This is a genomic window from Bradyrhizobium sp., from assembly GCF_035570375.1.
Classification (GTDB): domain Bacteria; phylum Pseudomonadota; class Alphaproteobacteria; order Rhizobiales; family Xanthobacteraceae; genus Bradyrhizobium.
In genome coordinates this window covers 1-54,667 of the sequence record NZ_DATMLW010000210.1, presented here as the reverse complement: position 1 = coordinate 54,667, position 54,667 = coordinate 1, and the positions used below count along the sequence as shown (strand labels likewise).

The following is a 54,667-nucleotide window of genomic DNA, read 5'->3' as shown; positions in this document are numbered from 1 at the left end:
CCTGCCTGTCCGGCCGGGCGCGCGATCTGATTGCCGTCAGGCATCTGCAGGGTTGCGCCCTCCAGCACGTAAACCGCTTCCTCGCCGGGATGAGTGTGCCGATCGACGCTGCTGCCCGGCGGCACCTCGAGAACGGCGATGATGATCTCCATGTTGGTGCCGGTCAGATCGGCGCGTTTGAGCTCCGTGCGGTTGGTTTGCGCCAAAGTCGTGGACGTGAGCAAGATCAGGAAAACAACGGCCAGACGAAACATCGGCATTCTCCCTAGCGCAAAGCGCGGGCCCGTTGGGCTCGCGATCGCAGAGCCTAACCCGAGTTGCGATTAGGTGTCAGATTTTTTGTGGTCGCCTTGGCGGCTTACGCGAATGACGGCCGCGGGCTACGCCGAGTGGATGTGCTCGTAGACTCGCGTGTTGCCGTTAAAACCTCTAAACCACGAGAAGGCGATGGAAGCGGCTGCCCCTCCCAATATATTGCAACGCCTCAAACATCGTATCACCAAATTTAGAGGCATCCTCCATGTATCTGCGGCCCGTTTCCTTATCCATAAATCTACGAATTAGTTCGTCTTCCTCAAAGTTCGTTGTATCCAAAAATCGATTATACTGATCCAGCAAACATATGATCGTTTTACGAGCATCCTCTAAATCTTTCCGATCTCGGAGCCATTCAAGACGGCCAGTCGGAGTGAGTTTAGTCATCGCTACGGTGTCTGCTGGAGACACGGAGTTCTGAGCATTATAGAGGGTAAGCAAATAGAGGAGCGCCGAATAACAGGTAAGCAACCTGCTGTGCTTAAGCTTGTAGTTCTTCAATTTGCCGCTGGCTTTCTTGTCATCAGGCTCCCGTTTTGTTCTGGCCTCATAATTCACGCAGAAGGTTCGCCAAATTCTTAGAATATCATTTGCTAAAAAGGCAGGCATGAAGTTCGCTTGGTGATCCTGATAGTCCCTCCAATAGCCATCTATCACATCTCTTACTATTTCATCATAGAAGTAACGGCTTGCTCTCAAGTAACAGCAGCAGCCGTGCGGTGAAGGTGTTGGCCACGTCATCCTTCTCCGTACCGAGCGTATTGGTGAACTCGTAAATGGAATGATGATCAAGGTATCGGCCATCCCCGGAGAATTCAGGGAATCCTAGTTCTCGCGATCGCGTGATCAACTCGGCTTGGACGCAAATCTCGTCGAGATGATTGAGTAGATTTTTTGGCCCGAATTCTTCGCCCGATCCGTCACTCCGCGGAATCTTCTCACTTCTTCCCGCGATGAACAGGTCCAGATCACTATGTTCGCTAGCCTTTAGTCGTCCGAGTGAGCCAGTTGCGTAAACGCAAGCCTTGTTTGCAGCGATCTTGCTCGCCTCCGATAATCTATCTCGAAGCTTAGCGAGCGTCTCCGTTGAATACTCCCGGCGCCTAGCCAGTTCGTTCATTAAGGCCCGCCCACTCGAAAATATTTGCGAAGATCTCTGCTTGTTCGATCGCATCATCAATGGCGTGATGCGTGTGCTGTCGCTTTGATGACAGAGACGAATCAAGCTTCGAGCGGCCAGCTCTTGATATTGGGATTCTGGCCTTGACGGCGACTGCCGTCTTTATGTCAAAGCAACGTGAATAATCGAATGGTGATCCGAATTTACAAAACTTGACGAAGTACCAATATAACCAAGTCCAATCAAAACTGAGCGGATACGCAACAAGTACAGGCTTAGCGCCACCAGCATTGGAATTGATCCAATGGAAGGCTTCGGTCATGGCCAGTTCGGGTGCCATCCCCTCCACACACAAGCGAGCGCGATCAAGTCCGTTTACGTCAAGTGCCTCCTTTTGAAAAAGCGTGGAAATGGGCTTTAGCTCGCGATAGAAAACGCGATCATAGTTTTGAGGACGAACGAACTTTCGTCCATCGAATGATCCCGCATACACGATAGCGACGGACAAGATTGAATAAGGACCGGGAATTGGGCCGTCGGTCTCGACGTCAGCCGAAAAGTAGACGTCAGAGGCCTCGTCTCCGAGTAACTCCTGCTCATTCCGAGACTTTTGGAAGCCGAGGAGCATGGCCGCTTCATTCCCGTTCGCGAAAATAGTTCAAGTTAAAGACTCGTACTTTCACGATATCAGCCGCTTGCTATCTATCAAGCGACATCTCAACCAATCGCAGGTCTACCGCCAACCTAATTATCCAAAAAGCTCCGCAGCTTCCGGCTTCGGCTCGGATGCTTGAGCTTCCGCAGCGCCTTTGCCTCGATCTGGCGGATGCGTTCGCGCGTCACCGAGAATTGCTGGCCGACTTCTTCCAGCGTGTGGTCGGTGTTCATGCCGATACCAAAGCGCATGCGCAGCACGCGCTCCTCGCGCGGGGTCAGCGAAGCAAGGACGCGCGTCGTGGTCTCGCGCAGGTTCGACTGGATTGCCGCATCGATGGGGAGAATTGCGTTCTTGTCCTCGATGAAATCGCCGAGGTGAGAATCTTCCTCATCTCCCACGGGCGTCTCCAGCGACAACGGTTCCTTGGCGATCTTCAAGACCTTGCGCACCTTCTCCAAGGGCATGCCGAGCTTTTCGGCCAGTTCCTCCGGCGTCGGCTCGCGGCCGATCTCGTTGAGCATCTGGCGCGAGGTGCGCACGATCTTGTTGATGGTCTCGATCATGTGCACGGGAATACGGATGGTGCGCGCCTGGTCCGCGATCGAGCGGGTGATCGCCTGCCGGATCCACCACGTCGCATAGGTCGAGAACTTGTAGCCGCGGCGATATTCGAACTTGTCGACCGCCTTCATCAACCCGATGTTGCCTTCCTGGATCAGGTCGAGGAACTGCAGGCCGCGGTTGGTGTATTTTTTCGCAATCGAGATCACCAGCCGCAAATTGGCTTCCACCATTTCCTTCTTGGCCTGGCGCGCCTCGCGCTCGCCTTTCTGCACGCCGTGCACGATCTTGCGGAATTCGCCGATCTCGAGTCCGGTGAGCGCCGCGAGCTGCTGGATCTCGCCGCGCAGCTCCTTGATGCGGTCCTTCTCGTAATGGACGAAATTCTTCCAGCCCTTGGCCGACAGTTTCGAAACGCGGTTGAGCCAGCGCGGATCAAGCTCCGAGCCCTGATAGTTCTTCAAAAAGTCCTCGCGCGCCACGCCATGGCTGTCGCCCAGACGCAGCAGGCGGCCCTCGAACGACACCAGCTTCTTGTTGATGTCGTAGAGCTGCTCGACCAGCGAATCGATGCGGGCCTGGTTGAGGCGGAGCGACTTCACCTCGACGATGATCTCGTCCTTCAGCTTCTTGTATTTGCGCTCCTGCGCCGGCGACAGAGTCTCGTTCTGAAGCTGGTTGGAGATGTCCTGCTCCTGCAGGCGCCGCAGCTTCTTGTAGTTGTCGGCGATCTTGTCGAAGGTTTCGACCACCTTCGGCTTCAGCTCGGCCTCGATCGCCGCGAGCGACATCTGGTTTTCGAACTCGTCGTCGTCCATGTCGGCTTCGGCGGCGGCTTCGGCCGGGTCCTTCTCCTCGCCATCGGCTTCCGGGTCGCGGAACGGGGTCGGCGACGGCGGCGCCGCGGGCGGAGCGGCGGCGGCCGGCACGCCCTCGCCGCTGGCCTCGGCCGGCGTGCCGTCAGCAGCGGCAGCAGCACTGAGGATGCCCGGGTTCATGTTGTTCTTGGCGTCCGGGCCGGCATAGGTTGCTTCGAGATCGATGATGTCGCGAAGGAAGATCTTTCCTTCGTTGAGTTCGTCGCGCCAGATGATGATGGCCTGGAAGGTCAAGGGGCTTTCGCACAGGCCTGCGATCATCGCCTCGCGGCCCGCCTCGATGCGCTTGGCGATCGCGATTTCGCCTTCGCGCGACAGCAATTCCACCGTGCCCATCTCGCGCAGATACATGCGCACGGGATCGTCGGTGCGCTCGCCCGGCTCGGACTTCTTGACTTCAGTGACGGCCTTGGCGGTGACCTCGACAAGCTCGTTGTCGGTGTCGTCGTCGGCCTCTTCCTGCTTCTCTTCCTCGCTGTCGGCCTCGTCGGCCTCGGTGACGTTGATGCCCATGTCGGAGAGCATCGACATGATGTCCTCGATCTGCTCCGGCGAGGTGGTGTCTGAGGGCAGGACTTCGTTGAGTTGATCGAAGGTCACGAAGCCGCGCTTCTTGGCCTGCTTGATCATCTTCTTGACGGCGGCATCCGACAGATCGAGCAAGGGCGACGGCGCTTCGGCTGTATCCTTCTCAGGAGCGTCCGCTGCCTTGTCGTCCTTTTCCTTTTCCTTAACCTGCAGCGTCTTTGCCTTGCTGGCCATTCATAGCTCCCAAACGCACATTCAAAGGATGCTCACGGCACCCGTCTGACAGGGTGCGTTACGGCACCCGTGAAACTTCCAAGTCACCCCGTCGCTCATGACGCGAAAGGGCGGCGCAAAGTTTCGCCACCCCAGATTTCTTCCGTCGGATATCGCTCTCAGGCTAGATGCATGTCGGACGGAAACGGCGCTGCCGGCTGTGCAAACAGAGGCTGCGCCGGATTATTCCTGACATCCTTCTGATCACGAGCCGGCGGCCACGCGCCCTTGACGATGCACCAAAGCCATTAAGCCTCGATTAACCCTGTTTCTGCAGCCAAACCATGGGTTTGGCGAGTCTTTTTGCGGCCCCGGCAGCCGCCGTCCGCATAATTTTTTTTACCTAGTGCTCTCGTTTCGAAGTTCGTCTCCCTTCGCAGCACCCTCCAAACGAACTTCGGAACGTTAAGGGCACTAGCAAATATATGATTCTAGAGCCGCTTTTCGATTTGAAGTTCCTGATCGAACTCGCTGCAACGGTGCAGGAACTTCAAATCGGCGGCGCTAGTCACAGGCTGCGCTGGAACCGGCCGGAAGATTCGCCGAATCCCTCGATGATGGCCTCGGTGCCATCCATTTCGGACAGCCGGGCCTTGACGTCCCGCAACCATGCCAGATTGGCCTCGCTTCCCTCTTCGCCCAAGGCCAGCTCGGCATCTTTCAGCTCCCTAAGTAAGGAGTGCCACTGACGATGCAAGGAGACGAGCTGGCGCCAGGTGGAAAGAACATCGTCCCGCGCCGCTTCGCTGCGCACCCCCCACACCGCCGAAGTCGTGATTGCACCATCAACCCTTTGAAGAACCTGCGAAAAACCGGCGCGCGCAAGGTCCGCCCGCATCTTCGCGCTTTGTTCCGAAGGCTCGAGGCTGTGGTGATGATCGTTGGCGAAGGCCGCGATGATGCCGGCGCGCAATTTGTGCGCGTCGGGATGGGCGAGCTCGAGGGCGGCCACCTCTTCCAGGTGCTCGTGCAGGAGCCAGGGATGGTTGATCAGGCTTTGCAGGATCAAGGCCTCCCGGCGTGACATGGCGCTGCGCTGGCCGCGCAGAAGCGGACTCGCCGCAAGCTGGGAACTCGCCGGTTGGTAGGGACCGCGGGGGAGCGCTGGCGCCGCTGAACCTCTGCCCGGGAAGGGAGCAAACCGGCCTGCGGGCCCGCGCGCGCCCAAGCGGCGAAGTGATTCGCCTGCGTGATTGCCGGCGGCGGCGTTGCGATATCCGCCGGATGCGTAGCTGCGCGCCACTTCGGGCGCAAAGATGCGCTGCAGCCGCTCGGCAAAATCCTGGCGATAATAGCGCCGCACCACTTCGTCGCGGATACTGCCTGTGATTTCGCCGATCCGCTTCTCCAGCGCCGCGCGCCGCTCGGGAGTGGCAAAGCTGCCGCCCTCGACTTCGCGCGACCAGATCACCTCGGCAAGCCCGCGCGCGGCACCGATCACCTCCTCGATCGCACCGCGCCCACCGGAGCGCGCGAGGTCGTCGGGGTCCTGGCCTTCGGGGAGCAGCGCAAAGCGCAGGCTCTTGCCGGGCGCAAGATGCGGCAGCGCCAGATCGGCGGCACGCCACGCCGCCTTCTGTCCGGCCTTGTCGCCGTCGAAACACAGGATCGGCTCGTCCGCCATCCTCCAGAGCAAAGCGAGCTGATTTTCGGTAAGTGCAGTTCCGAGCGGCGCGACGGTGGCCGCAAAGCCCGCAGCCACCATGGCGATGACGTCGATATAGCCTTCGACGACGATGATGGGCGCACCGTTATGGGCGGCAAGACGCGCAGGGGCGAGGTTGTAAAGATTGTCGCCCTTGTGAAACAGCGTCGTTTCCGGCGAATTGAGATATTTCGCCGCGACGTCTTTCTCCAGCGCGCGGCCGCCGAACGCAACGATGCGCCCGCGCGCGTCGGAAATCGGAAACATCACCCGATCGCGAAAGCGATCATAGGGCACGGGAATGTCGTCGCCCGCGATCAGGAGGCCGGCTTCCACAATGTCCTCGACCGAAATGCCCTGCGAGCCGAGATGTTCCTTCAGTGCGAAGCGTTCGCCCGGCGCGTAGCCGAGGCGGAATTGCAATTGGGTTGAGGGCGAAATCGCGCGGTCGGCAAGATAGCCGCGCGCCCTGGCGCCGTTGCGAGAAGCCAGCGTGTCGGCGAAGAATTTCGCCGCGTACTCCATCACGTCATGCAGCGTCTTGCGGCGCTGCTCGAACCGTTCGGCATCGGGCGTTGCCACCGGCAGCGGCAGCCCCGCCATCGCCGCAAGCCGTTCGACCGCTTCGGCGAAGCCGACGCCTTCGGTCTCCATCAGAAAGGAGATGATGTCGCCGTGCTTGCCGGACGAGAAGTCGTGGTAAAATCCCTTCTGGTCGTTGACGGTGAACGAAGGGGTCTTTTCCTGCTGGAACGGCGACAGCCCCTTCCACTCGCGCCCTGCCTTCTTCAGCTTCACGCGCTTGCTCACCACTTCCGAGACCGGAAGGCGGGCGCGCAGCTCGTCGAGGAATTGGGGCGTAAAGCGCATTTCTCTGAAATCGCGATTCGTCTCGGATTTTGGGGTGAGTCGGGAAACCTGCCAACCGATCATGGATATAGGGTGGCGGGCCGAAATGACCCGGTATTATCGGCCTTCTCGCCGCTATTCACAGGCGAGCGAGCCAGTACCTTGACAACTTGAAATACAATCGTATATACACAACGCCCCACCGTTTCACCCCGGGAAAAAGGTCGTTTGCTGAAAAGCCTCTCCTGGCGGAACGCGAACCATGGTGGACGAGATAAAAGTTGGACGGGCCCTCAGAGGGTTCGAATGGGACGAACAAAAAAGTAAAAATAATCTTGCCAAGCACGGCTTCGATTTCGAAGACGTCGTCAGGATTTTCTACGCGCCTGTCCTTCTTCGTCGTTCCGATCGTAACCAAGAGGAGCGCTGGATCGCGATTGGCTCTTTGGATGGTAGACTGATTGCCGTCGTATTTGCACGACGGGCGGACATCATCCGGATCATTTCAGCGCGACGCGCAAGGAAAAATGAAGAAAACGCATATCATAACGCGAAAATGGGGCGACCATCGAAAGGGCAAGACTGACTGGACACGGGTCGATGCTCTGACCGACGAAGATATCGCCAGGGCCGTCGCAAGCGATCCTGACGCGGTACCCGTCGATATCGACTGGTCGGATGCGGTTCTGGTTATGCCTTCAAAAAAGAAAGCGATTTCCATTCGCATCGATGAGGACGTGCTCGATTTCTTCAAGAGCCAGGGCGACGGCTACCAGCGCCGGATGAACGCGGTGTTGCGCTCCTATATGCAGCAGAAGGTCAAGCCGAAAAAGCGCGCGTAACTCGTCCCACGTGCCCCTGACGACGCATCGTGGGTCCCGGTTCTGCGCAGCGGCACTTCATGCCGTGGCGCGCCCGGGACACGATGGTCATCCCTCCAAAAACTTCCCCGAGGCGATGTGCGGCAGGCGGTCGACCGGCCAGTTGTAGACATAGGTCCAGGCCTTGCGCGCCTCTCCAGTGTCGAGCGTCACCGTGAGCATTTGCCTGACGTATTCGGTCGGTTCCTTAAAACCTTCGCCGCAGGCCTCGTACATATCGAACTCGCGCAAGCATGCGGCCGCCTCGCGCAGCCGAAACAATTCGCCGAACACGATATCGTCGGCGTCATCGGAGGGCACCAGCCCCGGATAGTGCTTGACGAGATAGAGCCGGCCACCGCAGCGCGCCTCGCCGATGAAGTCGGCAGCTCGCGACAGAAGCTGCGCCATCGGATGGTCGAAGCCGCGCATCAAAGTGCCGTAGACAAAGAGCAGATCGCAGGTCATGGTTTCGCGTCATTCCGGGGCGCACCGTCAGGTGCGAACCCGGAATCTGGAGGTGATGAATCGCAAGACAACTTCGAGATTCCGGGTCTGGTGCTAACGCACCATCCCGGAATGACGACGGAAACTCAAGTCAACTTCCCTTCGCTTCCTCGCTGACGACGACGAATTTGCTGAGGTTCATGCGACCAAAACTCGTGGTCAGCGCGACGTCGGCGGCGTCGCGCCCCGTCGCCATCAGGATGCGGCCGATACGCGGCACGACATGGCGGGCATCGAAGGTGTACCATCGGCCCGAGAGCCAGGCCTCGAACCAGCCGGAAAAATCCATCGGCTCCGGATCCGGCGGAATGCCGATGTCGCCCATGTAGCCGGTGCAGTAGCGCGCCGGAATGCCCATGCAACGGCAGAAGGTCAGCGCCAGATGGGCAAAATCGCGGCAGACGCCGGCGCGCTGCTCATGGACATCGAGCGCCGACTTCATGTGATGCGCGTGCTGGTAGCCGAAGCTGACGCGATCGTGGACATATTCGCAGATCGCCATCACCCGTTGCCAGCCGGGTCTGGTATTGCCGAACAGCGACCAGGCCATGTCGGTGAGCTTGTCGGTCTCGCAATAGCGGCTCGCCATCAAATAAAGCAGCGCCTCGTCGGGAAGCCGGTCGATCGGAAGCTGCTCGGCCTCCGGCGCCACGACGTCGGGCAAACCGGAATCGCGCACCAGCGCATCGCCGCGCAGCGTGATGCCGGGCGCAGGCGCCACGAGCCGCCCGCAGATATTGCCGAAACTGTCGTGGTAGTAGCCGAGCGGCACGTCGGGCGCGGTGACGATGGTCTCGGCGCCGATGATGTCGTGGCGGCGCGAAGGGTGGATGGAGAGCATGAATACCATCGGCGTCGGCTGCGTGGCCGCGTATGCGATCTCGAAGCCGACCTTGATCTGCATGATCAGGCCTCCACCGCTTCGGCTTCGGCGACGACGTTGATGGCAACTTCCATCGCGACAAAGGCATCGCGGCAACCGAGATAGGTGCCGTGCAGCGGGATCGCCTGGCGCGGATCGCGCGCGACCGCGACGCGAATGAGGTCGCGGGTGCCGACGATGCCGTTGGTCGGATCGAACTCGATCCAGCCCGCGCTCGGCAGGTAGACCTGAACCCAGGCATGCGTCGAGCCGCCGCCGGCATAACGATGGGCGCGATCGCAGGGCACGAACAGATAGCCGGAGACGAAGCGCGCGGCGATGCCGAGCCGCCGCAACGCCTCGATCATCAGCAGCGCAAAGTCGCGGCAGGTGCCACAGCGCGTCTGCAGCGTGTCGAGCGGATGCTGGGTGCCCTGCTCGTGCCGCTTGCGGTAGGAAAACGCATCGCGAATGCCGTGGGTCATGCCGGAAAGAATCCTGAACGTCGGCGTCGGCGCTTCCGCGTCGAGGAAATGGCGCGCCCATGCCGACAGTTCGCCGCCAGGATCGGCATATTGCGGCGTGATGAACTGGACGAGATCGGGAAACTCCTCGGCGTCGTACAGGAATGGATAGAAATAGGCGGGATCGTCGGCGGTGAGCGCGAATTCATCGGCCGGCTTGTGCTCGATGGTTGCCCTCGAGGTGAAGGTGAGCGTGTCGGCACGCTCGTCGAAGGTCGCGATCGCCACGCTGTTGCCGAACACGTCGTGGATCCAGCGCAACCGCATCGGCTGCGGCTCGATCTGAAGGTCGCCGGACAAGACGCGCAGATCGTGGCCGTCGCGCGGGCGCAGCATGATGCGATGTTCGCCAAACGCGACGGGGCGCACATAGCGATATTCGGTCTTGTGGTGGATCGTCAGAAGCGGCATCGTCAATCGCAATCAAATATGGCCTGGTACAGCCTAATCTACAGTGATTCCTTCATATTTCTAATCCGGCATGCCGCCTGATGAGGCGAAACGGGCAACGAAACATGGATTTGGACCGATCCGGCGACACTTCATTGCTTATGACCGCGGATGATCCCGCGCCCGTCCTCGAAGAGAATGCCTCTGGCCGCTCGCCGTTCCTTCTGATTTCGGATCACTACGGCCGCGCAATACCGCGCGTGCTAGGCGATCTCGGGCTTGCCGAGAGCGAGCTTGAACGCCACATCGCCTGGGACATCGGCATTGCCGGCGTCGCCGACGCGCTTTCCAGGCATCTGGGCGCGCATCTGGTCGCGCAGCGCTACTCGCGGCTCGTGATCGACTGCAACCGCCCGCCACAGGCACCGACGTCGATCCCGCGCATCAGCGAAAGTACCATCATTCCCGGCAACGAGGCGCTGAGCCGCGAAGCGGCCGAAGCCAGGCGGCGCCAGGTGTTCGATCCCTATCATCGCTGCATCGGTGAGGTGATCGATCGCCGGCTGCGCGATGGCATCCCGACCGTGCTGGTCGCGCTGCATAGTTTTACGCCGGTCTATGCCAACATCGCGCGACCCTGGCATGTCGGCACGCTCTACCGGCGCGACAGCGGCCTGCCGTCGCTGCTCTTGAAGAGTTTTCGCGCGCAAACCGATCTCGTGGTCGGCGACAACGAGCCCTATGCGGTGAGCGAGGAGACCGATTACACCATTCCGGTTCACGGCGAGGCGCGCGGCCTCTTGAACTGCGGCATCGAGATTCGTCAGGATCTGATCACTGAGGAGGCCGGCCAGCGCGAATGGGCCGATCGGCTGGCGAATATTTTGGCCGACGTCGAAGCGCAATTGCGCGCGCAGGCAGCACTTGTTTAGGCTCTGGCTGATTGGAGACGAAGAGCGCCTCACACCCGGCCTCACTTCTCCCCTTGCGGGAGAGGTCGGATCGCATCGCCAGATGCGATCCGGGTGAGGGGTCAAGCTTATCGATAGACCGAAACCCCTCACCCCAACCCTCTCCCGCAAGGGGAGAGGAAGCCGACCTGAAGATGCCGCGTCAGTAATGTCCGATCTTTGAGCTCGATTACCGTGCCCGCGTCAGCGCGAGCCAGATGCCGCCGCCGATCATGAAGCTGCCGGAGACGCGCGACAGGTTGCGCGTGCGCCGGCCCGAGAAGAAGCGCCGCACCCGTCCCGCAAGCAGCGCGTAGGCCGCATCCGTCAGCCCCGCGATAACCATGAACGTGACGCCGAGCAGGGCGACCTGCGACAGGTGATCGCGCTCCAGGTCCACAAATTGCGGAATGAATGCGCCGAAAAATACCAGCAGTTTCGGGTTACTGAGCGCCACCAGAAAGCCTTGCAGGAAAAAGCCGCCGCGCGGCGGTGGGGGCGCCTCCGCCTCGAGGCCCTTGACGGGCTCGCGGATCAGCTTGATGCCGAGCCAGACGAGATAGGCAGCTCCCGCAAAACGCACCCAGTCGAACCAGTAGCCCATGGTCGCCATCAGCGAGGTCAACCCGATCGCAACGATTCCGATCACGATCGTCAGCGCCGCCTGGACACCTGCGATATTGGTCAGCGCGGCGCGCGTGCCGTGGCGCAGGCCATTGGCGATGACAAGTGTGACGATCGGTCCGGGCAGAAGCGCCAGCGCGATGCAGGCGGCGACGAAAGCGAGATAGAGTTCTATGGACATCGATGGGCCTCGCTAACTGAAGCGTGGCAGGGTTCTCTCTGCCAACTGCTAATTTGTACCGTCATTCCGGGATGCGCCGCTAGGCGCAGGCCCGGAATCCATTTCTCCAATATTCCGCGGCGCGATGGATTCCGGGTTCGCACTTTCGCGCGCCCCGGAATGACGCAAAATCGAGAGGTGCGCGTGAGCATTCCCTCACGGCAATCCCGCAATCTTTCGCGCCTCTCCGGTCAATTCCAGAATGTGAAGGCCGGTATTGGCGCGGTCGACGATGTAGATATAACCGCGTTCGTCGGTTTCGACGTTGTTGGTCTGGATCGCGACCTTGCAGCGGTCCTTGCCCTCGATCTTGACACAGCGCTTGTCGGTTGCCGCCGTGATCGCCGGGATGAAGTAGCCGACTTCGACCGGGTGATAGGGATCGCGGACGTCGATCGCGCGCACGCCGGCATTGAAGTAGGAAATGAACGCCATCTTCTTGTAGAAGACCGGCGCCATGCTTTCGTTGGAGGAATGCGCGCCGAACCGCCCTCCCCGCTCGCAGAACGAGCCGCTGGATTCCTTCGCCGTATAGCTCGAGATCATCATCGGCCGGTTTTCCACGGTGACGTCGGCGAACCAGACCATCTGCCGCGGCTCGGCACATTCGTTCACGATCTCCTCATCCACGATCATGACGATGTCGCGGTTCGGTTCCTTGTCATGGGCGAATTCGGCAACCGGCATCTTCAGCATCGGAAAGGTGGTGTGGGCGCCGTTGAACGCCGACATCGCCAGGCGCGAGATTTCCGGATAGCGCAGATTTTCCGGCGTCGGCTCCTTCGGGCCGTTGAGCAGTTTTTCGCGATCGACGATCTGCAAAAAGCCGCCCTTGTCGGTGCCGTAGCCGAAATAGACGCGGTTGCCTTCGGGGCCAGTCGAGATCGGCCCGTGCACTTCGGTCGGCACCGGGCCGGTTGAGCCTGGCTCCTGACCGGGAAGCCCGAAATCCCTGATCTTGACCGGGTGGGCGGGATCGCTGAGATCGTAAATCATGGTCATCCGTCGAGTGCGCCAGTCGGGCAAGCCTGTGACGAGATAGGCAATGCCTGTGTCGCATTCCCACCAGTTCTTGTGGGTGTCCTTCAGGCCCTCGCCAATATGGGCAACAAGGATGGGATTGGAAGGATCGGCGACATTCCATATTTCATGTCCAGAACTGCCCACCGCACGCAGCATGTAGACCGCGTTGGGATCGCCCTTCGGCAACTGCTTGCCGTCGCAGACGCGCACCATTTGCGCGCCGCCGCCTTCGTATTTTCCCACCTGTCCGGGAATATGGTGCAGGTACTTCGGATGTGCGGGATCGGTCACGTCGACGATCGAGGTGCCGCTCGGCTCGGCTTTTCCGGTGATCGGATTGACCGGGTTTGGAGTTTCCTCGGTGCCGCCGTGATGGCCGATATAGGCGATGAAGCGGTCGCCCTGATGATGAATGGTCGGCTGATAGGCGCTGCGCGCCTGCAGGTCGTTATATCCGATCAGTTGCATATTGGAGGCTTCGGGCGGGGCCCCGATTTTTTGACTCTGCGCGGAGGCGCCGCCAGGGAGCACGAAAAGTGCCGAGAGAAGTATTGCCGGCTTCACGTAACGCTTCATTTTTCCACCCAGGATTTTGAAACCAATCTTCGTTGGCTGCTCCCTCCACTACCACAGCCATTTACAGCCGCCAAAACACCCCCTTGACAGGCAACCATTTGGTTGCATATCCTTCTAGTGCCCGCTTCCCGAAGTTCGCGATCCGCCTCAGCACCCACCTAAGCGAACTTCGGGAAGGAACGGGCACTAGAAACTAAAAATTTCTAGTGCCGCTTTCGATTTGAAGTCCCTGGTTCGAATTGCCGGCTGCACTGCAGGGACTTCAAATCGGCGGCACTACCCATGGACGACGTGTTCAAGGCGCTGGCCGATGCATCGAGACGATCCCTGCTCGACCGGCTTCACGCCAGGAATGGACAGACATTGAACGAACTCTGCGAAGGCCTCGCCATGACGCGGCAGGCCGTGACCAAGCACCTTGCGATTCTCGAGACCGCCAACCTGGTCACGACGTTCAGGCACGGCCGCGAGAAGCTGCACTACCTCAACCCGGTTCCGATCCATCAGATTGGCGAGCGTTGGATCAAAAAATTCGAGCGCGGCAAGCTCACCGCGCTCAGCGAATTGAAACGACAACTGGAGAAGCGCGATGAGTAAGCCGGAATTCGTCTACGTCACCTACATCGAGACCACGCCGGAAAAACTATGGCATGCGCTGACCGACGGCGACTTCACCGAGCGCTACTGGTTCGGCCACCGCATCGCCTCCGACTGGAAGGTCGGATCGCCCTACCGCTTCACTCACCCGAGCAGGCCGTCCCCCTTGGGCAAGGTGCTGATATCGGACGCGCCGAAGAAGCTCGCCTACACCTGGGAGGCCTGCGCGGAAGAATTGAAGCTGGAGCGCACCTCGCGGGTGACCTTCGACATCGAGCCGCGCGGCAAGGTCGTCAAATTGACCGTAACCCATGACAATCTCGACGAACGCGGCAAGACGTTGCGTGGCATTTCCGAGGGCTGGCCGATGGTACTTGCGAGTTTGAAGAGCTTTCTGGAGACCGGTCACCCGCTACCTGCCGAGATCAAGTCCGACGCAGCATAGGGAGCAAGCCGATGCTCAAGCCGGAATTCGTCTACGTCACCTATATCGAGACCACGCCGGAAAAGCTCTGGCATGCGCTCACCGATGGCGATTTCACCGAACGCTACTGGTTCGGCGCGCGTCTGAGATCGGACTGGAAGGTGGGGTCGTCGTTCGAAATGGTGCGCAGCGACGGCACCGTTTCCGACGCCGGCAAGGTCGTCGAGGTCGACCCGCCACGACGGCTCGCCTATACTTTCGTGAACCTGTCGCACAAATACAAAAACGAATTCCCGGCGCTGGCGACCTTCGTGCTCGAACCCTATGGCAAGCTCGTCAAGCTGACACTGACGCATGAAGGTTTTGCGGACGACAGCAAGTTCTATTCGGGAATCTCGAAGGGATGGCCCGCCATCCTGTCGAGCCTGAAGAGCCTGCTCGAGACCGGGCAGCCGCTCGAAATCCCCTACGCTGCCCTCAAATTCGAAAATTGAGCACGACGATGAATATCGACGATTTCAAGCCAATGACGGTCTACACCATCTACATCGCTTCCACGCCGGAGAAGGTGTGGGAGGCGCTGACGAGAAGCGAATTCAGCCGAAAATATTTTTTCGGCAATTCGGTCGAGGTCGACTTGCGGGTTGGCGGCGCCTATATCGTGCGCACGCCGGACGGCGCGCTGCATATCAACGGCGAAGTGGTCGAATGCGTCGCGCCGCGCAGGCTCACGGTGACATTCAACGTCAACTGGCCGGAGCTGGTCGAAAAGCTCGGTCCGACGCTGGTCACTTACGAAATCGAACAGGCCGGCGAGGCGGTCCGCCTCACCATGACCGAATCGCACGACCGCGCCCTCGATGACGATATCCTCTCCGGCGGCCGCCAGGGCTGGCCCGCTATACTGTCGAGCCTGAAAAGCCTGCTCGAAACCGGACAGCCGCTCACCGTCAAGATGGCGCCGCCGCAAAAAATGCTGGCGGCGTTGAGGAAAATGGGAATCAAGACGCCGTGAGAGGTGCCCATCACCGAAAACGACGTTACGCCGAGGCCACCGGAGCGACGATGCGGCGATAAAGGTGCCAGGTCGCGTGACCGAGCACCGGCAGCGTGACCACAAGCCCGAGGAAGTACGGCAGCGACGAGACGATCAGGAGGAGCACGATCACGGCGGCCCATCCGATCATCGGCAACGGGCTCGTCACCACCGAACGTACGCTTGTGACCATCGCGGTGACGAAATCGACATCGCGGTCGAGCAGCAGCGGGAACGACACCACGGTAAGCGAAAACAGGATCAGCGACAGCGCGGCGCCGACGATGTTGCCGATCGCGAGGAACACCAGCCCCTCATTGGTGGTCAATACGACGGTGAGGAATTCGCGCAGGCTGGAAAAAGAGGCGTTGAGTCCGATCAGCAGCGCAATCAAAAGACGCACCTGGTACATCCAGATCACGAAGATGAACAAGGTGACGAACGCCATCCAGCCGATCTCGCTGCGCGAGGTCACTGTCGACCAGATGGCGCGGACCGAGAGCGGCTGTTTGGCTTCCAGCCGCCGGCTGACCTCGTAGAGCCCGATTGCGACGAACGGGCCGATCAATGCAAAGCCGGCGGCGAGCGGATAGGCGAAATAGATCATTCCGAATGCCGTCAGGCAGAGCAGGATCACCATGCCGCCTGCGGCGTAAAACCCGCCAAACGCGAGGCCGTAAAGCGGCGCCGCCTGAAAATCGCGCAAGCCCTTCACCAGCGCTTCGGCGATGTCGCTCGCGCCAATGCGGCGCACCACCGGATCGACCTTGCCGGAAATCGTCGTCATCGACCTCTCCCCGATATTTTCGCGGCATTGACGCAAGCCTCGAGGCGCGCGCGTTGATCTGCATCAAAATTTTTCGCGCCGTCGGGGAGCGCGGGTGCGACTGAAAACTCGCCGGAGGAACGGTCCCGACCGGCCGATCGGGACCGTTACCTTCAATCGCCGCCTACTGCGAGGCCTGGGGTTTGCTCCGCGGATCGTCTTCCGGGTTCACATAGTTGATGGCGAACGGTCCCTGGCCGTGGATTTGCAGCAGGGTCGGGCTACCGGTCCAGGCGTAGTGGTTCATCTTTGCCGGCGCCTCGGCAAAGCCGCCATTGGTCAGAAGCATTCCCTTCTTCTGGTCCAGCTTGTCGCCCATCCCGAGGTTGAATTTCCCGTTCAGGACCGTGACCAACTCGGTGGTCGGGTGATTATGCGCCGGAACCTTGTATCCACTGGGCAGTCGAAGACGAACGACGTACGGACCGTCCTTCGTCGGGTCGCCCGAAAGCACCGCGATCTGCGCTCCCTTCGGCAGCGCATCCGGTGCTGGACCCCATTTCAATTGCGAAGCGTTGACCGGCATCTTCATGTCCTCGGCAAGCGCACCCGTCGTGCCTGCGAGGAGCAAAACCAGACCAACTGTTTGTGCTTGCATGCTCGTTCTCCCATTGAACCAAAGTGGAGTGAAACGAATGTGCCGCTAAAGACCAATGTCTGTTCGAAGCAGGTAGCGGGCCCACACCAGAACCCGCCATCGTTGCAGGAGGCCTGCATTGTAGCGTATCGGAGCTTACATCAAACGGCAAAGGAGTGTGTGAAGGCCTTCACAGTCGCCGCTCGAAGGCAGCCCGCCCGCCGGTTGCAAGGCAACTTGGCTGCAAGGTTTCCGCGGGGTCCGGATCATGCGTTAGTCCAAACCCGCGCGGCGGAAGCCTTCCAGATAGTGCTGGCGATCGCGATCGAATTTCCAGGGCAGCTGGTTGGCGATCCAGTCAAGCGAGATATTCGGCTGGACACGGCGTAACTCGCGCAAGGCGGCAGCGGCCAACTCCAGATCTCCCGACATTCCGGCAGCCACGGTAAGCAGCCGATAGGCGCCCGTGAAATCACCACGCTGGCGGATCGCGCTGCGGGCCAACTCAATCGCATCGCCGTACCTTCCTTCCACAAAGCGTGCATAGCCGGCTACCCCGTAATAGACCGCCAGGGAGGGATCCCGCGGGCTTTGCCGGATCGCGCGTTGCGCCACTTCGTAGGCTTCCTGCGTCCGTCCGCAATAGCAAAGCGCAAGCGCGTAATATCCATGCGTCATGCAGAAATTCCGATTGAGGTGAAGCGACAGCTCGAATTCCCTGATCGCGTCCTCAAGGCGGCGCGTCGAAAAGTAGACACTGCCCAGAGCCGTGTGGGCCCACGAATCGTCGCCCGAGACGTCGACCGCCTTGAGCGCGGCACGCTCCGCCGCCGGCGCCGCGGTCGCGAGATCTTCCCAACCGAGATGTACGGCACGCATGTGGCTCGAGGCGAGCACGGAAAGAGCCTGGCCATAGTTCGGATCGAGCGCGATCGCCCGCTGCAGGAGCGCCTGCGCGGTCAAATGATCCTGCTGCGTGACCTTCCAGAAATGCGACAGCGCGCGCATTACCAGATCCCACGCATCCAGATTGTCCGGCGCCTTGCGCCTGGCGTGGAAGTTTTCCGCCGCGTAGATTTGCGGCTCGATCGCGGCGACAATGGCATTGGTGATTTCGTCCTGGACGGCGAAGACGTCGGTCAAATGCCGGTCATAGCGCTCGGCCCATACGTGACTGCCGGTCGCCACGTCGTTGAGCTGGGCCGTGATCCGGACGCAATCGCCCTCCTTGCGGACGCTGCCCTCGACCACATAGCGCACGGAAAGCTCTTCGGCGATCCGAGCGATATGAACGGCCCTGCCCTTGTAGCTGAAGGAAGAATTGCGGGCGATCACGAAGAACCACTTCACTTTCGAAAGCGCCGTGAGCAAGTCCTCGCTCAGGCCATCGCAAAAATATTCCTGCTCAGCATCCCCGCTCATGTTCTCGAAGGCCAGCACCGCGATCGCCGGCCGATCTGGCGTCGGCGAATCCGGTTGAAATGCCTGCTGATGCGGTTGCCGTCCATCGGACGCTGCGGCGCTACGCGATTGCTCCTGGACCTCGCCGACAAAGCGAAAGCCCTTGCGCGGGATCGTGCGGATCAGCCTTTGCGCCTCGCCGGTGTCTTCGAGCGCGGTTCGCGCGGCATTGACCCGGCTGGTAAGCGCCGAATCCGACACGATCCGGCCGTTCCACACCACGGAAATCAGATCGTCCTTGCTGAGAACGCGGTTTCGATTCCGGACCAGATGAACCAGCAGATCGAATACCTGCGGCTGCATCGCAACCTGCACGCCGTCGCGGCACAGTTCGCGGCGTTCGGTATCAAGTGAGTATTTTTCAAAAATGAATTGCATGAAAAGCTTTCGGACGAGCCGCCCTCAGGGAAAAATCATTGTCGTCTCAATGAGAAATCAAGCGCCCGGCAAGGCCTGGAGCGCGCCATTTCGGCATCCTGCCGGTGGCACGGCGTGGCCCCTGAACTGGCTCGCGGAGTTGATCATGACCCAGGTCCGGCTTCGAACTTTCGGGTTGCATCCGGCCGCGGCCGATCTCGTGGGAACCGAGATGCCGGCGCCGCAATTCCGGACGCCGCTATACTACAAGTCCGTGCGCCATCCAATCTACCTGGGGTTTATCGTGGCCTTCCGGGCCGCACCCCAACCGGAGCGCAATTGAATTCAAGAAGGAGGAAACCTGAATGAGACATGTCGGAAATTGCCTTTGCGGCGCGGTCGAAGTGGAAGTCGTCGGCGCGCCGGAAGCGATGGGCTACTGCCATTGCCGTTCGTGCCGTTCCTGGTCGGGCGGTCCCGTCAACGCCTTCAGCCTGTGGAAGCCGAATGCGGTACGAATTACCGCGGGATCGGAACACGTCGCAACGTTCTCCAAGACACCGACGAGCCATCGCCAATACTGCAAGAAGTGCGGCGGCCACCTGATGACCGGCCATCCCTCGCTTGGGCTCATCGACGTTTTCGCAGCGACGGTGCCGACCCTTTCGTTCGTGCCTGCCGTTCACGTCAACTACGCCGAGACCGTGCTGCCGATGCGCGACGAGCTGCCGAAATTCAGGGATTTTCCGGCGGAGTTCGGCGGCTCCGGCGCGATCGTCGCCGAATGAATCGGCGGCAGAGGCGCAAGGCTAGTTCAGCCCCGCCCGGCGGAAGCCATCGAGATAGTGCTCCTGGTCGGTGCGGTGCTGCATCGGCAATTCGTTCGCGATCCAGGCGAGCGAGACGTTAGGCTGGGTACGGCGAAGTTCCCCGAGCGCGGCCTTCGCGACTTCGTCGTATCCAGCCATCCCGGCAGCCGCCGTCAGGACGCGGTGGGCGCCGACGAAATCGCCGCGTTGCCGCAGCGACTCGCGAGCGAGGCGGATCGCCTCATCGTAGTTGCGGCCGATGAATTGGGCGTAGGCTGCGATGCCGTAATACAGCGTCAGGGACGGATCCCGCGGGCTCAGCCTGAGCGCGCGGCGGACGGCAAGATCGCCTTCCTGCCATCGGCCGGCATAGCAGAGGGTCACGCCGTAGAAGGCTTGCGCCAGCGCGAAGTTGGGATTGAGCCGCAGCGCCAGTTCGAATTCGGCGATCGCATCATCGAAACGTCTGGCGAACAGATAGGCGTAGGCCAGTCCATGGTGGGCCCAGGCGTCCTCGCTGTCGGCTTCCACCGCGGCGAGCGCCGCACGTTCGGCAATCGGCAACCCGGCGTCCATGTCCGCCCAGCCCATGTGAGCGCCGAAGATGAGACTGGTGGCGAGCAAACCGAGTGCCTGACCGTAGTTCGGATCGATGGCGATCGCCTTTTCCAGGAGCGCCTGCGCCGGCACATTGTCCTGCCGGGTGACGCGCCAAAAATACCACAGCGCCCGCATGACCAGATCCCAGGCGTCCAGGCTCCCCGGCGGCTTGCGCTGCGCGCGGAAATTTTCCGCGGCATAAAGCTGCGGTTCGATGGCGCCAACGATCGACTCCGTGATCTCGTCCTGCACCGCGAACACGTCGGCGAGGCTGCGATCGAAGCGTTCGGCCCAGATATGGCTGCCGCTGGACACATCGTTGAGCTGCGCCGATATCCGTACCTGCTCGCCGCTCTTGCGAACGCTGCCTTCGAGGACGTAGCGAACCCCGAGTTCGTCGGCGATCTGACCGATATGGACGGACCGGCCCTTGTAGATGAAGGACGAGTTGCGCGCGATCACGAAAAACCAGCGCAGCCGGGACAACGCGGTTATGATGTCCTCGCTGATCCCGTCGGAAAAATATTCCTGCTCCCGGTCGCCGCTCATGTTGACGAAAGGCAGGACGGCAATCGCCGGTCGCTCGGACTGTATCAGCTCGGATCGCGGTGCTCTGACCCGATCGGCCCCTTCTGCGACGGAATTGCCTGTCGGGCAGCTCAGTTGCGTGTGGACCGCGCCCACGAATCGAAAACCCTTGCGTGGAACCGTTCGAATAAGCTTCTGGTCGGAGCCGCTGTCGCCGACCGCCTTGCGTGCGGCGTTGATGCGGCTGGTAAGCGTCGAATCGGAAACGCTGCGTCCGCTCCAGATCTTGTCGATCAGATCGCCCTTGCTGACGACCCGATCGCGATTTTCGAGCAGGTATACCAAGAGGTCGAAGACCTGAGGCTCGACACCTACAGCGCAAATGCCGCAGCTCAGCTCGCGTCGATCGGTATCAAGTATATGATTATAAAAAAGAAATTGCACACCCAACTCTGTGGCTCTCGGGAAACAATCAAGCTGATCTGAAGGCAAAATCAAGTTGCCCTCAGAGTCTTTGAGTCAGTCGAGCGGCATATTCGGTTCACCGCAGCCGCAACCTGGAAGCTGCCTTTCGAGCCGGTTTGATCCACGCTCACCGAGAGCCGGATCGCCTTGCCTCAAGAGCTCATCGATGTCCGTCAATTCGCAGCAAACGCCCGTTCGTCCGCTTCAGCTGATGGCCGTCTCGGTCATCGCGCCGTTGATCCGACGCCGCATCTACCGCTTCGCCGCAGCCGGTCGGAGTTCAAGAATGTTCTGGCGGAAATGGGAACCACTTCTGCGGTTGTTGCTGACCCATCCGATCACCTGGTCTTTGGCTGCGCTGATTGTTTCCAGCGTCGGGTTATATTGGGACCTGCGCTGAGCGGCTCGCATCATCGCCTGCGCTTGGTCATTCCCCGCGCATAAATGAAATTTCAGAAAAACCGGGAAGCCTCGGTTTCGATGTCAGGCGTTAGTCCTGCCAGAGCCTGGAGCTTGCAAGGTCGATGACTGCGCTTGCACCTGGGTGGGCCGACACCATCCGCCAGCGGACGGCGCCGCGGGCCCGACAAGTCCGCATGACGAACCCGCGGCATAAATGATGCGGACTTCTGAACCGCCACACCAGAGGCAAGGCAATATCACTCGGCCGCCAGAGATGCGCCAGACCGCTTTGCCATGACTTCCCGGAATTTTGTCGCAAGCTCGTCGCAGTAAAGAGCGAGCCCCTGATAAAACGCGCGCTGCGGCCCGTCGGGTGCCTGCTGCGCCGCCTTCTCGTATTGCGCGGCCTTGCGCTCGTACTTCTCAAGTTTGGTCTGAAGATCATTCGGCACGGCACCACTCCACGCAAACGCTACAGTGGAACGAATGGTTGCCCGTGCCCCGACCGAAACGATGACTGGCTTGAGGCAATTTTGTAGCCACGGTGCGGCTCGCTTTTGGCTGGCGCGGGCGACCGGGCTGCCTCCCGGTCGGCGGCCCAGGCCCGAAGATGGCTCGATGGCTCCGCTTTGCGAGGCGTGCGATGCCATTTGAAAGCGGTCAGCCTGCTGCCAAGCACCCCGGTGCGACCTTTCGCTCTTCCCGAGGCAAGCTGGGCGCGTTTAGGATGGTGCCGGGCAGGGGCGGCCATGATGAGACGGCGAGAACACATTGCAGTACTCGGTGCGGCGGCGGCCTTCCCATGGGCTGCGCGCGCGCAACAGGGACGCCAATTACGCCGTGTCGCCCTTCTTATCGGCGAAGCCAACGAAGATGATCCTGAATATGAGAAACGTATTTCAGTTTTCACGGAACAATTGCGCAGTCTCGGCTGGGTCAATGGCCAGAACCTGAAGCTCTCCATCCATCGTGTCAGGCCGAATCCCGCTGATCTTCGCAAGGGCGTCGCCGAATTGCTGGCCGAGACGCCGGACGTCATCGTCTCGGGCGGCGGCACCACCACTCCACCGGTGCTCCAGGCGACCAACCGAATACCCGTGGTGTTCACGACGGCCGTCGATCCCGTGGGCAGCGGCTTCGTCGAGAGCCTCGCGCATCCCGGCGGCAACGTAACGGGCTTCATGCAGTTCGAATACAGTTTGAGCGGCAAATGGCTTGAACTGCTCAAACAGGTAGCGCCGACGACCGTCCGCGTTGGAGTGATTCGAGACCCGACCGTGCCCTCGGGCATCGGGCAATTCGCCGTCATTGAGTCGGTCGCGGGTGCGCTGGGTGCCGATATCGTTCCAATCGGCACGCGCGATGCCAGCGAGATAGAAAGCGGGATTGCGAAAGTTGCACGCTCCGCTCACGGCGGCCTGATCGCAACCTTTGGCGCGCAGGTCAACGGACATCGCGATCTCATCCTCGGATTGGCGGCCAGATATCGACTACCCGCAGTCTATGCCAACCGGGCGTTTGTCGAGCATGGCGGCCTGATTTCCTACGGGTCCGATACGATCGCCTCTACGCGACGCGCCGCCGGCTACGTGGACCGTATCCTGAAGGGTGAAAAACCCGCCGATCTGCCTGTTCAGGCTCCCAACAAGTACGAAGTCCTCGTCAATCTGAAGGCCGCCAAGGCCATTGGGCTGGAAGTGCCCGCAACCGTGATCAGCCGCGCCGACGACGTGATCGAATAGCAAGCCCGCCTCAATGCGTGCCGAATGCTCCGCGGTGTTCTTCCGAGAACACGTGCGCATAGAGGCTGGCGATCCACTGCTTGCCGTCCTGCGTGACCTGCAGATAGCGCAGCGCATCGCCGATATAGGGGCGGACGGCCTTCCAGAAGAAGGCCGGGTACGCCGCGCGCAAATCATCGGGCGAATGATAGCCGAGCTTCTTGCTGGCGCCGGTTTCGGAAAATTCGGCGAACAACGCCGAGGTCTTGCGCAGATAATCGATGTCCGCCAACTGGCCGATGAGGTCGGCGGCGCGAAGCAGCCCCGGATAATCGGCGGTCGAGGTATGCTGCTCGTCCTCGGGCACCGGAAAGCGCGTGTGCTCGATATTTGCCTCGATCTCCCGCGTATCGATGTGGACCAGTCTCGCCTTGCCGAAGCGTTCGCGGACGAAGAGCTTCGATCGCGTGACGTGATAGGGCGTCAGCGAAGCGTCGGTGGCTCCCGGCGATATCGACACCAGATCGCCTTTCTCGTTGCAAACGTAGTGTCCGTCGCTATCGCCCCGGCATACCCCGCGCACATAGCCGATGTCGTGACACAGGAGCGAAATCGTGAAATGCAGCCAATCGCGTGGGGTGACGCCGCCCTCGCGCGTGTGTTTCCCGCGCAAAATCTGCTGGCCGACCAGTGTCACCATGATGGTGTGGTTCATGTCGTGATAGGCCGCATCGCTGTCGGCGATGTTCTCGAGCGCAAGCCGCCCGACGAAGCTGATGATGTCCGGATAGGCGGGCTCGAGGACCCCATAGATCTGGCGGTACATGTCTCGAAGCTCCTCGACAAACGCCTGGATCACAATCTGCGTGGGATTGAACATGATCGCCTCCGAGAAGCCGGTGCCGCCAGTGTCCCGATTCCGAAGTTTGCACCATGTTGCGGCGGCCCCGTTTGCGAACTTCGGAATCGAAAGGACACTAGCAAAAATTACTGTTTCTCGTGTGGCTTTGGTTCAGAAGTCCGCATGACGAACTCGCGGGCTGCAATGATGCGGGCTTCTGAACCGCCACACCATCTCCAGGCGACTATATTGCACTCTAACCGCTACGGCGAAATGTCAGCGTTTGCCCGAAAGCCGGCAGGCCCGGCGCGAAGATCTACCTGGGCGGTAATGGGGGACATCGCAGGAAGCGCCTGCTGATCTCACCCGGATCAGGCTCCAACAGCTTCTGTGCAAGCCGAGGGATCATTGACATAGATCAAACTGCTGGTGATGCGGACAATTTTACAGTGATCCCGGACTTTCTTTTTTTGCATCCGACAGGCCGAGGACCGCGCTGCTTCCAGTCCACGCCTGCATTGCCGCTTTTGCCCCGGAGGAGTGATAGCATGAGCATTTTATGGACAATCATCATTGGGTTCATCGCCGGAGTGATCGCGAAGTTCATAATGCCCGGCAGCAATGAGCCTTCGGGTTTCATTCTCACCACCATTCTCGGAATCGTCGGAGCTTTCGTCGCCACTTACCTCGGCCAGGCAGTCGGCTGGTATAAGGCCGGAGAGAGTGCGGGCTTCATCGGAGCTGTCGTCGGAGCGGTCATCCTGCTTTTCGTTTACGGTCTTTTTGCAGGCCGCCAGAGCCGCGTCTGAAGCCGGAAGCGGTTGTCGCGCGTCTTGAAAGTTCGCGCGAACCATCGCGGCAGCCGGCAAGGAAATTCCATCGCCGCTGAGAGCGGCCGACACTTCACCAATTCATCAGGAGGACAATGATGGAACAGATTCTGATTAACCTCGCCGCCGGTGCACTCGGTGGTATGGGTGCGGGCAAGGCATCTCCCAATTTCGATCTCGGAACGATCGGAAATGTCGTAAGCGGGCTCGTGGGTGGCGGGGTTCTGGGCCAGATCGTTACGTTATTGATGCCGTCGGTGATTGCGGCCGCGCAGTCCGGAAACCTGTCGGCTTCGGGAATCATCTCCAACGTGGTTGCAGGCGGCGCCGGCGGGGCGATACTTACTGCCATCATCGGAGCCATAAAGAACAGGGCAGCGGCTTGACGTGAAGAGGTCCCTTTGCGCGTTCGACCGCGGCTCAAGCGGCATGTGAACGGCGGCCTCTCCGCGGCATTTGTGACCGCCCGGGGCCGCTTGTGCAGGAGTGTTACAGGCCCGCATCACCTGACAAGCGGCGAATCGGCTGGCGTGCAAAACGTGATCTGAATCTCCGTCCGCTTCCTGCGGAGGATGGTCGACATCGCCTTGGCATCGCCTCGGGACGAATTGGCGCGGGTCCCAACAGCTTCCGGGTCTCCCCATGTGTCATATTTGCCGCACTGCGGACCCGTTCCTCGGGCGCGACCTTTCTGCCGCACTCTAGACTCATTCCAAGGTTCACGCTGCATGCTCTGTCTGGGGGAGAACGCCCGGCAACTCGTCGCTTTTTTCGTCTTGAAGGAGAAGTACCGTGAAGAGATTTCTGATTGTCGCGGGCGCAACGCTCGCCATGGTGACCGTCGCCGGCGCCGCCGACCTCCCACGCCCGCAGCCCGTCTATCAGCCGGCTCCCATCGGCAAGATGCCGATCGGCAAAGGCCCCATCGGGAAAGGCCCGATCGGCAAGGCTCCGGCGCCTGTCGTATCGAAGTACTGAATCAAGGTTTGCTGAAGCTGACCTCCAGAGCATGATCCGGACCCGGAAGGCCGCGTTAGCGCAAAGTGGAAACCGGTCTTCCCTTGGCTAGCAAACGCGGAACGCGTTTGCCCGGATATCAGGCTCAAACGAAGGGACGAGATCATGATGCGATTCCACTTGATCGCATCATGATCCAGCGTCGCGACAGTCAAAGGGCGAACGTGGCAAACAGACCAACGAGACCGACGCCATGCCTGATGGCGGGCCTGACGTTCGCCCTTTTGCTCAGTTGCAAAATCGAACCGGCTTGCGCCCAGGAAGTCGACGCCCGCAGCGGTTCGGAAAGTTCCCGGACACTGGAAGATCACAAGCGCGCCGCCGAGGCCAACGCGCTCGTTTCCAGTGAGGGGACCATCGAAGCCAAAACCGCACCGCAGCCCGCGCGGAAACCGGGTTCGGAAGCGGTAAAGGGCCCCTACTACGTGGATTTCAGGGCCAGGACGGCGGCGAGCTGGGGGCACGCTTTCGTCTGGTATGGCAAAACCGGCGAGCGAGCGGTTGAAGTCGCGGGCCTCACGCCAGCGGGAGACACCCTGGAATATGTCCTCGGCCATGTGATGCCTGTGCCGTCCGAGACCGGGGCAAGCTATGGCGATCTCGATCCGGAGTACCTGACCGCCCATTACCGCGTCTACCTGAACGAGCCGGACGCCAAGAGGGTGTTCGCCTACATCAAGAAGCTGCGGGCGAGTACACCGGTCTGGAACGCCGAAACCATGAACTGCACCGGGTTCATCGGCAACATCGCCGAATTCATGGGCCTGAAAACCCCTCCCCGCTGGCAACGCCCCGAGAACTACGTCAACCATCTCAAGGCGATGAATGGCGGGCGGCAGATCGTTCACCTGTCGTCGTCACAGTAGCGCAGAATTCGCGCCTTACACCTCTCGCTCTTGAGCAGGATGAAGTTTGGTTGAATCGCGTCGGCGACTTCTTCGGTCCACCTCTCCCCGCTGGGGAGAGGTCGATTTGCGCAGCAAATCGGGTGAGGGCCACGCTCTTACGAACCACCGTACGCCCTCACCCCAACCCTATCCCCTCGGGAGAGGGAGCGCACCTACATCGCGGCCGCGGTCCAACGTAATCTCGTCATCGCTTCACCCCCTCGCCCGCAACTCGCGCCGCAGCACCTTGCCGGTCGCGGTCATCGGCAGAGCGTCGGTGAACTGCACGAAGCGCGGATATTCATGCGCGGCAAGCTGCACTTTCACAAAATCCTGAATCTCGCGCGCCAGATGTTCGCTTCCCGCAAAGCCCGGCCGCAACACGATCCAGGCCTTGATCGATTCGGTGCGGACAGGATCGGGAATGCCGACCACCGCCGACATCGCCACCGCAGGATGTTTTAACAGCGTGTCTTCGATCTCGGATGGCCCGATGCGATAACCGGCGCTGGTGATCACGTCATCCTCGCGGCTGACGTACCAGAAATAGCCGTCATCATCCTGGCGGCCGAGATCGCCGGTGAGCAAAAATTCGCCGGCAAATTTTTTGGCCGTCGCTTCCGGATTTTTCCAGTATTCGATCATGGTGACGGGATTGGGCTGGCGCACGCCGATGATGCCGCGCTCGCCCCGTGGCAATTCCCTTCCCTTTTCGTCGACGATGCGCACATCGAAGCCGGGCGTCGGCTTGCCCATCGAACCCGGCCGGATCGGAAACAGGCTCGCATTGTTGCCGACCGCGAGGTTGCATTCGGTCTGACCGAACACCTCGTGGGCTTCGATGCCGAAGGTCGAGCGCACCCAGTCCAGGAGCTCGACGCCGAGCGATTCCCCGCCGGTGAAGATGCTGCGCAACCTTACGCCGGGATGTTTGACGTCGGCCTGCCGCATCATTTTCAGCGCGGTCGGCGGCAAAAACACGTTGCGCACCGCGTGATCGGCCATCAGGTCCATGGCGGCGTGCGGTTCGAATTTTTTCGCGCGGTGTCCGACCACGGGCACGCCGTGATACCAGGCCGGAAACAGCACATCGAACAAGCCGCCGATCCAGGCCCAGTCGGCAGGCGTCCACATCACGTCGCCCGGCCTGGGAAAGAAATCATGAGCCATCTCGACATTGGGAAGATGACCGAGCAGGACGCGATGCGCGTGCAGCGCGCCTTTCGGATTGCCGGTGGTGCCGGAGGTGTAGATGATGATCGCGGGATCGTCGGCTGCGGTGTCGACGGTGGCGAATTCCGGCGAGGCAGCCGCGATCTCCGACCAGAACGATTTCGTGCCAGGGGGAGCATCACCGATCAGATAGACATTCCGGAGCTCGGGAAGGTGCTTACGGATCCTTTTCAGCTTCTCCCATCCACCTACATCGGTCACGACCGCTTTCGCGCCGGAATTCGACAGGCGAAATTGCAGCGCGTCCTCGCCGAACAGCGAGAATAACGGGATCGACACCAGCCCGGCGCGAAACGCGGCCAGATGCGCGACCGGCAGTTCGAGCGATTGCGACAGAAACAGCGCGACGCGATCGCCACGCGTCAGTCCATCCGCCTTCAACACGTTGGCGAAACGGCGCGACATCTCCGCGATCTCGTCGAAGGAGGTGCGTTGCGCGGCGCCGTCCTCATCGACATAAATCAACGCCAGACGGTTGCTGCCGTCGGCGTGGCGGTCGCAGCAGGCTGTCGCGATATTGAATCTCGGCGGGATTTCCCAGCGGAAGTCGCGGCAGAGTTTTTTATAGTCGGTGGTTTCGGTGAGCATGGCAGCAACTTAAACCAACTCCGGTGCCACTCAACCCTCTCCCCTTGCGGGAGAGGGTGGTTTCGAGCGGGAGCGAGAAACCGGGTGCGGGGAATTCGTCGTTGCGGCAGACCCCATCACCCGCCTCGCTTCGCTCGGCACCCTCTCCCGCAAGGGGAGAGGGCAGGAAATCAAGGACTCACCGCCCCGCCCGCTCCATCGCAAGTTCTGCCTCAAGGCTGGCGACGTCGCGATAGATCGAGGCGACTGCGAGCACGCGCCCGCCGCTCTTGTATCGCACCAGGCAATCTTTCGCGCCGATATTGCCGTCAACTTCGATCTCGTCCCACTTCTCGGCGTGCCCGACATAGTTGATCGGCACGTCGTAGTGCTGGCTCCAGAAAAACGGCACCGCGTCAAAAACCTCGCGCTGACCCAGCATGTTGCGCGCGGCTGTCTGGCCCTGGCGTTCCGCCACCACCCAGTGTTCGACGCGGATGTTTTCGCCCGTATGCGGGTCGGGCCAGCGGGCGATATCGCCGGCTGCGTAAATTCCGGACACGCTGGTTTGCAGATATTGATCCACGGTGACGCCACGGTCGATCGCAAGCCCGGCCCTCTCGGCCAGCGCAAGCCGCGGCCGCACACCGACGCCGACTACCACCAGGTCTGCCTCGATCACGCCGCCGCTTTTGAGCGTGGCGCGCTTGCCCGCAATCGAGGTGACCGTGTCGGAGAGATGAAAGATGACGCCGTGTTCTTCGTGCAAGCCACGAACGAAATCTCCCATTTCGGCTCCCAGCACCCGCTCCATCGGCCGCTGCTCGAGGCCTACGACGTGAACCTCGATATTCCTGGCGCGCAGGGAGGCGGCAACCTCGAGCCCGATAAAGCTCGCCCCGATCACGATGGCGCGGCGCGCGCCGTTCGCAGACGCAATAATGGCGCGGCAATCGGCAAGCGTGCGCAACACATGGACATGCGGCTGGTCAAGGCCCGGAATCGGCAGACGCACGGGCTCCGCTCCGGTCGCGAGCAGAAGGCGATCGTAGGAAATCGCTTCACCGCCGGCGAGAATGACGTTTCTGGTTTTGGCATCGATCGATGCGACCTCGGTAGCGAGCCGCAAATCGATGCCGGCATCGGCATAGAAATCAATGGGGCGCAACGGCAGCCAGTCCTCCGGCGCGCTGCCTGCGAGATAATCCTTCGACAGGTTGGGCCGATCCACGGGCTCGGCGGCATCATTGCTGAGCATCACGATGTGGCCGCGATATTCCTGCCGCCGCAGCATCTCGGCGGCGGCAAACCCCGCGGCCCCGCCGCCGACAATCACGATTCTGGAAGGCGCATCCACGACCCCCTTGACGCGCGGCTTCGGCTGCTCGCGTTTTTGGCGGACGAAGATCCGCTCCCCCTCGCGCTCGACCTTCCATACTGCGATCGGATTGAGCGCTGGCGCACGCGCCGCTTCGCCCGTGCGCAAATCGAAACAGGCGTGGTGCCAGGGACAATGAATACTCTCGCCGTCGACGACGCCGTCGGCGAGCGGACCGTGATAGTGGCTGCAATGGGGGTCGATGGCGAAGACTTCCGAGCCTGCGCGCACCAGCAGCACGTTTTCGTCGCCGACATGCCCGAGCAGCATGGGGCCGGAAAATTCGGAGAGCGCGACGCCCTTGGACAGATCGGGACCGGTGGAAGCGTTTTCTTGATCTGCCATCGTTTTCCTCCCGTGGGTCCTGAATTACCTCGTCAACCCCGCCCCCACACTTTCCGTGAAAGCCCCCTCACCCGAAGCCTTCGCTTCGCTCCGGCTTCGACCTCTCCCCGCGAGCGGGGCGAGGTTAAGAAGAAAGCGCCGCCTTCACCAGACCGCTGGCCTTGGCGAAATCCATCCTGCCGGCATATTTCGCCTTCAACACGCCGATCACCTTGCCCATGTCCTTCATGCCGGCAGCGCCGGTCTCGGTAATGGCGGATGAAATCGCCGCCTTGACGTCAGCTTCCGACATTTGTTTCGGAAGATAGGCCTGGATGATCGCGATCTCCTCGCGTTCCTGCGCGGCGAGCTCGGCGCGCGCGCCCTTTTCGTAAAGCTCGATCGCCTCCTGACGCTGCTTGATCATTTTCTGCAACACCCGCAGCAGGTCCTCGTCGCCAAGCGGCGGCTTGCCCTCGCCGCGCGCCTCGATATCGGCATTCTTGATGGTCGAGTTCACCATCCGAAGCGTGGAGAGCTTGCGCTCGTCCTTCGCCCGCATCGCGTCCTTGACCGCATTATTGATGTCGTCGCGCAGCATTGGTTTCATCCTCTGGCGGGTTTTTTTGGCTTGAACCCCGATCTAGGCGTTTTACTCGACCGAAACAACCAAAGCATGATCCGCGAAAGCGGGAAGCGGTTTTGGCGAAAAGATCATGCTCAAACAACAAGCTAGAGCATGATCCGGAAAAGTGGAAACCGGTTTTCCGAAAAGATCATGCTCAAACAAAGAGATGAGATCGTGATGCGATTTACACTTGATCGCATCATGATCTAGAGTCGTAGCCATTCGACCAGCGCATTCGCGGTCGCCTCCGGCTGCTCAACTTGCGAAAGATGACCGCACTGCGAAAGGATCACGAGTTTGGCGCCGGCAATGCCGTCCGCCATCTCCTTCGACAGCGAGTTCGGGATCGCGAGGTCCTGGTCGCCCGTCAGCACCAGCGTTGGACAGCTGATCGTTGCAAGCGTCTGGCGTGAATCCGGCCGGCCGATGATGGCGGTTTGCTGGCGGATGAAAGCCTCGACGCCGACGTCGCCGCCCATGTCGTGCACCAGTTGCAACAGATCGGCGCGGTCGCGCCGCATCGGATGCACGAAGATCGGAAACAGCTCATTGAGGACATCGCGGAAGTCGCCTGCTTCCGAGCGCGCCATCTGGCTGCGGCGGCGGCTTGTCGCTTCCGGCGTATCCGGCCGCGCCTGGGTATTGAGCAGTGCGAGCCGCAATACCCGATCCGGCGCCTGCCGCATGATCTCGAACGCGATATAGCCGCCCATCGAATGGCCGGCCAGCGCAAAACGCGGCGGCGCCTCGTCGAGAATCCGGCGTGCGATCGCGCCCATATTGTCGTCACGAATATGGTTAGCCACGGTGACCGGGCCGATTGCCCACAACGCACACATCGCGGGCGCGTAAATACGGGGCGAGGATACGAGGCCCGGAACAAGCAGGATCGGCATGGTGTTGTCCATTGGCGGCACCGGGGTGGAAAAGGCTTGGCGGCAAGATCAAGAACCGCCCCTCACCTGTCAAATAAACAAAAAACGGCATGGGGAATCGGCCGTTTCCGGCTTTGACGCCTGCGCGCGCGGCGATTATGTAGAGCGATCATGACCGACAGCGAAAACGCCTCAGCCTGGCCGGACCACAAGCCGACCGCGCTTCTCGTGCTGGCCGATGGAACCGTGCTCGAAGGCTTCGGCCTCGGCGCCGAGGGCCAGGCGGTGGGCGAAGTCTGTTTCAATACCGCGATGACCGGTTACGAGGAGATCCTCACCGATCCTTCCTATGCGGGACAACTCATCACCTTCACCTTCCCGCATATCGGCAATGTCGGCACCAATGACGAGGACATCGAGATGGTGAACATGGCGGCGACGCCAGGGGCGCGCGGGGTGATCCTGCGCACCGCGATCACCGATCCCTCCAACTATCGCGCCACGCGCCATCTCGATGCCTGGCTGAGGGCGCGCGGCATCATCGGCCTTGCCGGCATCGACACCCGCGCGCTCACGGCGCGCATCCGCAGCAAAGGCATGCCCAACGCGGTGATCGCCCACAACAAGGACGGCAGGTTCGACCTGCACGGCCTGAAGGAAGAGGCGCGCGAATGGCCGGGGCTGGAGGGGATGGACCTGGTGCCGATGGTGACATGCGGCCAGCGCTTCACCTGGGACGAGACGCCGTGGGCGTGGGACAAGGGTTTTGGCCGCCAGAGCGAGCCCGAGTTCAGCGTGGTTGCCGTCGACTACGGCATCAAGCGCAACATCTTAAGGCTACTCGCCGGCATCGGCTGCAAAATCACCGTGGTGCCGGCGACGACTTCGGCCGAAGAGATTCTGGCGATGAACCCGGACGGCGTGTTTCTCTCCAACGGCCCGGGCGACCCTGCCGCGACCGGCAAATACGCCGTTCCGGTGATTCAGAAGGTGATCAAGTCGGGCACGCCGACCTTCGGGATTTGTCTCGGCCATCAGATGCTGGGACTCGCGGTCGGCGCGAAAACCAGAAAGATGCATCAGGGCCATCATGGCGCCAACCATCCGGTCAAGGACGAAACTACCGGCAAGGTCGAGATCACCTCGATGAACCACGGTTTCGCGGTGGATCAGGCGACCCTGCCCAGGGGTGCGGCCCAAACCCACGTGTCGCTCTTTGACGGCTCCAATTGCGGCATCCAACTCGAGGGCAAGCCGGTGTTCTCCGTGCAGTATCATCCCGAGGCTTCGCCGGGGCCGCGCGACTCGCATTATTTGTTCAAGCGGTTTGCCGATTTGATGCGGGAACGCAAGCGGGCTTGACGTCTCTCATCCCTCCCCCGCGGAACGCGTGGGGAGGGATTGAGAGAGATCGCCTATCGTGTCAATCATTTGCATGACGATCATCATCGTACAGGTAGAGGACACCTCATGGCAAACGATACCACCCGCAGGATCGAATATGGCGTGACGCCGGCCGAAGTAATGGGGTCGATGGCGGGGATCGATTTCGTCCGCGCCATGTTCGACGGCAGGCTGCCGACGCCGCCGATCATGCAGAATGTCGAACCCTTCGATTCCGTGGCCGAGCCGGGTTTCGTCGTGTTCCACAGCACGCCCGGCTTCCGGCATTACAACCCGATCGGCTCGGTGCATGGCGGATATGCGGCAATATTGCTGGATTCGGCGATGGGGCTCGCCGTGCACTCGATGCTCCCTCGGGGGACCGGCTACACCACGCTCGAATTCAAGATCAGTTTCATCCGCGGCATGACCAAGGATACCGGCGTGGTCCGATCCGAAGGTTGCACGCTCAACGTCGGCCGCCGCGCCGCCACCGCCGAGGCACGGATTACCGACAGCAAAGGCCGCCTTCTGGCCCATGCCACCACGACCTGTCTGGTGTTCGAAATCCCGGCCGATATCCCGAAGGGGATGTGAGGGGTCGACTTCGGTCGATCCTGCTAATCCGGCCTTGGTGGACCGTCCGCGTGACGACGGAACCGCTTTCGCCAGCGAAAGCTTGCGGAACGCGTTTGAGCTGAGATCATTAGACAGCAATGCATAAGCAGGACTGGCCATGCCGATTGCGAACGTCGATCTCAATCCTCTCACCTTCGTGTTTGCCGACGACGGCCTCGTTCCCAACAATCCGCTGCCGTTTACGATCTACAAGGGCGCGATCGATGTGACCAACGATCATCCCGAAAGGACGATCGAAAAGCTGTTCGGCGGCAATGGCTGGGGCGACATGTGGCGCGACGGCATTTACGACTATCTGCATTATCACTCGACCGTTCACGAAGCGCTCGGGATTGCGCGTGGGCACGCCCGCGTTCGGTTCGGTGGCGATCAGGGCCAGGAATTCGAAGTCTCCGCCGGCGACGTCGCGATCCTGCCCGCCGGCACCGGCCATCAATGCCTCTCGGCAAGCCCTGATTTTTCCGTGGTGGGCGCCTATCCGCCGGGGGCGAAGATGCAGGTGACGCGGCCGACGCCCGAGAATCATCGCAAGGCGCTGAAGACGATCCCGCAAGTGAAATTGCCGAAGACCGACCCGGTGACAGGCGAAGATGGGGCGCTGGTCAGATTGTGGAATCGGCCGGCTTAGCTGCGGAAGCCGGCGGGGTGGAAGCTGGATGGAGTTGGCCGATCCACATGCCGACCGCGCAGATATCGAGCACAACCGCAAAGACGCCAAAGAAGAAGCGGCCCATCGTCTCGCCTGGAACGAAACCGATGCCGTTGATGCTGCCGCTGAAGTGCCGCTCGCCCGGGCCGAATGCGACCCAATCGAAGGTGATCGCAAAGCACGTCACCACCAGCGTCGCCAGCCAGCTTCGCCATCGCCGGTATTGCGGCGGCAGGCCGATCAGAATTCCGGCAAAGACGAACATCAACCCCGCCGGAACGGCCATCAAACTATCCGCGGTCAGCGGATCTGCGCGTATCGCGCGATCGAGCGCCAGTCCCGTGATCATCAAACCCGTCGCGGCAGAGAACAGCCCGACCGCGAGGTTTCCACCTTGACCATCCCCGGCAACCGGTGCGGAGCTTGCCTCGTGCGTCCTGAGCACCTTCGCCAGTTCCAAAAGCGCCACTGACGCGATCGCGGCCAGCGTGAACAGAATGAGGTCGGTTCGGATTCGGTCCGAGGTAAACGGGCCTTCCGCAGATGCAAAAACCACGCGACCTGGCTGGTGTGGATCGTGGCGAATCTCGATCTGGCTGCCACTGCGATGCTGCCCCGCCCACGCGTGGAGCTGTGCGGCTTCCTGTTCCGAATAGACCGTGCGTGAGGTCAAGACCGCTGTCCGTGACTTGCCGCTGGCCTCGTACCGGACGCGCGCGTTGAGCTTCCACGACATCCCACCGCCGTCGTTGGGCGCGCGGCGCAGGACCAGGACGTCGGCACGTTCGACGATCGCCGAGACGATCGGCCATTTCGTTTGCGTGAACTCGTGATGCCAGTCGACAACGGTGGCGCAGGCGGCAAAAATGGCGCAAAGCCCGGCGAACAAACCGAACAATCCGGCCAGGCCGGATGGCCTGATGTGAGCCGTAGTGCGAGAAGTTGCCAGACTGGCCATCGCGTCTCGACCAAAATCGCAAAGTGATCCGCGACGATCTTCATAGACAATGATTTTTAAGAACCCGGCCGGGATTTCCGCGTGCATTTACGCGAAGCCCTAACCGGGAATTAACCAGGGCGTCTTCGAAAAGCTTGGTGGACATGGCGAACTAACGCGCGCATGCGCCCGATTTGAATTCACGCCCGGTGATCTCTCCACATCCCTCCCCCTTATGGGGAGGGTCGGCGCGCAGCGCCGGGGTGGGGGTATTCAAAGGCGCGCTTACATTTGAGATGACGCTCGGTAAATCGCTAACTCCCCCACCCGACCGGCCTTCGGCCGGCCACCCTCCCCGCGCTTTCGCGGGGGAGGGATGAGATAGCGGATGAATCCTTATCGCTTGCGCTTCTCGCAGAGTAACCTACGCCGCGTTGCTGCCTTCCTGGCGGGAAGCCTCGAACAGGAACCAGGTGCGCCGCTCAGTCTCGTCGATGAAGGTCTCGAGCAGGCCGGCGGTGCCGGAATCCTCGTTGTCGTCGGCAAGCTGGTGCGCCATTCGCATTGCCGCCGCCATGTGTTTGTTGTCTTCCATCAGTTCGCGCAGCATCTCGCGCGGCGGGACATATTCCTCGTCATTGTCGTGGATGGTCTGCAATTTCGAAATCTGGCCGATCGAACGCAGCGTAGTGCCGCCGATCTTGCGCACCCGCTCCGCAAGCTGGTCGGTGGTGGCGAAAATCGCCTCCGACTGTTCGTCCAGCAACAGATGATAATCGCGGAAATGTCGTCCGCTGACATGCCAATGGAAATTCTTGGTTTTCACGTAGAGCACGAAGGCGTCGGCCAGCAGCGTGTTGAGTGCGGTCGATAGCTTTTCGACAGCGGCCGGCGGCAAATCGGTGGGAGTATCGAGATCGGGAGAAGATTTGTGGGGCCTGTTGTCGGGCTTGGCTTTGCTCACGATGGACCTTCCTGTAAGTACCGGGGTGTGGCGGCAATGGACATCGGTCGCCGGACCCTCTAACGCATCATGCGCCCCCCGGTTCCTATCACCGGAACCCCTTTGCCGGACGCCTCAAGTCATGGATGAATGGATCGATTATTACGATTCCACGCATACGATTTATGCGAGCAAGCTGCATCGCGATCTGCATTTCCAGCTGATCGCCCGCGACATCATCGGCTACATTTCCTCACCCGATGCGGTGGTGCTGGATTACGCCTGTGGCGAGGCGCTGTCGGCTGCAAAGGTAGCGGATGCCTGCGGCAAGCTGTACCTGGCGGAGCCCGCGCCCGGCGTGCGCGGCCGGCTGATCGCGCGCTTTGCCCCGAACACCAGGATCCGGGTGCGCTCGCTCGATGATTTGCGGAAGATGACCGAAAAATCCGTCGATCTGGTCGTGATGAATTCGGTCGCGCAATACATGACGCCGCAAGAGCTCGATGCCTCGTTTGCCACCATCTACCGGCTGCTCAAATCCGGCGGGCGGCTCGTTGTCGGCGACGTTCTTCGCCCGGAAATCGGCATGCTGCGCGACGTGTTTGCGCTGTTGCGCTTTGCGGCGCGCAACGGCTTCCTGGGCGATGCGCTGCTCGGCCTGGTCTCGACCGCCTTGTCGGACTACCGGCAATTGCGCAGCCGCGTCGGTTTGCAGCGCTACAGTGAAAACGAGATCATCTCAAAGCTCGCCAAGGCCGGATTCACCGCCTCGCGCGCGCCGTTCAATATCGGCCACAACCAATACCGGATGACCTTTGTCGCGCGCCCTTCGCTGGCGGAGCGGATTTGACATTCGCAACCCGCCTTGCGGCGAGTTCAAAAATCAAATGCAACATCCCGAAAGGCGGAGCTGTCAACGTGGCAGGACTTCGGCTGGATATGGGCGAAGAGGACGGTTCGTGCAGACATTGTCGCGCGCTTTCACTGCCTCGCGGTGACGCCTGTCGATCTCGCCCAGCGAAACCTTGGAAATGTCGCACAGCTCGCGATGGTCTTTGGCATACCGAACCAAATCGTGCCATGCCATGGAAAAGCGGATGTATGCCTCGCAGCGACCCTGTGTCCCAACGCCCGTCGCTTGTTTCGACGCTTCCGCGGCCTCGCTGCGCAGCCGCCTCAATTCCGGGCACTGCTCCTGTGCGGCACTCTGAGCGGAAAATCCCGCCAGCACCATCATCGCAAGGGTTATCGCATGCGTCCGCATCCTGGGACTTCACCGAACGATTGCCACGCCGTGCGCTCTCACGTCTTCATATCAAGCACGGCCAAACACGGCTGATTTGCGGCTGCCTTCTCGGGATGCCGGGCATTCCTTGCACCGCTCTTGATCCTGGTTCAAATCCAGGCCGGACCTCCAGCCTTCGCTTGCTGATGCAGCTTCGGCTCGGCAAGCCCCATTGCGGCGAAGCCCGCGCATAGCTCGGAGAGCGAAGTCGGGCGCCGGCATTGCCAGCCTCGGCCCGGCTACCCCCTGGCGAGGCCGCCGCGGCGTAAACCGCTGAGGCGAAGCCAAGGCCACGTCGTCGAAATGGCCGTTGATGGGTGTCCCAAGCCCCTTTCGCGGCTGCGGAATCTGGTCTAAAGACCACCCGCGCGCTTGATCCCAAGCGCCGGGTTGAAGGGGACGCGCGGCAGCGCGCCCTTTTTTTGTGCCTGTTTTCCTGTCCCGCGAGATTTGATGCCCAAAAGAACCGACATCTCCACCATCCTGATCATCGGCGCCGGTCCCATAGTGATCGGCCAGGCTTGCGAATTCGATTACTCGGGTACGCAGGCGGTGAAGACGCTGAAGGAAGAGGGCTATCGCATCGTCCTGGTCAATTCCAATCCGGCGACGATCATGACCGATCCGGAGCTTGCGGACGCCACCTATATCGAGCCAATCACGCCGGAGATCGTCGCCAGGATCATCGAAAAGGAACGCCACGTGGTGGGCGGCGGATTTGCGCTGTTGCCGACCATGGGCGGACAGACCGCGCTCAACTGCGCCCTGTCGCTGCGCCGGCAGGGCACGCTTGCCAAATTCAATGTCGAGATGATCGGCGCCACGGCGGACGCCATTGACAAGGCGGAAGACCGCCAGCTCTTCCGCAACGCCATGGAACGAATCGGACTGCAGACGCCGAAGTCGCGACTCGCCAATGCGTCTGCGCTGAAGAAAGCCGACCGCGACAAGTACCTCGCCGATCGCGAGAGGCTCGCGGGCCAGGCGCTGGAGGAATTTGAGCGGCAGTGGACGCTCGGCGAGAACGAGCGGCGCAAACGCTACCAGGAACAGGCGCTCGGCGAGGCGCTGATGGCGCTCTCCGAAATCGGCCTGCCCGCGATCATCCGCCCATCCTTCACCATGGGCGGCACCGGCGGCGGCATCGCCTACAACAAGGAAGAATTCATCGACATCATCGAGCGGGGCTTGGACGCCTCGCCAACCAACGAGGTGCTGATCGAGGAATCCGTTCTCGGCTGGAAAGAGTTCGAGATGGAGGTGGTGCGCGACAAACGCGACAATTGCATCATCGTCTGCTCGATCGAGAATCTCGACCCGATGGGCGTGCATACCGGCGATTCCATCACGGTGGCGCCGGCGCTCACGCTCACCGACAAGGAATACCAGATCATGCGCGACGCCTCGATCGCGGTGCTGCGCGAGATCGGGGTGGAGACCGGCGGCTCCAACGTGCAGTTCGGCGTCAACCCGGTTGACGGGCGCATGGTGGTGATCGAGATGAACCCGCGCGTGTCGCGCTCCTCTGCGCTCGCCTCGAAAGCCACCGGCTTTCCGATCGCCAAGGTCGCAGCGAAACTCGCCGTCGGTTACACGCTCGACGAGATAGCCAACGACATCACCGGCGGCGCGATGCCCGCCTCGTTCGAGCCGACCATCGATTACGTCGTCACCAAGATTCCGCGCTTTGCCTTCGAGAAGTTCCCCGGTGCGGCGACCACGCTGACCACCTCGATGAAATCCGTCGGCGAAGTGATGGCGATCGGCCGCACCTTCCAGGAGAGCCTGCAAAAGGCGCTGCGCGGGCTCGAGACCGGCCTGACCGGCCTCGACGAGATCGAGATCGAGGGAATCGGCCGCGGCGACGACAAGAACGCGATCCGCGCCGCACTCGGCACGCCGACGCCGAACCGCATCCTGCAGGTGGCGCAGGCGATGCGGCTTGGCTGGAGCAACGAAGACATCTTCACGTCCTGCAAGATCGATCCGTGGTTCCTGGCGGAGATGCGCGGCATCGTCGAGATGGAGCAAAAGGTCAGGAACAACGGCCTGCCGGCGAACGCGTTCGGCATTCGCTCGCTCAAGGCCATGGGCTTTTCCGACGCACGCCTTGCGGTGCTCACCCACACTACCGAAGCCGATGTGAAGGCGCGCCGGCATGCGCTCGGCGTCCGTCCGGTGTTCAAGCGCATCGATACCTGCGCCGCCGAATTCGCTTCGCCCACCGCTTACATGTATTCGACCTATGAGGCGCCCTTTGCCGGCGATCCCGTCGACGAGAGCGCGCCATCCGACAAGAACAAGGTCATCATTCTCGGCGGCGGTCCCAACCGGATCGGCCAGGGCATCGAGTTCGACTATTGCTGCTGCCATGCCTGCTTCGCGCTGCACGATGCGGGCTTTGAATCGATCATGATCAACTGCAATCCGGAAACGGTGTCGACCGACTACGACACCGCCGATCGCCTGTACTTCGAGCCGTTGACCGCCGAGGACGTGCTCGAGATCATCGAAACCGAGCAGCAGAACGGCAAGCTGCGCGGCGTGATCGTGCAGTTCGGCGGACAGACGCCGCTCAAGCTTGCGCATGCACTGGAAGCGGCCAAGGTGCCGATCCTCGGCACCTCGCCCGACGCCATCGATCTTGCGGAGGATCGCGACCGCTTCAAGCGCGTACTCGACAAGCTTGGATTGAAGCAGCCGAAAAACGGCATTGCCTATTCGGTCGAACAGGCGCGGCTGGTCGCGGCCGATCTCGGGCTGCCGCTGGTGGTGCGCCCCTCCTACGTGCTCGGCGGCCGCGCGATGCAGATCATTCGCGAGGAAAACCAGCTCTCGGATTACCTGCTCGGCACGCTGCCGGAACTTGTGCCGGGCGACGTCAAGGCGCGTTACCCCAACGACAAGACCGGCCAGATCAACACGGTGCTCGGCACCAATCCGCTGCTGTTCGACCGCTATTTGTCGGACGCCACTGAAGTTGACGTCGACTGCCTATGCGACGGCAAGGACACGTTCATCGTCGGCATCATGGAGCATATCGAGGAAGCCGGCATTCACTCCGGCGACAGCGCCTGCTCGCTGCCGCCGCATTCGCTCAACGGCGAGATCATCAGCGAGCTCGAACGGCAGACCCGCGAGCTGGCGCTCGGGCTCGACGTGATAGGCCTGATGAACGTTCAATACGCCATCAAAAACGGCGACATTTACGTGCTCGAGGTCAACCCGCGCGCATCGCGCACCGTGCCGTTCGTCGCCAAGGTGATCGGCACGCCGGTGGCGAAAATCGCGGCGCGGCTGATGGCCGGCGAGAAGCTTGCGGATTTCGATCTGAAAAAGAGGAAGCTCGGTCACGTCGGCGTGAAGGAATCGGTGTTCCCCTTCGCCCGCTTCCCGGGCGTCGACACCGTGCTCGGCCCGGAGATGCGATCGACCGGCGAAGTGATGGGCATCGATCGCAGCTTCGAGATCGCGTTCGCCAAAAGTCAGATTGGCGGCGGCACCCGCGTGCCGCGCAAGGGCACCGTATTCGTCTCCGTCCGCGAGAGCGACAAGACCCGCATCGTGGACGCGGTGCGACTGTTGTTCTCGCTCGGCTTCAAGGTAATGGCGACCTCGGGCACCCAGCGCTTCCTTGCCGATAAGGGAGTACCTACCGAAAAGGTTAACAAGGTGCTGGAGGGGCGTCCGCACATCGTGGACGCCATCACAAACGGCGACGTCCAGCTCGTTTTCAACACTACCGAGGGCCCGCAGGCGCTGGCCGACAGCCGCTCTTTGCGCCGCGCCGCCCTCTTGCATAAAGTGCCGTATTACACCACTCTTTCAGGGGCCGTGGCGGCTGCCCAGGGCATCCGCGCCTATCTGGGTGGGGACCTTGAGGTCCGCACGTTGCAGAGTTATTTTTCGCAAGACTGATCATTAGCGGGCCACAAAGTGGTCCGCTAAATGATTGGCCGTAAAGCCAGTTGGCTAGGAACTCTCCGCCCGAATCGTGGTTGAATCGGCCCTTCGCGGGGCCGAATTTAAGTTGAATCGGCCCTTTTCAGGGCCGAAATTGATGAGTTGGCGGGTTGTTTCAGCCGCAGCGCCCTGAACTGAAAGACATTTCGCGCGTGCTTAAAGGGTGCGCTCGCGCGATTGAAGGATAGAGAAGATGATGGAAAAGGTTCCGATGACCTCGATCGGCTATGCCGCCCTCGAGGACGAATTGAAAAAGCGCCAGACGGTGGAACGCCCGCGCATCATCGAGCATATCGCGGAAGCGCGCTCGCATGGCGACCTGTCGGAAAACGCGGAATATCACGCTGCCAAGGAAGAACAGGCACACAATGAAGGCCGCATCGCCGAGATCGAGGACAAGCTGGCGCGCGCCGACGTGATCGATATCGGCAAGCTCTCGGGCGACACCATCAAGTTTGGCGCCACGGTGACGCTGGTCGACGAGGATACCGACAAGAAAACGGTATGGCAGATCGTCGGCGAGCCGGAAGCCGACGCCAAGAAGGGCCGCATCTCCATCACCTCGCCGCTCGCACGCGCCCTGATCGGCAAGAAAAAGGGTACGACCGTGGAAGTGATGGCCCCCGGCGGCCCCAAGGCCTACGAGATCACCAAGGTCGAGTGGCGCTGACCGCCGTCGTGAACAATCCGTTTGCGTTAGAAGCCGCGCCGGTTGCGCGGCTTTCTTGCGGCGTGACGTGGGAGCCGTTTCCCAGCGGAATAATTTTCATGTAAGATTGTTTCGATTGCAGAGCGATGGGGTTCATGCAGGTGTCGAACGGGGGAAAATGACATGGACCAGATGCTTTCCAGATTCCAGCCGGCAGCTCTCAGTCTGTTTCGTTTCATCACCGGTCTCTGTCTGTTTCAGTTCGGTGTCGCCAAGCTGCTGAAATTTCCGCCCGGAAATCCGTTCGAAAAGGTCGAATTGTTCTCGTTGATCGGGGCGGCAGGCAGCCTCGAACTGGTGCTCGGCGGGCTGTTGATGGTCGGCCTGTTTACGCGGATCGTCGCTTTCATCCTGGCGGGCGAGATGGCATTTGCCTATTTCGTTGGCCATATGTTCAGAACGGGCTCGCCCGTGTTCCATCCGCTTTTCAACAACGGGACGCTCGCGATCGTTATGTGCTTTGCGTGTCTTTATCTCGCGACTGCCGGCGGTGGGCCCTACAGCCTCGACGCCATGATGGGAAAGAAGAGCTGACGCGAAGCCTCATTCCGGAGCGCGAATGAAATAAGCGCATCCGGAATCTCGAGATTCCGGGTCTGGTGCTGGCCCGATTCCGACATTCGCTTCCTTCTCAGCTGGCACAAGCCCGGAATGACGGCACATTATCCCCGTCCCTTCACCTCCAGCGGCACGGCCGCCTCATATTTCGAATTGTGCAGCACCAACGACGTCCTGACGTTGCGCACGTGCGGCGCCGCCGTCAGATGGGTGACGAAATCCTGGAACGTCGCCATGTCGGGCGCCACGCATTTCAGGATGAAATCGACTTCGCCCGACAGCATCCAGCATTCGCGCACCAGTGGTTCGGCGCGCACGAATTCCTCGAAGGCGCGCAGGTCGGCGTCTGCCTGGCTCGACAGATGCACGGACGCAAACACGGTGACATCGAAGCCCAGCCGGCGCGGATCCAGCAATCCCCGATAACCCAGTATGTAGCCGGCTTCCTCCAGCGCCCTGACACGACGCAGGCACGGCGGCGGCGAAATGCCAACACGCTTGGCCAATTCAACGTTGGTGATTCGGCCGTCGGCCTGGATTTCGCTGAGGATTTTGAGATCGATTTCGTCAAGATTCTTCGACACGCGAGGCCCCGGTCCTGGGCTTGGAGAAAGTTTGCTTTGGAGCGGCAACACTCTTAGCGCGCTCAAGGCGGGTGCGCAATTTTATTGCGCGTGCGCCGCGCAAAATCCCGGCTCCAGCGCCGCTCACGGGAAATTTTGCTGATTTGGATTGCAATTCTTGCATAGCTCGCCAGATGTCCTAGACTTGGATTTGTCACTTTCGACGCCGCCGGGATGCCTTCCCGAGCCAAATCCGCATCATACGCACTCCAAATTGCTCAAGAGATGCCCATGCCTGCCCCCGTTCACGCGAAGGTCGTCATCATCGGTTCCGGTCCGGCCGGCTATGCCGCGGCGATCTACGCGGCACGCGCCATGCTTGAGCCGATCCTGATCCAGGGCATTCAACCCGGCGGACAACTCACCATCACCACCGACGTCGAGAACTATCCGGGATTTGCCGACGTCATCCAGGGCCCGTGGCTGATGGAGCAGATGGAAAAGCAGGCCGCCCATGTCGGAACCAAACTCGTCACCGACCTCGTCACCAAGCTCGAGCTTGGCCAGCGGCCGTTCCGCCTGACCTGCGACAGCGGCGATGTCTATCTCGCCGAAACCGTGGTGCTCGCCACCGGTGCGCAGGCGCGCTGGCTCGGACTTTCCTCGGAAGAGAAGTTCAAGGGCTTTGGCGTTTCGGCCTGCGCCACCTGCGACGGATTTTTCTATCGCGGCAAGGAAGTCGTGGTGGTCGGCGGCGGCAATACCGCGGTAGAGGAAGCGCTTTTCCTCACCAACTTCGCTTCGAAGGTGACGATCGTGCACCGGCGCGATCATTTCCGTGCCGAACGCATCCTGCAGGAGCGGCTGTTCAAGAACCCCAAGATCAAGGTGGTGTGGGACAGCGCGCTTGACGAAATCCGCGGGCAGGAGAATCCGGCCAAGGTCACCCATGTGCGGCTGAAGAACGTCAGGACCGGCGCACTGACAGAGGTCGCAGCCGATGGCGTCTTCATTGCAATCGGGCACGCGCCCGCGACAGAGCTCGTCGTCGGCCAGGTCAAGTTGAAGCCGTCGGGCTATGTCGAGGTCGCGCCCAATTCGACCGCGACATCGGTGCCCGGCTTGTTCGCCGCCGGCGATGTCGCCGACGAAACCTACCGGCAGGCAGTCACGGCCGCGGGCCTTGGCTGCATGGCCGCCCTTGAGGCCGAACGCTTCCTCGCGCTGCGCGCGAGCGACCGTGCGGCAGCGGAATGACCATGGCACGAACTCGTGACGGATTTACGGATATGGACTGGGACAAGCTGAAGGTGTTTCACGCGGCGGCTGAGGCGGGAAGCTTCACCCATGCCGGCGAGCAGCTCGGCCTTTCGCAATCGGCCGTTTCACGGCAGGTCAGCGCGTTGGAGCAGGAGCTCTCGGTTTCGCTGTTTCATCGCCATGCGCGCGGACTGATTCTCACCGAGCAGGGCGATCTGTTGTTCCGCACCGCCCATGACGTGTTCATGCAGCTGCAGGCGGCGCGCGCAAAGCTCACCGACAGCCGCGAGCGGCCGAGCGGCGACCTCAAGATCACGACCACGCCGGGCGTCGGCATCAACTGGCTGATTCCGCGGCTCGGCGAATTCACCGGGCTTTATCCGGAGATCCGGATCTCCCTGATCGTCACCGACGAGGAGCTCGACCTCTCGATGCGCGAGGCGGACGTCGCCATCCGCACCCGCAAGCCGACCCAACCCGACCTGATCCAGCGCAAGCTGTTCGCGATGGGCTTCCACGCCTACTGCTCGCCGGAATACATCAAGCGATTCGGCACGCCGCGCACGCTCGACGAGCTCGACGCACACCGCATCATCACCCTCTCCGACGGGCAGGTCGCGCCGCATCTGCAGAACCGCAACTGGCTGATCGAGGCCGGCCGCAACGGCTCAGGCCCGCGCGAGGCTTATTTCAAGGTCAACAACATCCTTGGCCTGGTGCGCGCCTGCCAGCAGGGCCTCGGCGTCGCCGCGCTACCGGACTACCTGGTGGAGGAAAACAGCCGACTGGTGCAGCTGTTCGGAGAGTCCGATTCCATCCAGCTCGACACCTACTTCGTTTATCCCGAAGAATTGAAGACGGTGGCCCGCGTTCAGGTCTTCCGCGACTTCGTGGTGAGCAAGGCGCAGCGTTGGCCATCGTAATTATCGTTCGATAAGCCCTTGGCTCTCCGCATGACTGACATGCGGGGTGGATGGTTGCTGCAGGGAACCGGCGCGGCCCATAATACAACCACACTGAGTCCTCGCGTTCGCATATGTCCCCCTCCTCCAGTGGCGGGGGGTCTCAGTTATCCCTCTTGGAAGGTGATTGTGTCGGCCTAACGAGGCCATCACTCAAGCCGGGCTCTCACGGGCCCGGCTTTTTTTGCCCCGGCTTTCTTCTGCCGCGCGTAAGCCACACGTTGACAGCCAAGGCGGCGCGCATCATCATTGCGCGATGATCACAAATGCGTGCGCGCTCGTTTCGAAAAAAGGCCCCCGTCCGGGGGCTTCGGATCGACGCGCGCGATAGACTTCTCGCCCAAGACTTCTCGCCAAGACCGATCTGCAAAACCCCGCCGCGAGGTGTGGGTTTTTTTAATCGCTCATCTCCGGCTCAAGCCTGTTGAAGGAGATGGAGCAATGAATACCCCGGAACAACCCGCGAACCGCAGTCTGCGATCCCTGCTGCAAGGCCTCTGGCTGCCGCTGATCACGCCGTTTCGCAACGGCGCCCTCGACGAGGCTTCGCTCGGGCGGCTGGTACGGCACTATGCCGGCAAGCCGGTCGATGGCCTGATCCTCGCCGCCACGTCCGGCGAGGGCATGACGTTGGATGTCGGTGAGCTGGAACGGATCGTTGCACTAACGCGAGCCGAGTTGGCGGGGGCCAAGTGCTTCATTCCGATCTGTCTCGGACTGTCCGGCAGCGATACCGCAAAACTCCGCGACACAATCGACGAGACGGCGGCCTGGCCGATCGACGGCTATTTGATCGCCGCCCCGTACTACTCCCGGCCTTCGCAACGGGGACTAACGCAGCATTTCGGCGCGCTGGCCGACCGTGCTTCCCGGCCGATCGTGCTCTACAACATTCCCTACCGTACCGCCGTCAATATCAGTAACGACACGCTGCTCGAGCTTGCCGAACACCCCAATATCGTCGGGTTGAAGGATTGCTGCGCCGAGCGCGAACAGTCCCTCGATCTGCTGCGCCGCCGGCCGCCGATTTTCGGGTTCTGACCGGCGAGGACGCCCATTATTACGAGGCGCTGGAGGACGGCGCCGATGGCGGTATCCTGCTCTCGGCCCACATCGAGACCGAAACTTTCGCTTCCGTACATTCATTGCTGAAGGCAGGAGACCGCGAGGCGGCGCGCAGGCACTGGGACACCGTATCAGCTCTCGCCGAACTGCTGTTCGCAGAGCCGAGCCCGGCGCCGGCGAAATACTGGCTGTCGCGCACCGGCCTGATCGACAGCGCCGAAGTCCGCCTGCCGATGGTGGAAGCGAGCGGTGAGCTTTCGGCACGGCTCGACGCGGAAATTGAGCGACGACGCCACGCGCATCGGCCTAAAGGTTAATCGCTAACGGTCCCGTTTCTTTTTCGCACCGTGCGGTTGAACCAAAGCGAATCCCACCCGACATACAAGGACGGGCGATCTCGAAAAAAGGCTGTTGGGTGGAGCCTGAGGTCGCCAGTGGGGTGACGGCTTGTTTTGTGGCGTAGGACGATGCCCTTGCTTCGCTATTTCACCTATGTCGGCGGAGCGCTCATGGCGCTCCTTTTCGTTGCCTCCTATCTCTTCCCCGATGCTGAGACCGTTGCTCACCAGGATGTGATCCGACCTAACATTCGCATCACCACCGACAGGGTCGCCCCGCCGCGGGTGGACTTCGATACCAGCGTGCAAGCGGCGGTTGTTCCCACCTTGCCACCCGGTGTGATGCTGCTGCAGGCGCCGCCGCCGGGTTCCGCGCTGCAGGCCCGCGCGCAGCTGACCACACCGCCCTCATCTGCTGCCGCGGCACCAGTCAAGAGCGAACCCAGCAAGAAAACGGTGGTCGCAAGGCGGCACGATCGCCAGCGCTTCGCCGCCTATCCTCATTTCGCCGCCTATCCCTATCAATACACCTATCAGCCCCAGCCCTTCCGCTGGACCTGGTAGGCCCGCCTCCTATTCCAGTCGCGTCCGTGCCAGCCGCAGCGCATTGCCGATGACGCTGACGGAGGAAAGCGCCATGGCTGCGGCTCCGATCATCGGCGACAGCAGGATGCCGAACACGGGATAAAGCACACCAGCCGCGATCGGCACGCCCGCGGCGTTGTAGAGAAACGCAAAGGCGAGGTTCTGGCGGATGTTGCGCATGGTGGCGAGCGACAATTGCCGCGCCCGCACCAGTCCTGCGAGATCGCCGGTCAAAAGCGTCACGCCGGCGCTTTCGATCGCAACATCTGTGCCGCTGCCCATGGCGACGCCGACATCGGCGGCGGCAAGGGCAGGAGCGTCGTTGACGCCATCGCCCACCATGGCGACGCGCCGACCCTCGCTGCGAAGACGCTGCACGACCTCGCTCTTGCGCTCGGGCAGGACGCCGGCCTCGATCTCATCGATATCGAGCTTTGAGGCGACCGAACGCGCGGTGGTCTCGTTGTCCCCGGTCAGCATTACGATGCGCAAACCCGCCGCGCGCAAGGCCGAAGTTGCTGCCTTCGCCGAAGGCTTGACGGGATCGGCGACGGCAATGACGCCGGCGGCGCGGCCGTCGATGGCAACATAGATCGCCGTGGCGCCGCCAAGCCGCGCGGCCTCCGCGGCGGCATCGAACAAGCTCGTTGCGATATTCGCCTCGCGCATCAGCCTGGCGTTGCCGAGCACGACGCGCTTGCCGTCGACGGTTCCCAATGCCCCCTTGCCGGAAGGCGAGGCAAAGTCTGCGACCTCGGAAAGTGCAAGGGCGCGTTCTTTCGCAGCGTTGAGGATGGCGAGCGCCAGCGGATGCTCGCTGCCGCGTTCCACGCTCGCGGCAAGCCGCAACAGCTCGTTCTCGTCGATGCCGCCGGCGGTCACGATTTTGGCGAGCTTCGGCCTGCCCTCAGTCAGCGTGCCGGTCTTGTCGATGACGATGGTGTCGATGCTCTCGAATTGCTCCAGCGCCTGGGCGTCGCGAATCAAAATGCCGGAACCGGCGCCTCGCCCGACGCCGACCATGATCGACATCGGCGTGGCAAGTCCGAGCGCGCAGGGACAGGCGATGATCAGCACGGTCACCGCCGCGACCATGCCGAAGGTGAAACGCGGCTCGGGCCCGAACGTCATCCAGGCGGCAAACGCGACCAGCGCGGTTGCGATCACGGCCGGCACGAACCATCCGGCGACACGGTCGGCGAGGCGCTGGATCGGTGCCCGCGAGCGTTGCGCCCGCGCCACCATGTCGACGATCCGCGCCAGCATGGTGTCGCGGCCGACCTTTTCAGCGCGCAGCACCAGCCCGCCGTGCTGGTTCACGGTGCCGCCGATCACGCGGCTGCCTTCGGCCTTCGACACCGGCATCGACTCGCCGGTCACCATGGACTCATCCACCGAGGAATGTCCTTCGGTGACGAGACCATCGACCGGGACCTTCTCGCCGGGACGCACCCGCAACAGATCGCCGACCGCGATGTCCTCGATCGCGACGTCTTCGTCGCCGTGGGGCGTGATGCGTCGCGCGGTTTTCGGCGCGAGCCCAAGCAGGCTACGGATCGCACCGGAGGTGCGTTGCCGCGCCCGCAGCTCCAGCACCTGTCCGAACAGCACCAGTGTCGTGATCACGGCCGCCGCCTCGAAATAAACCGCGACCGCACCATGCGCGTCGCGGAACGCAGGCGGAAACAGTTGCGGCGCCAGCGTGCCAACGAGACTGTAGAGCCAGGCTACGGCCGTGCCCATCGCGATCAGCGTGAACATGTTGAGATTGCGCGTGAGCAAGGAGTTCCAGCCGCGCACGAAGAACGGCGCGCCCGCCCACAGCACGACCGGCGTCGACAGCGCGAGCGAAATCCAGTTCGACCACGCAGGCGGCAGCAGATGCATGACGCCGAAATGGCGGCCCATCTCGATGGCGAAAAGGGGAAGCGTCAGCCCCAGCGCGATCCAGAATCGCCTGGTCATGTCGATCAGTTCCGGATCAGGCCCCTGCTCGAGCGAGACCTGTTCGGGCTCGAGCGCCATGCCGCAGATCGGGCAGCTTCCCGCACCGACCTGCCGCACTTCCGGATGCATCGGACAGGTGTAGATGGTGCCTTCGGGCGGGACAGGCTCGACCTGCTTCGGCTTCAGGAATTTTTCCGGCTCGGCCGCGAAGCGCTCGCGGCAACGAGCGCTGCAGAAGAAATATTCCTCACCGCCATGGGCGAAGCGGTGCCTGGCGCTTTCGCGATTGACGCGCATGCCGCATACCGGGTCAATGGCGACATCGCCATCCTCGTTGCCGCCATGCTTGCCGCCGCCCGAGGAAACGTCCGCCTCGGCACCGTGACGATGGCCGGCATGCGCTCCGCCAGCTCCGTGTACGTGATCTGCCTGCGCCATTTTCCGCCTCGCGCCGCGCTTGAAATGTATACCCTAGGGGGGTATATGAGGCAGATGCGCAAGGAGATCAAGACGTCCTGCCTGAAAAGGCTGAAGCGAATCGAGGGCCAGATCCGCGGGCTGGCGGGGATGGTCGAGGCCGACCGCTATTGCATCGACGTGGTGACGCAGATCGCCGCGGCCAAGGCGGCGTTGCGCCGGGTCGAGGAGGAAATCCTGCGCGATCATGTCGCCCATTGCGTCGAGCACGCGATCGTGTCCGGCGACAAGGCCGATCAGCGCCGCAAGATCGCCGAGCTCATGGACGTGGTTGGCCGCGCCGAGCGGTAAAGTGGGACGAGTTTTGGCCAAATCACTTTGTGCGGCAGACTCGATTCACCTCTCCCCGGTGGGGAGAGGTCGGATCGCATCATTGGATGCGATCCGGTGAGGGCCATTGGTCTCAACGATAGACCGTATCCCCTCACCCCAACCCTCCCCCATCGAAGTCGGATTTTATCCGACTTCGACAGTTGAAAATGATCAACTCGGGTAAACCCGAGTTGATGGGAGATGGAGCACACTTCCGTCGCGGTTACAGCGCAACCAATTCATCATGCTTTAGTCCCCCATCGGCGCAGGGTTACCGCACCGTAAAGGGGGCGGCTAAAATACCAACCGTGCGGCGGTCCGTATCTTCAGAGATTGCGGCCTATTGTTCCCGCAAGGCCAACCGGGCGGGGGGAACGATGACCGTTCACATCATTGCAGGCAGGCGACATCAAAATTCCAAATGGGCGGAGTGGAGGCAGGATCTGCTTCTGGTGTCTTCGTTCGGCTTTTGGGCGGTCTTGATCGGCCTGGCGCCGGTCGTGACCCTGCACCTGTTGATGGCAAGCTGATCGGCAACCTTGCCGGCACGCGAATCGTCCGTGACCTTGAGGTTAACTCCCCGTAGCGGCGGCGTTGCAAATGCGAGTCGACCCGCGGCCGGCTTTCTTAACGCTCGTCGCGTATCGATAGCGCCATAACAACAAGAAGCGCGGGGGCGTTATGAACAACCAACATGCAAAGGCCGATGATCGCGGCTTCTGCACCCAGGACATTCTCTGGGCGGTCGGCATCTGGTCGGTGATCCTGAGCCTGTCGCCGGTCGTCGTGTTCTATGTGCTGATGGTGCATTGAGCGGCCCTTCGGGCCGCAGCAAGCCTTGAGCCGCAACGGGCAGCGCCATCCTGTGTGAGCCTGAAAACTCGCACGGGATGGCGTTTCATGGCAACGAACGGCGCGCGGGGGTGACGCGCTCGTGCCCGAACGGCCGGTGCCAGACTACGCCGCCTGCTTGTGCATCACGCCGCTCGCCGGCGCCGTGCCACGGATGGCCTTCACGGAGCGTTCGATCGCGGCCCACAAGCGGCCGATTTCCGCGGCTGCGCGGCCTTCGGCGAAATATTCGCGGGCGCCTTCGCCCTTGCCGAGCGCCATCAGAAGATCAGCGCGGTTGGTGATCTGCCCGCCCCAAACCGGCGCGCGGAATTTTGCCAACGCTTCCCGTGCGATGCTGACGATGCGGCTCTCGACCTCATCGCGCCGGGCTGGAGCACCGTTGAGCACGACGGCGTAGGGTTTGCGCGCTGCGCGGCACATTTGAATCGTTTCCTGCACGGCATTGACGTCGAACACCCCCGGCCGCGCCGGAATCACCACCATGGTGGCATTCTTGATGGCGTCATCCACCACGGCCGAAAGATTCGGCGGCGTGTCGATGAACACCCATTCGAAGCCGTCGCGTCTGGCCGCGGCGATGATCCCGTTGACGGAATTGACAGCGGTCTTGATCGGCGGCTCGTTGGTACCCCGCAGCTTGTGCCAGAGCGTGAGCGACCCTTGCGGGTCTGCATCGACCAGCAGACACGGCTTGGTTGCCCTGTGGACATGCGCCGCGAGATGAGCAGCCAGGGTACTCTTGCCCGAGCCGCCTTTACGCGATGCGAAAACAATGACGTTCATATCTCTTCGCCTCCAGATTGACCCCAGGTGGCGAAAATGAATCAGCGCGCTGATTCGTGAAAGAAGAATTTGTACCTAATTAGGGCGAAGCTACTGATTTGGCAGCGAGGTTGATTTTGAGTCACACCCAGGATCGTCCGGCCACCGGAGGTTGAAGAAGGCCCTCGGGAATCGCAGGACGATTCCCTTGCTCATTGCCACCTCGAAGCGCTTGCGGCAGACCGCGCCGGCACAGTCCCTCGGCAGTCCGCAAGCGCCGGTCCGTGCGGAGGAAACCTGCAATCGCTCAAGGGATGAGCGAGTCATAGCGTTTTCGAGCGAAGTGGATACCGGTTCGCGTGAAGAAAACGCGTCAAAACAGAAGATTAGAGCCTCGGTTCTGATTCAATCAGAACCGAAAAGGCTCTAGTAGGCGTCGGCGTGCCTGATCGTCCTGTGCTTTCGCCAATGCGTCGACCTGCCGGCCTCCGACGATTGCGGCCTGAACTGTGACCTGCAGGCGGGGCTGAGCTCGGACTGCCGGTGGACCATGCAGGCCTTGACGCGTTCGATGTCCGGGATTTCGGAGCTGCACAGGCGGAACGCATCGCCCATGCAGGCCTGCTGCTGCTCATAGGTGTAGGCCCAGCCCGCAGCAGGCGAGAGCCAGAAGGCAAGCACCATGGCCGGCAGCGAAGCGACGCGGATTTCTCTGGAACCGGGCGCGAAATTGATCATGAATCCCCCCAAGCTCGTCTTGCGAAGTGTGGGTGACTCACGAAATCTTGGCAAGCAATGAAACGCGCGGCGCATCAGCCGACAGTGGAAATCCCCGCAACTGTGTCGCGACGATCACGCCAATGGCGTTCGTGACAAGGGTGGAATGTCAGAAGGCCGAAACAGGCGGCTTGCGCGAGGCTCGTGCCTGCTTTCGAAAATTCTTCTTCGATTCGCCATCAGCCACGACGTCCTTGAGCAAAAGCGGCTGCGCCGCTGCGTCAGCCGATCAGCGGCTCATCCTCCTGTCCGAGAAGTCTGCCGGTCCTTCGGTTGATCAAATGCAACCGGGCGCAGGCCTTGCATGTAATGGCCTCATACTCGGTTTCCGGCGCGTCCTCATCGTCGTCCAGCCAGTGCTGAACTTTCAGCCTGGTCGACGGGCAGCTGAAAAGAGCATGGGCCATGCGCCTCGCACCCGGCGTTGTGAAATGCTAGGCCCACAAGCCGCCCGCCGGCATTTTGTTCCGGAAACGAAGGAAGTAGTCTGAATGCGCACCGCCGGACGTCAGACGGACGAAAATGAGAATTACAGGTCTTTGGAGGCAATAAGTGCGCGGCAGTGTCCTGCGACGGGAATACGATGATCTGAGGCGACGGATCGATACCGCGGATGCCACGTCGAAGTCGGCTTTTTTGAACCAGATCAGATCCACGTTCGGTCCCGTGAACGATGGCTATGGGATCGCCAGCCCCGTCGACCGGGAGCGAATTCTGAAGGAGGTTCGGGCGGTCTCCCGCCAGCTATGGGAAGCAGGCAACCGGCCTCAGGCGCTGGCGCTCGGCGTCATTATGCTGAACATAGAAAGCCAGTTCCTGGGGGGTGATGACGCCGCCTTTGTGAAAGCGGCCACCGATGCTCTGATCAAAGAGGCGCTTGCTTAAAGCATGGCGTCGCTGGCGGGATGGCTGCGCGTTACCGCAGCGGCTATCTCGTTTCCGGCGGCGTGGAGCGCTCTTGCACGCAAGATGCCTGCCACGCGAGATGCCTTGGCGACCGGAAAACGCCCTCACCTGGAACCAGTCCACATCCCCAACGACCTTGGGTCACAAGCGCCTTTGGTCACGAGGGCCTTTGGACAGGGCCTTTATACGCCGCGATCCGGGAGGGCATTATTTTTTTTATTGCGGCAAATCAAAAATGCCTTCGTTGAATGTGCTATCCTTATCGTCGGATCGCGTGCAGGTCTCCCCGCCAGCAGTGCCAGAGCGGGTCGCTCCCGCCAGTTGCCAGTCAAAGAGGGCCGATCCACGCGTTAGTGCACTAGGAGCGGCGCTGGCAACAGCGCCGTTTCTATTTGGGGGCGATGAAAAATTCGCCGCCATGCGAAAGCCGTTCTGCTCGAACAGCATCAACGATCCATGCTCCGCTCGACAAAGGCGGGTGGCTTGGTCAAGGATCGTGTCGAATAGGCTGCAACGCGTGTGGCGAGTTCGCGATGGCGCGCAGCACAGCCGAGATAGCCGCCAGCTGCGCAAGAAGCTCGGTCACTTGCCGCTGATCGGACACATCCATGCGCAACCGCGTCCTTGCGCCCGTTCGCCGGCCGGCGCGGCCGCTCCAGTGCGTTGGTACAGTTGGGTGGACTCGAACCACCGACCTCCTGATCCACAGTAAGGTTTTGACCTGCGACAACGGACGACATTGGCCGACGTTCACAACCGCGGACCTACAAAGGACTATTGTTTTATAGAAGCATTTGTGAGACCTTCTGACACTGACTGTCACCAATTGACATAATACGTCAGTTTGCAGGGTCCGCGCTAGGTCCGCGGACCTCGTGCGGACCACAATCCACACATGGCCAAGCGATGAAACTTACAGAGCGCAAGATCGAGATGTTGGCCGTTGAGCAGGGGCGCAAGGACAGACTGGTCTTTGACGAAACGCAGCGCGGGCTTGCGGTTCGCATAACCGCAAGCGGCGGACGAACCTATCTCGCCCAATACAC

59 protein-coding genes, 1 tRNA gene and 1 pseudogene (1 of these 61 cut by a window edge) are annotated in these 54,667 nt (G+C 61.3%); 31 read left to right on the top strand and 30 right to left on the bottom strand.

Features of this window, described 5'->3' with window-relative positions:
- The 6 genes from VNX23_RS23460 to dnaG all read right to left on the bottom strand — a co-directional run.
- Positions 1 to 254 carry the 5' portion of a cupin domain-containing protein gene (locus tag VNX23_RS23460; protein ID WP_325633957.1) on the bottom strand. 118 nt of this gene lie to the left of the window's left edge, so only the first 254 of its 372 coding nucleotides appear in the window; the start codon lies at positions 252 to 254; its stop codon lies beyond the left edge, outside the window.
- A 175-nt stretch (positions 255 to 429) separates the two neighbouring features.
- Entirely contained in the window at positions 430 to 924 is a 495-nt protein-coding gene (locus VNX23_RS23455; protein WP_325633956.1) for a hypothetical protein, read from the bottom strand.
- Between the two features lie 64 nt (positions 925 to 988).
- Positions 989 to 1,435, bottom strand: coding sequence for a nucleotidyltransferase domain-containing protein (locus VNX23_RS23450; protein ID WP_325633955.1), 447 nt, complete (start codon positions 1,433 to 1,435; stop codon positions 989 to 991).
- Entirely contained in the window at positions 1,419 to 2,063 is a 645-nt protein-coding gene (locus tag VNX23_RS23445; protein WP_325633954.1) for a 3'-5' exoribonuclease domain-containing protein, read from the bottom strand. Before VNX23_RS23445 ends, VNX23_RS23450 begins: the two co-directional genes overlap by 17 nt.
- Before the next feature lie 116 nt (positions 2,064 to 2,179).
- Positions 2,180 to 4,294 (bottom strand): RNA polymerase sigma factor RpoD, encoded by a 2,115-nt coding sequence (gene rpoD, locus VNX23_RS23440; protein WP_325633953.1) that lies wholly within the window; start codon positions 4,292 to 4,294, stop codon positions 2,180 to 2,182.
- A gap of 547 nt (positions 4,295 to 4,841) precedes the next feature.
- Positions 4,842 to 6,848, bottom strand: coding sequence for a DNA primase (gene dnaG / locus VNX23_RS23435; protein ID WP_325633952.1), 2,007 nt, complete (start codon positions 6,846 to 6,848; stop codon positions 4,842 to 4,844).
- Positions 6,849 to 7,089: 241 nt separating this feature from the next.
- Here dnaG and VNX23_RS23430 point away from each other — a divergent pair, with 241 nt between their 5' ends.
- Positions 7,090 to 7,413 (top strand): BrnT family toxin, encoded by a 324-nt coding sequence (locus VNX23_RS23430; RefSeq protein ID WP_325633951.1) that lies wholly within the window; start codon positions 7,090 to 7,092, stop codon positions 7,411 to 7,413.
- Positions 7,355 to 7,669 (top strand): BrnA antitoxin family protein, encoded by a 315-nt coding sequence (locus VNX23_RS23425; protein ID WP_325633950.1) that lies wholly within the window; start codon positions 7,355 to 7,357, stop codon positions 7,667 to 7,669. The genes VNX23_RS23430 and VNX23_RS23425 overlap by 59 nt, the downstream gene beginning before the upstream one ends.
- A gap of 87 nt (positions 7,670 to 7,756) precedes the next feature.
- Here the strand turns inward: VNX23_RS23425 and VNX23_RS23420 are convergent, their stop codons facing one another.
- The 3 genes from VNX23_RS23420 to VNX23_RS23410 form a co-directional block, all read right to left on the bottom strand.
- The gene (locus VNX23_RS23420; protein ID WP_325633949.1) at positions 7,757 to 8,155 is read right to left on the bottom strand and encodes a gamma-glutamylcyclotransferase family protein; all 399 of its coding nucleotides are present in this window, start codon (positions 8,153 to 8,155) and stop codon (positions 7,757 to 7,759) included.
- A 130-nt stretch (positions 8,156 to 8,285) separates the two neighbouring features.
- Positions 8,286 to 9,098 carry a transglutaminase family protein gene (locus VNX23_RS23415; protein ID WP_325633948.1) on the bottom strand — a complete coding sequence of 271 codons (813 nt, stop codon included), beginning with the start codon at positions 9,096 to 9,098 and terminating at the stop codon, positions 8,286 to 8,288.
- Between the two features lie 2 nt (positions 9,099 to 9,100).
- The gene (locus VNX23_RS23410; protein WP_325633947.1) at positions 9,101 to 9,991 is read right to left on the bottom strand and encodes a transglutaminase family protein; all 891 of its coding nucleotides are present in this window, start codon (positions 9,989 to 9,991) and stop codon (positions 9,101 to 9,103) included.
- 104 nt (positions 9,992 to 10,095) lie between these two features.
- On the opposite strand from VNX23_RS23410, the gene VNX23_RS23405 reads away from it, so the two are divergent.
- A complete protein-coding gene (locus VNX23_RS23405; RefSeq protein WP_325633946.1) occupies positions 10,096 to 10,902 on the top strand; it encodes an N-formylglutamate amidohydrolase in 807 nt (268 codons plus the stop codon).
- A gap of 208 nt (positions 10,903 to 11,110) precedes the next feature.
- On the opposite strand, the gene VNX23_RS23400 is transcribed toward VNX23_RS23405, so the two are convergent.
- Together VNX23_RS23400 and VNX23_RS23395 are read right to left on the bottom strand one after the other, a co-directional pair.
- Positions 11,111 to 11,725: a LysE family translocator gene (locus VNX23_RS23400; RefSeq protein WP_325633945.1), complete on the bottom strand. Its 615-nt coding sequence runs from the start codon at positions 11,723 to 11,725 to the stop codon at positions 11,111 to 11,113.
- A 195-nt stretch (positions 11,726 to 11,920) separates the two neighbouring features.
- Complete coding sequence (locus VNX23_RS23395) at positions 11,921 to 13,363, bottom strand: hypothetical protein (protein WP_325633944.1); 1,443 nt, start codon at positions 13,361 to 13,363, stop codon at positions 11,921 to 11,923.
- Between the two features lie 282 nt (positions 13,364 to 13,645).
- Here VNX23_RS23395 and VNX23_RS23390 point away from each other — a divergent pair, with 282 nt between their 5' ends.
- The 4 genes from VNX23_RS23390 to VNX23_RS23375 are packed head-to-tail and all read left to right on the top strand — an operon-like array spanning position 13,646 to position 15,399.
- The gene (locus tag VNX23_RS23390; RefSeq protein WP_325633943.1) at positions 13,646 to 13,960 is read left to right on the top strand and encodes a metalloregulator ArsR/SmtB family transcription factor; all 315 of its coding nucleotides are present in this window, start codon (positions 13,646 to 13,648) and stop codon (positions 13,958 to 13,960) included.
- Positions 13,953 to 14,405, top strand: coding sequence for an SRPBCC family protein (locus tag VNX23_RS23385; RefSeq protein WP_325633942.1), 453 nt, complete (start codon positions 13,953 to 13,955; stop codon positions 14,403 to 14,405). The genes VNX23_RS23390 and VNX23_RS23385 overlap by 8 nt, the downstream gene beginning before the upstream one ends.
- Positions 14,406 to 14,416: 11 nt before the next feature.
- On the top strand, positions 14,417 to 14,878 hold the full coding sequence (locus VNX23_RS23380) for an SRPBCC family protein (protein WP_325633941.1): 462 nt from the start codon (positions 14,417 to 14,419) through the stop codon (positions 14,876 to 14,878).
- 8 nt (positions 14,879 to 14,886) lie between these two features.
- Positions 14,887 to 15,399: an SRPBCC family protein gene (locus VNX23_RS23375; RefSeq protein WP_325633940.1), complete on the top strand. Its 513-nt coding sequence runs from the start codon at positions 14,887 to 14,889 to the stop codon at positions 15,397 to 15,399.
- Between the two features lie 25 nt (positions 15,400 to 15,424).
- Here the strand turns inward: VNX23_RS23375 and VNX23_RS23370 are convergent, their stop codons facing one another.
- The 3 genes from VNX23_RS23370 to VNX23_RS23360 all read right to left on the bottom strand — a co-directional run bounded on the left by VNX23_RS23370 (position 15,425) and on the right by VNX23_RS23360 (position 18,662).
- Positions 15,425 to 16,207, bottom strand: a complete 783-nt coding sequence (locus tag VNX23_RS23370; protein ID WP_325633939.1) for a DUF2189 domain-containing protein — start codon at positions 16,205 to 16,207, stop codon at positions 15,425 to 15,427.
- 163 nt (positions 16,208 to 16,370) lie between these two features.
- Positions 16,371 to 16,844: a cupin domain-containing protein gene (locus VNX23_RS23365; RefSeq protein ID WP_325633938.1), complete on the bottom strand. Its 474-nt coding sequence runs from the start codon at positions 16,842 to 16,844 to the stop codon at positions 16,371 to 16,373.
- Positions 16,845 to 17,096: 252 nt separating this feature from the next.
- Positions 17,097 to 18,662 (bottom strand): winged helix-turn-helix domain-containing tetratricopeptide repeat protein, encoded by a 1,566-nt coding sequence (locus VNX23_RS23360; protein WP_325633937.1) that lies wholly within the window; start codon positions 18,660 to 18,662, stop codon positions 17,097 to 17,099.
- A 49-nt stretch (positions 18,663 to 18,711) separates the two neighbouring features.
- Between VNX23_RS23360 and VNX23_RS31115 the strand changes: the two genes are divergently transcribed.
- Entirely contained in the window at positions 18,712 to 18,984 is a 273-nt protein-coding gene (locus VNX23_RS31115) for a hypothetical protein (protein WP_414643063.1), read from the top strand.
- Between the two features lie 22 nt (positions 18,985 to 19,006).
- Positions 19,007 to 19,429: a GFA family protein gene (locus VNX23_RS23350; protein WP_325633936.1), complete on the top strand. Its 423-nt coding sequence runs from the start codon at positions 19,007 to 19,009 to the stop codon at positions 19,427 to 19,429.
- 21 nt (positions 19,430 to 19,450) lie between these two features.
- Here the strand turns inward: VNX23_RS23350 and VNX23_RS23345 are convergent, their stop codons facing one another.
- Positions 19,451 to 21,022 carry a winged helix-turn-helix domain-containing tetratricopeptide repeat protein gene (locus VNX23_RS23345; RefSeq protein ID WP_325633935.1) on the bottom strand — a complete coding sequence of 524 codons (1,572 nt, stop codon included), beginning with the start codon at positions 21,020 to 21,022 and terminating at the stop codon, positions 19,451 to 19,453.
- 187 nt (positions 21,023 to 21,209) lie between these two features.
- On the opposite strand from VNX23_RS23345, the gene VNX23_RS23340 reads away from it, so the two are divergent.
- Entirely contained in the window at positions 21,210 to 21,443 is a 234-nt protein-coding gene (locus VNX23_RS23340) for a hypothetical protein (RefSeq protein ID WP_325633934.1), read from the top strand.
- Positions 21,444 to 21,702: 259 nt separating this feature from the next.
- On the opposite strand, the gene VNX23_RS23335 is transcribed toward VNX23_RS23340, so the two are convergent.
- Positions 21,703 to 21,897 carry a hypothetical protein gene (locus tag VNX23_RS23335; RefSeq protein WP_325633933.1) on the bottom strand — a complete coding sequence of 65 codons (195 nt, stop codon included), beginning with the start codon at positions 21,895 to 21,897 and terminating at the stop codon, positions 21,703 to 21,705.
- A gap of 297 nt (positions 21,898 to 22,194) precedes the next feature.
- Between VNX23_RS23335 and VNX23_RS23330 the strand changes: the two genes are divergently transcribed.
- Positions 22,195 to 23,187 (top strand): ABC transporter substrate-binding protein, encoded by a 993-nt coding sequence (locus tag VNX23_RS23330; RefSeq protein WP_325633932.1) that lies wholly within the window; start codon positions 22,195 to 22,197, stop codon positions 23,185 to 23,187.
- A 10-nt stretch (positions 23,188 to 23,197) separates the two neighbouring features.
- Here VNX23_RS23330 and VNX23_RS23325 read toward each other — a convergent pair whose 3' ends face one another.
- A complete protein-coding gene (locus VNX23_RS23325; protein WP_325633931.1) occupies positions 23,198 to 24,046 on the bottom strand; it encodes an Npun_R2479 family HD domain-containing metalloprotein in 849 nt (282 codons plus the stop codon).
- A 509-nt stretch (positions 24,047 to 24,555) separates the two neighbouring features.
- Between VNX23_RS23325 and VNX23_RS23320 the strand changes: the two genes are divergently transcribed.
- From VNX23_RS23320 to VNX23_RS23305, 4 genes are all read left to right on the top strand, one after another.
- Positions 24,556 to 24,816, top strand: coding sequence for a GlsB/YeaQ/YmgE family stress response membrane protein (locus VNX23_RS23320; protein WP_325633930.1), 261 nt, complete (start codon positions 24,556 to 24,558; stop codon positions 24,814 to 24,816).
- 119 nt (positions 24,817 to 24,935) lie between these two features.
- Entirely contained in the window at positions 24,936 to 25,223 is a 288-nt protein-coding gene (locus VNX23_RS23315) for a hypothetical protein (protein ID WP_325633929.1), read from the top strand.
- A 406-nt stretch (positions 25,224 to 25,629) separates the two neighbouring features.
- Positions 25,630 to 25,815, top strand: coding sequence for a hypothetical protein (locus tag VNX23_RS23310; protein WP_325633928.1), 186 nt, complete (start codon positions 25,630 to 25,632; stop codon positions 25,813 to 25,815).
- 203 nt (positions 25,816 to 26,018) lie between these two features.
- A complete protein-coding gene (locus VNX23_RS23305) occupies positions 26,019 to 26,720 on the top strand; it encodes a hypothetical protein (RefSeq protein WP_325633927.1) in 702 nt (233 codons plus the stop codon).
- A gap of 234 nt (positions 26,721 to 26,954) precedes the next feature.
- On the opposite strand, the gene VNX23_RS23300 is transcribed toward VNX23_RS23305, so the two are convergent.
- From VNX23_RS23300 to VNX23_RS23285, 4 genes are all read right to left on the bottom strand, one after another.
- Positions 26,955 to 28,562, bottom strand: coding sequence for an acyl-CoA synthetase (locus tag VNX23_RS23300; protein WP_325633926.1), 1,608 nt, complete (start codon positions 28,560 to 28,562; stop codon positions 26,955 to 26,957).
- Between the two features lie 178 nt (positions 28,563 to 28,740).
- A complete protein-coding gene (locus tag VNX23_RS23295; RefSeq protein WP_325633925.1) occupies positions 28,741 to 30,264 on the bottom strand; it encodes an FAD-dependent oxidoreductase in 1,524 nt (507 codons plus the stop codon).
- 124 nt (positions 30,265 to 30,388) lie between these two features.
- A complete protein-coding gene (locus tag VNX23_RS23290; RefSeq protein WP_325633924.1) occupies positions 30,389 to 30,844 on the bottom strand; it encodes a GatB/YqeY domain-containing protein in 456 nt (151 codons plus the stop codon).
- A gap of 233 nt (positions 30,845 to 31,077) precedes the next feature.
- A complete protein-coding gene (locus VNX23_RS23285) occupies positions 31,078 to 31,779 on the bottom strand; it encodes an alpha/beta fold hydrolase (RefSeq protein ID WP_325633923.1) in 702 nt (233 codons plus the stop codon).
- Positions 31,780 to 31,917: 138 nt separating this feature from the next.
- On the opposite strand from VNX23_RS23285, the gene carA reads away from it, so the two are divergent.
- The 3 genes from carA to VNX23_RS23270 all read left to right on the top strand — a co-directional run bounded on the left by carA (position 31,918) and on the right by VNX23_RS23270 (position 34,396).
- A complete protein-coding gene (carA, locus tag VNX23_RS23280; RefSeq protein WP_325633922.1) occupies positions 31,918 to 33,108 on the top strand; it encodes a glutamine-hydrolyzing carbamoyl-phosphate synthase small subunit in 1,191 nt (396 codons plus the stop codon).
- Positions 33,109 to 33,216: 108 nt separating this feature from the next.
- Positions 33,217 to 33,726 (top strand): PaaI family thioesterase, encoded by a 510-nt coding sequence (locus VNX23_RS23275; RefSeq protein WP_325633921.1) that lies wholly within the window; start codon positions 33,217 to 33,219, stop codon positions 33,724 to 33,726.
- A 139-nt stretch (positions 33,727 to 33,865) separates the two neighbouring features.
- Positions 33,866 to 34,396 (top strand): cupin domain-containing protein, encoded by a 531-nt coding sequence (locus VNX23_RS23270; RefSeq protein ID WP_325633920.1) that lies wholly within the window; start codon positions 33,866 to 33,868, stop codon positions 34,394 to 34,396.
- Here VNX23_RS23270 and VNX23_RS23265 read toward each other — a convergent pair.
- The gene (locus VNX23_RS23265; RefSeq protein WP_325633919.1) at positions 34,371 to 35,375 is read right to left on the bottom strand and encodes a DUF3592 domain-containing protein; all 1,005 of its coding nucleotides are present in this window, start codon (positions 35,373 to 35,375) and stop codon (positions 34,371 to 34,373) included. The genes VNX23_RS23270 and VNX23_RS23265 overlap by 26 nt on opposite strands.
- 403 nt (positions 35,376 to 35,778) lie before the next feature.
- Complete coding sequence (locus VNX23_RS23260) at positions 35,779 to 36,318, bottom strand: DNA starvation/stationary phase protection protein (RefSeq protein WP_325633918.1); 540 nt, start codon at positions 36,316 to 36,318, stop codon at positions 35,779 to 35,781.
- A gap of 121 nt (positions 36,319 to 36,439) precedes the next feature.
- Here VNX23_RS23260 and VNX23_RS23255 point away from each other — a divergent pair, with 121 nt between their 5' ends.
- Complete coding sequence (locus tag VNX23_RS23255) at positions 36,440 to 37,147, top strand: class I SAM-dependent methyltransferase (protein WP_325633917.1); 708 nt, start codon at positions 36,440 to 36,442, stop codon at positions 37,145 to 37,147.
- 63 nt (positions 37,148 to 37,210) lie between these two features.
- On the opposite strand, the gene VNX23_RS23250 is transcribed toward VNX23_RS23255, so the two are convergent.
- Positions 37,211 to 37,534: a hypothetical protein gene (locus VNX23_RS23250; RefSeq protein ID WP_325633916.1), complete on the bottom strand. Its 324-nt coding sequence runs from the start codon at positions 37,532 to 37,534 to the stop codon at positions 37,211 to 37,213.
- Positions 37,535 to 38,035: 501 nt separating this feature from the next.
- Here VNX23_RS23250 and carB point away from each other — a divergent pair.
- The 3 genes from carB (at position 38,036) to VNX23_RS23235 (ending at position 42,788) form a co-directional block, all read left to right on the top strand.
- Positions 38,036 to 41,500 carry a carbamoyl-phosphate synthase large subunit gene (gene carB, locus VNX23_RS23245; RefSeq protein ID WP_325633915.1) on the top strand — a complete coding sequence of 1,155 codons (3,465 nt, stop codon included), beginning with the start codon at positions 38,036 to 38,038 and terminating at the stop codon, positions 41,498 to 41,500.
- A gap of 241 nt (positions 41,501 to 41,741) precedes the next feature.
- Positions 41,742 to 42,215: a transcription elongation factor GreA gene (greA, locus tag VNX23_RS23240; protein ID WP_325633965.1), complete on the top strand. Its 474-nt coding sequence runs from the start codon at positions 41,742 to 41,744 to the stop codon at positions 42,213 to 42,215.
- A 162-nt stretch (positions 42,216 to 42,377) separates the two neighbouring features.
- Positions 42,378 to 42,788 carry a DoxX family protein gene (locus VNX23_RS23235; protein ID WP_325633914.1) on the top strand — a complete coding sequence of 137 codons (411 nt, stop codon included), beginning with the start codon at positions 42,378 to 42,380 and terminating at the stop codon, positions 42,786 to 42,788.
- A gap of 128 nt (positions 42,789 to 42,916) precedes the next feature.
- On the opposite strand, the gene VNX23_RS23230 is transcribed toward VNX23_RS23235, so the two are convergent.
- Complete coding sequence (locus VNX23_RS23230) at positions 42,917 to 43,396, bottom strand: Lrp/AsnC family transcriptional regulator (protein ID WP_325633913.1); 480 nt, start codon at positions 43,394 to 43,396, stop codon at positions 42,917 to 42,919.
- A 270-nt stretch (positions 43,397 to 43,666) separates the two neighbouring features.
- On the opposite strand from VNX23_RS23230, the gene trxB reads away from it, so the two are divergent.
- From trxB to VNX23_RS23210, 4 genes and pseudogenes are all read left to right on the top strand, one after another.
- Complete coding sequence (trxB, locus tag VNX23_RS23225) at positions 43,667 to 44,632, top strand: thioredoxin-disulfide reductase (RefSeq protein WP_325633912.1); 966 nt, start codon at positions 43,667 to 43,669, stop codon at positions 44,630 to 44,632.
- A gap of 2 nt (positions 44,633 to 44,634) precedes the next feature.
- A complete protein-coding gene (locus VNX23_RS23220) occupies positions 44,635 to 45,558 on the top strand; it encodes a LysR family transcriptional regulator (protein WP_325633911.1) in 924 nt (307 codons plus the stop codon).
- Positions 45,559 to 46,038: 480 nt separating this feature from the next.
- A pseudogene (locus VNX23_RS23215) lies at positions 46,039 to 46,979 on the top strand (4-hydroxy-tetrahydrodipicolinate synthase family protein).
- A gap of 150 nt (positions 46,980 to 47,129) precedes the next feature.
- Entirely contained in the window at positions 47,130 to 47,564 is a 435-nt protein-coding gene (locus tag VNX23_RS23210; protein WP_325633910.1) for a hypothetical protein, read from the top strand.
- A gap of 9 nt (positions 47,565 to 47,573) precedes the next feature.
- Here VNX23_RS23210 and VNX23_RS23205 read toward each other — a convergent pair whose 3' ends face one another.
- A complete protein-coding gene (locus tag VNX23_RS23205; protein WP_325633909.1) occupies positions 47,574 to 49,970 on the bottom strand; it encodes a heavy metal translocating P-type ATPase in 2,397 nt (798 codons plus the stop codon).
- 54 nt (positions 49,971 to 50,024) lie between these two features.
- Between VNX23_RS23205 and VNX23_RS23200 the strand changes: the two genes are divergently transcribed.
- The 3 genes from VNX23_RS23200 to VNX23_RS23190 all read left to right on the top strand — a co-directional run bounded on the left by VNX23_RS23200 (position 50,025) and on the right by VNX23_RS23190 (position 51,134).
- Entirely contained in the window at positions 50,025 to 50,300 is a 276-nt protein-coding gene (locus tag VNX23_RS23200) for a metal-sensitive transcriptional regulator (RefSeq protein ID WP_325633964.1), read from the top strand.
- Positions 50,301 to 50,698: 398 nt separating this feature from the next.
- On the top strand, positions 50,699 to 50,851 hold the full coding sequence (locus VNX23_RS23195; RefSeq protein ID WP_325633908.1) for a hypothetical protein: 153 nt from the start codon (positions 50,699 to 50,701) through the stop codon (positions 50,849 to 50,851).
- Between the two features lie 151 nt (positions 50,852 to 51,002).
- Positions 51,003 to 51,134: a hypothetical protein gene (locus tag VNX23_RS23190; RefSeq protein WP_325633907.1), complete on the top strand. Its 132-nt coding sequence runs from the start codon at positions 51,003 to 51,005 to the stop codon at positions 51,132 to 51,134.
- Positions 51,135 to 51,278: 144 nt separating this feature from the next.
- On the opposite strand, the gene VNX23_RS23185 is transcribed toward VNX23_RS23190, so the two are convergent.
- Both VNX23_RS23185 and VNX23_RS23180 read right to left on the bottom strand, forming a co-directional pair.
- Positions 51,279 to 51,959 carry a ParA family protein gene (locus tag VNX23_RS23185; protein WP_325633906.1) on the bottom strand — a complete coding sequence of 227 codons (681 nt, stop codon included), beginning with the start codon at positions 51,957 to 51,959 and terminating at the stop codon, positions 51,279 to 51,281.
- A gap of 405 nt (positions 51,960 to 52,364) precedes the next feature.
- Positions 52,365 to 52,676 (bottom strand): hypothetical protein, encoded by a 312-nt coding sequence (locus VNX23_RS23180; protein WP_325633905.1) that lies wholly within the window; start codon positions 52,674 to 52,676, stop codon positions 52,365 to 52,367.
- A 32-nt stretch (positions 52,677 to 52,708) separates the two neighbouring features.
- Here VNX23_RS23180 and VNX23_RS23175 point away from each other — a divergent pair, with 32 nt between their 5' ends.
- Together VNX23_RS23175 and VNX23_RS23170 are read left to right on the top strand one after the other, a co-directional pair.
- A complete protein-coding gene (locus tag VNX23_RS23175; RefSeq protein WP_325633904.1) occupies positions 52,709 to 53,206 on the top strand; it encodes a hypothetical protein in 498 nt (165 codons plus the stop codon).
- A 175-nt stretch (positions 53,207 to 53,381) separates the two neighbouring features.
- Entirely contained in the window at positions 53,382 to 53,600 is a 219-nt protein-coding gene (locus tag VNX23_RS23170; RefSeq protein WP_325633903.1) for a hypothetical protein, read from the top strand.
- Between the two features lie 237 nt (positions 53,601 to 53,837).
- Here the strand turns inward: VNX23_RS23170 and VNX23_RS23165 are convergent, their stop codons facing one another.
- Both VNX23_RS23165 and VNX23_RS23160 read right to left on the bottom strand, forming a co-directional pair.
- The gene (locus VNX23_RS23165) at positions 53,838 to 54,071 is read right to left on the bottom strand and encodes a hypothetical protein (protein WP_325633902.1); all 234 of its coding nucleotides are present in this window, start codon (positions 54,069 to 54,071) and stop codon (positions 53,838 to 53,840) included.
- A 214-nt stretch (positions 54,072 to 54,285) separates the two neighbouring features.
- Positions 54,286 to 54,381: transfer RNA gene (locus tag VNX23_RS23160), tRNA-OTHER, on the bottom strand.
- Between the last annotated feature and the right edge of the window lie 286 nt (positions 54,382 to 54,667).

Excerpts from the sequence above, each read along its gene's own strand:
- VNX23_RS23255 (WP_325633917.1), top strand. The coding sequence starts at position 36,440 with ATGGATGAATGGATCGATTATTACGATTCCACGCATACGATTTATGCG.
- VNX23_RS31115 (WP_414643063.1), top strand. The coding sequence starts at position 18,712 with ATGAGAAATCAAGCGCCCGGCAAGGCCTGGAGCGCGCCATTTCGGCAT.
- VNX23_RS23360 (WP_325633937.1), bottom strand. The coding sequence starts at position 18,662 with ATGCAATTCATTTTTGAAAAATACTCACTTGATACCGAACGCCGCGAA.
- greA (WP_325633965.1), top strand. The coding sequence starts at position 41,742 with ATGGAAAAGGTTCCGATGACCTCGATCGGCTATGCCGCCCTCGAGGAC.
- VNX23_RS23410 (WP_325633947.1), bottom strand. The coding sequence starts at position 9,991 with ATGCCGCTTCTGACGATCCACCACAAGACCGAATATCGCTATGTGCGC.
- VNX23_RS23250 (WP_325633916.1), bottom strand. The coding sequence starts at position 37,534 with ATGATGGTGCTGGCGGGATTTTCCGCTCAGAGTGCCGCACAGGAGCAG.
- VNX23_RS23285 (WP_325633923.1), bottom strand. The coding sequence starts at position 31,779 with ATGGACAACACCATGCCGATCCTGCTTGTTCCGGGCCTCGTATCCTCG.
- VNX23_RS23205 (WP_325633909.1), bottom strand. The coding sequence starts at position 49,970 with ATGGCGCAGGCAGATCACGTACACGGAGCTGGCGGAGCGCATGCCGGC.
- VNX23_RS23365 (WP_325633938.1), bottom strand. The coding sequence starts at position 16,844 with ATGCAAGCACAAACAGTTGGTCTGGTTTTGCTCCTCGCAGGCACGACG.
- VNX23_RS23370 (WP_325633939.1), bottom strand. The coding sequence starts at position 16,207 with ATGACGACGATTTCCGGCAAGGTCGATCCGGTGGTGCGCCGCATTGGC.
- VNX23_RS23450 (WP_325633955.1), bottom strand. The coding sequence starts at position 1,435 with ATGAACGAACTGGCTAGGCGCCGGGAGTATTCAACGGAGACGCTCGCT.
- VNX23_RS23320 (WP_325633930.1), top strand. The coding sequence starts at position 24,556 with ATGAGCATTTTATGGACAATCATCATTGGGTTCATCGCCGGAGTGATC.
- VNX23_RS23295 (WP_325633925.1), bottom strand. The coding sequence starts at position 30,264 with ATGGCAGATCAAGAAAACGCTTCCACCGGTCCCGATCTGTCCAAGGGC.
- VNX23_RS23340 (WP_325633934.1), top strand. The coding sequence starts at position 21,210 with ATGTCCGTCAATTCGCAGCAAACGCCCGTTCGTCCGCTTCAGCTGATG.
- VNX23_RS23420 (WP_325633949.1), bottom strand. The coding sequence starts at position 8,155 with ATGACCTGCGATCTGCTCTTTGTCTACGGCACTTTGATGCGCGGCTTC.
- VNX23_RS23445 (WP_325633954.1), bottom strand. The coding sequence starts at position 2,063 with ATGCTCCTCGGCTTCCAAAAGTCTCGGAATGAGCAGGAGTTACTCGGA.
- VNX23_RS23195 (WP_325633908.1), top strand. The coding sequence starts at position 50,699 with ATGACCGTTCACATCATTGCAGGCAGGCGACATCAAAATTCCAAATGG.
- VNX23_RS23275 (WP_325633921.1), top strand. The coding sequence starts at position 33,217 with ATGGCAAACGATACCACCCGCAGGATCGAATATGGCGTGACGCCGGCC.
- carB (WP_325633915.1), top strand. The coding sequence starts at position 38,036 with ATGCCCAAAAGAACCGACATCTCCACCATCCTGATCATCGGCGCCGGT.
- VNX23_RS23300 (WP_325633926.1), bottom strand. The coding sequence starts at position 28,562 with ATGCTCACCGAAACCACCGACTATAAAAAACTCTGCCGCGACTTCCGC.
- VNX23_RS23380 (WP_325633941.1), top strand. The coding sequence starts at position 14,417 with ATGCTCAAGCCGGAATTCGTCTACGTCACCTATATCGAGACCACGCCG.
- VNX23_RS23430 (WP_325633951.1), top strand. The coding sequence starts at position 7,090 with ATGGTGGACGAGATAAAAGTTGGACGGGCCCTCAGAGGGTTCGAATGG.
- VNX23_RS23185 (WP_325633906.1), bottom strand. The coding sequence starts at position 51,959 with ATGAACGTCATTGTTTTCGCATCGCGTAAAGGCGGCTCGGGCAAGAGT.
- VNX23_RS23180 (WP_325633905.1), bottom strand. The coding sequence starts at position 52,676 with ATGATCAATTTCGCGCCCGGTTCCAGAGAAATCCGCGTCGCTTCGCTG.
- trxB (WP_325633912.1), top strand. The coding sequence starts at position 43,667 with ATGCCTGCCCCCGTTCACGCGAAGGTCGTCATCATCGGTTCCGGTCCG.
- carA (WP_325633922.1), top strand. The coding sequence starts at position 31,918 with ATGACCGACAGCGAAAACGCCTCAGCCTGGCCGGACCACAAGCCGACC.
- VNX23_RS23405 (WP_325633946.1), top strand. The coding sequence starts at position 10,096 with ATGGATTTGGACCGATCCGGCGACACTTCATTGCTTATGACCGCGGAT.
- VNX23_RS23375 (WP_325633940.1), top strand. The coding sequence starts at position 14,887 with ATGAATATCGACGATTTCAAGCCAATGACGGTCTACACCATCTACATC.
- VNX23_RS23385 (WP_325633942.1), top strand. The coding sequence starts at position 13,953 with ATGAGTAAGCCGGAATTCGTCTACGTCACCTACATCGAGACCACGCCG.
- VNX23_RS23235 (WP_325633914.1), top strand. The coding sequence starts at position 42,378 with ATGGACCAGATGCTTTCCAGATTCCAGCCGGCAGCTCTCAGTCTGTTT.
- VNX23_RS23270 (WP_325633920.1), top strand. The coding sequence starts at position 33,866 with ATGCCGATTGCGAACGTCGATCTCAATCCTCTCACCTTCGTGTTTGCC.
- dnaG (WP_325633952.1), bottom strand. The coding sequence starts at position 6,848 with ATGCGCTTTACGCCCCAATTCCTCGACGAGCTGCGCGCCCGCCTTCCG.
- VNX23_RS23350 (WP_325633936.1), top strand. The coding sequence starts at position 19,007 with ATGAGACATGTCGGAAATTGCCTTTGCGGCGCGGTCGAAGTGGAAGTC.
- VNX23_RS23415 (WP_325633948.1), bottom strand. The coding sequence starts at position 9,098 with ATGCAGATCAAGGTCGGCTTCGAGATCGCATACGCGGCCACGCAGCCG.
- VNX23_RS23455 (WP_325633956.1), bottom strand. The coding sequence starts at position 924 with ATGCCTGCCTTTTTAGCAAATGATATTCTAAGAATTTGGCGAACCTTC.
- VNX23_RS23290 (WP_325633924.1), bottom strand. The coding sequence starts at position 30,844 with ATGCTGCGCGACGACATCAATAATGCGGTCAAGGACGCGATGCGGGCG.
- rpoD (WP_325633953.1), bottom strand. The coding sequence starts at position 4,294 with ATGGCCAGCAAGGCAAAGACGCTGCAGGTTAAGGAAAAGGAAAAGGAC.
- VNX23_RS23400 (WP_325633945.1), bottom strand. The coding sequence starts at position 11,725 with ATGTCCATAGAACTCTATCTCGCTTTCGTCGCCGCCTGCATCGCGCTG.
- VNX23_RS23330 (WP_325633932.1), top strand. The coding sequence starts at position 22,195 with ATGATGAGACGGCGAGAACACATTGCAGTACTCGGTGCGGCGGCGGCC.
- VNX23_RS23425 (WP_325633950.1), top strand. The coding sequence starts at position 7,355 with ATGAAGAAAACGCATATCATAACGCGAAAATGGGGCGACCATCGAAAG.
- VNX23_RS23395 (WP_325633944.1), bottom strand. The coding sequence starts at position 13,363 with ATGAAGCGTTACGTGAAGCCGGCAATACTTCTCTCGGCACTTTTCGTG.
- VNX23_RS23265 (WP_325633919.1), bottom strand. The coding sequence starts at position 35,375 with ATGGCCAGTCTGGCAACTTCTCGCACTACGGCTCACATCAGGCCATCC.
- VNX23_RS23220 (WP_325633911.1), top strand. The coding sequence starts at position 44,635 with ATGGCACGAACTCGTGACGGATTTACGGATATGGACTGGGACAAGCTG.
- VNX23_RS23315 (WP_325633929.1), top strand. The coding sequence starts at position 24,936 with ATGGAACAGATTCTGATTAACCTCGCCGCCGGTGCACTCGGTGGTATG.
- VNX23_RS23190 (WP_325633907.1), top strand. The coding sequence starts at position 51,003 with ATGAACAACCAACATGCAAAGGCCGATGATCGCGGCTTCTGCACCCAG.
- VNX23_RS23210 (WP_325633910.1), top strand. The coding sequence starts at position 47,130 with ATGCCCTTGCTTCGCTATTTCACCTATGTCGGCGGAGCGCTCATGGCG.
- VNX23_RS23325 (WP_325633931.1), bottom strand. The coding sequence starts at position 24,046 with ATGTTCAATCCCACGCAGATTGTGATCCAGGCGTTTGTCGAGGAGCTT.
- VNX23_RS23390 (WP_325633943.1), top strand. The coding sequence starts at position 13,646 with ATGGACGACGTGTTCAAGGCGCTGGCCGATGCATCGAGACGATCCCTG.
- VNX23_RS23200 (WP_325633964.1), top strand. The coding sequence starts at position 50,025 with ATGCGCAAGGAGATCAAGACGTCCTGCCTGAAAAGGCTGAAGCGAATC.